At 73.2% G+C, this 57671-nt stretch carries 48 protein-coding genes, 1 rRNA gene, 1 pseudogene and 2 riboswitches (1 of these 52 running past the window's edge); of the genes and pseudogenes, 32 read left to right on the forward strand and 18 right to left on the reverse strand.

From position 1 onward, the window contains the following. The 12 genes from rrf to AB0J08_RS25695 all read left to right on the forward strand — a co-directional run. Nucleotides 1–92: ribosomal RNA gene (gene rrf / locus AB0J08_RS25640) — 5S ribosomal RNA — on the forward strand; the annotation flags it as partial. A 98-nt stretch (nt 93–190) separates the two neighbouring features. Next, nucleotides 191–811, forward strand: a complete 621-nt coding sequence (locus tag AB0J08_RS25645; protein ID WP_360638766.1) for a CDP-alcohol phosphatidyltransferase family protein — start codon at nt 191–193, stop codon at nt 809–811. A 124-nt stretch (nt 812–935) separates the two neighbouring features. Continuing rightward, complete coding sequence (locus AB0J08_RS25650) at nt 936–3431, forward strand: mannose-1-phosphate guanyltransferase (protein WP_360638769.1); 2496 nt, start codon at nt 936–938, stop codon at nt 3429–3431. Nucleotides 3432–3595: 164 nt separating this feature from the next. After that, entirely contained in the window at nt 3596–4705 is a 1110-nt protein-coding gene (locus tag AB0J08_RS25655) for a DUF881 domain-containing protein (RefSeq protein ID WP_360638772.1), read from the forward strand. Continuing rightward, a complete protein-coding gene (locus AB0J08_RS25660) occupies nt 4702–5034 on the forward strand; it encodes a small basic family protein (protein ID WP_030062488.1) in 333 nt (110 codons plus the stop codon). Before AB0J08_RS25655 ends, AB0J08_RS25660 begins: the two co-directional genes overlap by 4 nt. Nucleotides 5035–5347: 313 nt before the next feature. Beyond that, nucleotides 5348–6214, forward strand: a complete 867-nt coding sequence (locus AB0J08_RS25665; RefSeq protein ID WP_360638943.1) for a DUF881 domain-containing protein — start codon at nt 5348–5350, stop codon at nt 6212–6214. Between the two features lie 553 nt (nt 6215–6767). Further along, nucleotides 6768–7310, forward strand: a complete 543-nt coding sequence (locus AB0J08_RS25670) for an FHA domain-containing protein (RefSeq protein ID WP_360638775.1) — start codon at nt 6768–6770, stop codon at nt 7308–7310. Between the two features lie 179 nt (nt 7311–7489). Then, nucleotides 7490–8185, forward strand: a complete 696-nt coding sequence (locus AB0J08_RS25675) for a MerR family transcriptional regulator (RefSeq protein WP_360638946.1) — start codon at nt 7490–7492, stop codon at nt 8183–8185. Between the two features lie 74 nt (nt 8186–8259). After that, the gene (locus AB0J08_RS25680; RefSeq protein ID WP_360185161.1) at nt 8260–8736 is read left to right on the forward strand and encodes a bifunctional nuclease family protein; all 477 of its coding nucleotides are present in this window, start codon (nt 8260–8262) and stop codon (nt 8734–8736) included. Nucleotides 8737–8989: 253 nt separating this feature from the next. Further along, nucleotides 8990–9649 (forward strand): MerR family transcriptional regulator, encoded by a 660-nt coding sequence (locus AB0J08_RS25685; RefSeq protein ID WP_360638778.1) that lies wholly within the window; start codon nt 8990–8992, stop codon nt 9647–9649. A 136-nt stretch (nt 9650–9785) separates the two neighbouring features. Continuing rightward, the gene (locus AB0J08_RS25690; RefSeq protein WP_360638949.1) at nt 9786–10484 is read left to right on the forward strand and encodes an ElyC/SanA/YdcF family protein; all 699 of its coding nucleotides are present in this window, start codon (nt 9786–9788) and stop codon (nt 10482–10484) included. Nucleotides 10485–10536: 52 nt separating this feature from the next. After that, nucleotides 10537–11964: a DNA polymerase IV gene (locus tag AB0J08_RS25695; RefSeq protein ID WP_360638782.1), complete on the forward strand. Its 1428-nt coding sequence runs from the start codon at nt 10537–10539 to the stop codon at nt 11962–11964. Nucleotides 11965–12106: 142 nt separating this feature from the next. Here the strand turns inward: AB0J08_RS25695 and AB0J08_RS25700 are convergent, their stop codons facing one another. Continuing rightward, a complete protein-coding gene (locus AB0J08_RS25700) occupies nt 12107–13597 on the reverse strand; it encodes an MFS transporter (protein WP_360638785.1) in 1491 nt (496 codons plus the stop codon). Nucleotides 13598–13739: 142 nt separating this feature from the next. Beyond that, nucleotides 13740–15035: a PRC and DUF2382 domain-containing protein gene (locus AB0J08_RS25705; RefSeq protein WP_360638788.1), complete on the reverse strand. Its 1296-nt coding sequence runs from the start codon at nt 15033–15035 to the stop codon at nt 13740–13742. A gap of 223 nt (nt 15036–15258) precedes the next feature. Next, nucleotides 15259–15362, forward strand: a riboswitch (glycine riboswitch). Between the two features lie 239 nt (nt 15363–15601). On the opposite strand from AB0J08_RS25705, the gene gcvP reads away from it, so the two are divergent. Further along, nucleotides 15602–18502: an aminomethyl-transferring glycine dehydrogenase gene (gene gcvP, locus AB0J08_RS25710; RefSeq protein WP_360638791.1), complete on the forward strand. Its 2901-nt coding sequence runs from the start codon at nt 15602–15604 to the stop codon at nt 18500–18502. 122 nt (nt 18503–18624) lie between these two features. Here the strand turns inward: gcvP and AB0J08_RS25715 are convergent, their stop codons facing one another. Together AB0J08_RS25715 and AB0J08_RS25720 are read right to left on the reverse strand one after the other, a co-directional pair. Then, a complete protein-coding gene (locus AB0J08_RS25715) occupies nt 18625–18816 on the reverse strand; it encodes a DUF5999 family protein (protein ID WP_360638794.1) in 192 nt (63 codons plus the stop codon). A 351-nt stretch (nt 18817–19167) separates the two neighbouring features. Continuing rightward, entirely contained in the window at nt 19168–19740 is a 573-nt protein-coding gene (locus tag AB0J08_RS25720; protein ID WP_360638797.1) for a hypothetical protein, read from the reverse strand. A gap of 368 nt (nt 19741–20108) precedes the next feature. Between AB0J08_RS25720 and AB0J08_RS25725 the strand changes: the two genes are divergently transcribed. Further along, nucleotides 20109–21614, forward strand: a complete 1506-nt coding sequence (locus tag AB0J08_RS25725) for a glutamate--cysteine ligase (protein ID WP_360638800.1) — start codon at nt 20109–20111, stop codon at nt 21612–21614. 133 nt (nt 21615–21747) lie between these two features. Further along, complete coding sequence (locus AB0J08_RS25730) at nt 21748–22536, forward strand: CPBP family intramembrane glutamic endopeptidase (protein ID WP_360638803.1); 789 nt, start codon at nt 21748–21750, stop codon at nt 22534–22536. Here the strand turns inward: AB0J08_RS25730 and AB0J08_RS25735 are convergent. The 6 genes from AB0J08_RS25735 to AB0J08_RS25760 form a co-directional block, all read right to left on the reverse strand. Next, nucleotides 22514–23047, reverse strand: coding sequence for an HAD domain-containing protein (locus AB0J08_RS25735; protein WP_360638806.1), 534 nt, complete (start codon nt 23045–23047; stop codon nt 22514–22516). The two genes, AB0J08_RS25730 and AB0J08_RS25735, sit on opposite strands and share 23 nt — an antisense overlap. 111 nt (nt 23048–23158) lie before the next feature. Beyond that, nucleotides 23159–24433: an MFS transporter gene (locus AB0J08_RS25740; RefSeq protein ID WP_360638809.1), complete on the reverse strand. Its 1275-nt coding sequence runs from the start codon at nt 24431–24433 to the stop codon at nt 23159–23161. A gap of 160 nt (nt 24434–24593) precedes the next feature. Then, the gene (locus AB0J08_RS25745; RefSeq protein ID WP_360638812.1) at nt 24594–25295 is read right to left on the reverse strand and encodes an alpha/beta fold hydrolase; all 702 of its coding nucleotides are present in this window, start codon (nt 25293–25295) and stop codon (nt 24594–24596) included. A 143-nt stretch (nt 25296–25438) separates the two neighbouring features. Next, the gene (locus AB0J08_RS25750) at nt 25439–26851 is read right to left on the reverse strand and encodes a sugar porter family MFS transporter (protein WP_360638815.1); all 1413 of its coding nucleotides are present in this window, start codon (nt 26849–26851) and stop codon (nt 25439–25441) included. Between the two features lie 125 nt (nt 26852–26976). Beyond that, nucleotides 26977–27600: an FMN-binding negative transcriptional regulator gene (locus AB0J08_RS25755; protein WP_360638818.1), complete on the reverse strand. Its 624-nt coding sequence runs from the start codon at nt 27598–27600 to the stop codon at nt 26977–26979. 13 nt (nt 27601–27613) lie between these two features. Then, nucleotides 27614–28276 carry a pyridoxamine 5'-phosphate oxidase family protein gene (locus AB0J08_RS25760; RefSeq protein ID WP_360638821.1) on the reverse strand — a complete coding sequence of 221 codons (663 nt, stop codon included), beginning with the start codon at nt 28274–28276 and terminating at the stop codon, nt 27614–27616. 34 nt (nt 28277–28310) lie between these two features. Between AB0J08_RS25760 and AB0J08_RS25765 the strand changes: the two genes are divergently transcribed. Further along, complete coding sequence (locus AB0J08_RS25765) at nt 28311–29648, forward strand: aminotransferase class I/II-fold pyridoxal phosphate-dependent enzyme (RefSeq protein WP_360638824.1); 1338 nt, start codon at nt 28311–28313, stop codon at nt 29646–29648. A gap of 156 nt (nt 29649–29804) precedes the next feature. Further along, nucleotides 29805–31001 (forward strand): GDSL-type esterase/lipase family protein, encoded by a 1197-nt coding sequence (locus AB0J08_RS25770; RefSeq protein ID WP_360638827.1) that lies wholly within the window; start codon nt 29805–29807, stop codon nt 30999–31001. Between the two features lie 55 nt (nt 31002–31056). Here AB0J08_RS25770 and AB0J08_RS25775 read toward each other — a convergent pair whose 3' ends face one another. After that, complete coding sequence (locus AB0J08_RS25775; protein WP_360638830.1) at nt 31057–32415, reverse strand: NAD(P)/FAD-dependent oxidoreductase; 1359 nt, start codon at nt 32413–32415, stop codon at nt 31057–31059. Between the two features lie 170 nt (nt 32416–32585). Here AB0J08_RS25775 and AB0J08_RS25780 point away from each other — a divergent pair, with 170 nt between their 5' ends. From AB0J08_RS25780 to purB, 4 genes are all read left to right on the forward strand, one after another. Further along, the gene (locus AB0J08_RS25780; RefSeq protein ID WP_360638833.1) at nt 32586–33341 is read left to right on the forward strand and encodes a HipA family kinase; all 756 of its coding nucleotides are present in this window, start codon (nt 32586–32588) and stop codon (nt 33339–33341) included. Further along, complete coding sequence (locus AB0J08_RS25785) at nt 33338–33754, forward strand: DUF3037 domain-containing protein (RefSeq protein ID WP_360638836.1); 417 nt, start codon at nt 33338–33340, stop codon at nt 33752–33754. The genes AB0J08_RS25780 and AB0J08_RS25785 overlap by 4 nt, the downstream gene beginning before the upstream one ends. Before the next feature lie 91 nt (nt 33755–33845). Next, entirely contained in the window at nt 33846–34301 is a 456-nt protein-coding gene (locus AB0J08_RS25790; protein ID WP_360638839.1) for a MarR family transcriptional regulator, read from the forward strand. Between the two features lie 101 nt (nt 34302–34402). Then, nucleotides 34403–35833, forward strand: a complete 1431-nt coding sequence (gene purB, locus AB0J08_RS25795) for an adenylosuccinate lyase (RefSeq protein WP_360638842.1) — start codon at nt 34403–34405, stop codon at nt 35831–35833. A 7-nt stretch (nt 35834–35840) separates the two neighbouring features. Here the strand turns inward: purB and AB0J08_RS25800 are convergent, their stop codons facing one another. Next, nucleotides 35841–37382 (reverse strand): MFS transporter, encoded by a 1542-nt coding sequence (locus AB0J08_RS25800; protein ID WP_360638844.1) that lies wholly within the window; start codon nt 37380–37382, stop codon nt 35841–35843. Nucleotides 37383–37692: 310 nt separating this feature from the next. Next, nucleotides 37693–37853: riboswitch (cyclic di-AMP (ydaO/yuaA leader) on the forward strand. A 4-nt stretch (nt 37854–37857) separates the two neighbouring features. Between AB0J08_RS25800 and AB0J08_RS25805 the strand changes: the two genes are divergently transcribed. After that, nucleotides 37858–38880, forward strand: a complete 1023-nt coding sequence (locus AB0J08_RS25805) for a LysM peptidoglycan-binding domain-containing M23 family metallopeptidase (protein ID WP_360638847.1) — start codon at nt 37858–37860, stop codon at nt 38878–38880. 404 nt (nt 38881–39284) lie between these two features. Here AB0J08_RS25805 and AB0J08_RS25810 read toward each other — a convergent pair whose 3' ends face one another. Continuing rightward, nucleotides 39285–40004 (reverse strand): DUF2470 domain-containing protein, encoded by a 720-nt coding sequence (locus tag AB0J08_RS25810; RefSeq protein ID WP_360638850.1) that lies wholly within the window; start codon nt 40002–40004, stop codon nt 39285–39287. Between the two features lie 224 nt (nt 40005–40228). Between AB0J08_RS25810 and AB0J08_RS25815 the strand changes: the two genes are divergently transcribed. Further along, entirely contained in the window at nt 40229–41443 is a 1215-nt protein-coding gene (locus tag AB0J08_RS25815) for an MFS transporter (protein WP_360638853.1), read from the forward strand. Between the two features lie 61 nt (nt 41444–41504). Here the strand turns inward: AB0J08_RS25815 and AB0J08_RS25820 are convergent, their stop codons facing one another. The 3 genes from AB0J08_RS25820 to AB0J08_RS25830 all read right to left on the reverse strand — a co-directional run bounded on the left by AB0J08_RS25820 (nt 41505) and on the right by AB0J08_RS25830 (nt 44105). Continuing rightward, entirely contained in the window at nt 41505–41912 is a 408-nt protein-coding gene (locus AB0J08_RS25820; protein WP_360638856.1) for a RidA family protein, read from the reverse strand. A gap of 142 nt (nt 41913–42054) precedes the next feature. Further along, nucleotides 42055–42798, reverse strand: a complete 744-nt coding sequence (locus tag AB0J08_RS25825; protein ID WP_360638859.1) for an IclR family transcriptional regulator — start codon at nt 42796–42798, stop codon at nt 42055–42057. Continuing rightward, nucleotides 42795–44105: a sugar kinase gene (locus tag AB0J08_RS25830; RefSeq protein WP_360638861.1), complete on the reverse strand. Its 1311-nt coding sequence runs from the start codon at nt 44103–44105 to the stop codon at nt 42795–42797. Before AB0J08_RS25830 ends, AB0J08_RS25825 begins: the two co-directional genes overlap by 4 nt. A 123-nt stretch (nt 44106–44228) precedes the next feature. Between AB0J08_RS25830 and AB0J08_RS25835 the strand changes: the two genes are divergently transcribed. From AB0J08_RS25835 to AB0J08_RS25855, 5 genes are all read left to right on the forward strand, one after another. After that, nucleotides 44229–45533, forward strand: coding sequence for an alanine racemase (locus AB0J08_RS25835; RefSeq protein WP_360638864.1), 1305 nt, complete (start codon nt 44229–44231; stop codon nt 45531–45533). Then, nucleotides 45533–47155, forward strand: a complete 1623-nt coding sequence (locus tag AB0J08_RS25840; protein WP_360638868.1) for a D-aminoacylase — start codon at nt 45533–45535, stop codon at nt 47153–47155. Before AB0J08_RS25835 ends, AB0J08_RS25840 begins: the two co-directional genes overlap by 1 nt. Further along, entirely contained in the window at nt 47152–47802 is a 651-nt protein-coding gene (locus AB0J08_RS25845) for a bifunctional 4-hydroxy-2-oxoglutarate aldolase/2-dehydro-3-deoxy-phosphogluconate aldolase (protein ID WP_360638871.1), read from the forward strand. The genes AB0J08_RS25840 and AB0J08_RS25845 overlap by 4 nt, the downstream gene beginning before the upstream one ends. A 152-nt stretch (nt 47803–47954) precedes the next feature. Continuing rightward, nucleotides 47955–49568, forward strand: a complete 1614-nt coding sequence (locus AB0J08_RS25850) for an alpha-amylase family glycosyl hydrolase (protein ID WP_360638874.1) — start codon at nt 47955–47957, stop codon at nt 49566–49568. 217 nt (nt 49569–49785) lie between these two features. After that, entirely contained in the window at nt 49786–50874 is a 1089-nt protein-coding gene (locus AB0J08_RS25855) for a hypothetical protein (protein ID WP_360638876.1), read from the forward strand. A gap of 143 nt (nt 50875–51017) precedes the next feature. On the opposite strand, the gene AB0J08_RS25860 is transcribed toward AB0J08_RS25855, so the two are convergent. After that, complete coding sequence (locus AB0J08_RS25860) at nt 51018–51740, reverse strand: (2Fe-2S)-binding protein (RefSeq protein ID WP_360638879.1); 723 nt, start codon at nt 51738–51740, stop codon at nt 51018–51020. Between the two features lie 560 nt (nt 51741–52300). Then, nucleotides 52301–54028, reverse strand: a complete 1728-nt coding sequence (gene polX / locus AB0J08_RS25865) for a DNA polymerase/3'-5' exonuclease PolX (RefSeq protein ID WP_360638882.1) — start codon at nt 54026–54028, stop codon at nt 52301–52303. Between the two features lie 345 nt (nt 54029–54373). On the opposite strand from polX, the gene AB0J08_RS25870 reads away from it, so the two are divergent. From AB0J08_RS25870 to AB0J08_RS25885, 4 genes and pseudogenes are all read left to right on the forward strand, one after another. Further along, nucleotides 54374–55126 carry a hypothetical protein gene (locus AB0J08_RS25870; RefSeq protein WP_360638885.1) on the forward strand — a complete coding sequence of 251 codons (753 nt, stop codon included), beginning with the start codon at nt 54374–54376 and terminating at the stop codon, nt 55124–55126. Nucleotides 55127–55273: 147 nt separating this feature from the next. Then, on the forward strand, nt 55274–56014 hold the full coding sequence (locus AB0J08_RS25875) for a winged helix-turn-helix domain-containing protein (protein WP_360638888.1): 741 nt from the start codon (nt 55274–55276) through the stop codon (nt 56012–56014). After that, a pseudogene (locus AB0J08_RS25880) lies at nt 56014–57309 on the forward strand (MFS transporter); the annotation flags it as partial. The gene AB0J08_RS25875 and the pseudogene AB0J08_RS25880, both read left to right, overlap by 1 nt. A 161-nt stretch (nt 57310–57470) precedes the next feature. After that, nucleotides 57471–57671: the 5' portion of an Imm21 family immunity protein gene (locus tag AB0J08_RS25885; RefSeq protein WP_360638891.1), read on the forward strand. 345 nt of this gene lie beyond the right edge of the window; only the first 201 of its 546 coding nucleotides appear in the window; it begins with the start codon at nt 57471–57473; its stop codon lies beyond the right edge, outside the window.

Consider the following 57671-nt stretch of genomic DNA (forward strand, 5'->3'; position numbering starts at 1 on the left):
CGCCCGGTTACATTCCGAACCCGGAAGCTAAGCCTCACAGCGCCGATGGTACTGCAGGGGGGACCCTGTGGGAGAGTAGGACGCCGCCGAACAATTCTTCTAGAGAAGCCCCCGCCGGGGAACCGGACGGGGGCTTTTCTGTTGTAGGGTCAACATGCAAAAGTCGTCACACGGTACAGGAGGCCCCCGGGTGGAGGTCCAGGAGACGCGGGTCCAGACCGATCGCGTCCTCACCATCCCCAACCTGCTGAGCATGGGCCGGCTGGTCGGCGTTCCGCTCTTCCTCTGGCTGATCCTCTGGCCGGTGTTCGACGGGCCGAACAACGACGGCTGGGCGCTGCTGATCCTGATGCTGAGTGGCATCAGCGACTACCTCGACGGAAAGCTCGCTCGCAGGTGGGGGCAGATCAGCCGGGTCGGCCAGCTGCTCGACCCGCTGGCGGACCGCCTCTATGTGCTGTCCACGCTGCTGGGTCTGACCTGGCGTGAGATCCTGCCGTGGTGGCTCACGGCGATCCTGATCGCGCGTGAGCTCTTTATCGCGGGGCTCCTTCCCATTCTGAACCGGCACGGCTACGGCCCGTTGCAGGTGAGTTTCCTGGGGAAGGCCGCGACATTCAATCTGATGTACGCGTTCCCGCTTCTGCTGCTCGGCACCGGGGACACCTGGATCGCGCGGCCGGCCGAGGTCGTCAGCTGGGCCTTCATCTGGTGGGGGACCACGCTGTACTGGTGGGCCGGCATTCTCTACGCGGTCCAGGCGCGGCAGATCATCCGGGCGGGCTCGGCCTCCTCCGCGTCCGCAGTCTGAGACGTGATCTGAGAGAAGTCCCACGCCATCACGGTGCGTCGGACGATATCTTCCGGGTAGAGAACCTCTGGAACGGTTTGATGGACTTGCAGGGTCCACCACCGCGAAGGAGGACGCACCCGTAATGAAAGCCGTTGTAATGGCAGGGGGCGAAGGCACCCGACTCCGCCCGATGACCTCCAGCATGCCGAAGCCGCTGCTTCCGGTCGCCAATAGGCCGATCATGGAGCACGTGCTTCGGCTGCTGAAGCGGCACGGCCTCTCCGACACCGTCGTGACCGTCCAGTTCCTCGCCTCACTGGTCAAGAACTACTTCGGTGACGGCGAAGAGCTGGGTATGCACCTGACCTATGCGAACGAGGAGACGCCGCTCGGTACTGCGGGGAGTGTCAAGAACGCCGAGGACGCGCTGAAGGACGACTCCTTTCTGGTGATCTCCGGTGACGCGCTGACCGACTTCAACCTCTCTGAATTGATCGAGTTCCACCGCAGTAAGAACGCTCTGGTCACCGTCTGTCTCACCCGTGTGCCGAATCCGCTGGAGTTCGGCATCACGATCACCGACGACGAGGGCCGGGTCGAGCGCTTCCTGGAGAAGCCGACCTGGGGGCAGGTCTTCTCCGACACGGTCAACACCGGCATCTACGTCATGGAGCCCGAGGTCTTCGACTACGTGGCGGCGGGCGAGTCCGTCGACTGGTCGAGCGATGTGTTCCCGCAACTGCTCAAGGAGGGCAAGCGGGTCTACGGCTACGTGGCCGAGGGCTACTGGGAGGACGTGGGCACCCACGAGAGCTACGGCAAGGCCCAGGCGGACGTCCTGGAGGGCAAGGTCGACGTCGAACTCGACGGGTTCGAGATCTCGCCCGGCGTCTGGGTGGCCGAAGGGGCCGAGGTGGACCCGGAGGCGATCCTCCGCGGCCCGCTGTACATCGGGGACTACGCCAAGGTCGAGGCCGGTGTGGAGATTCGTGAGCACACCGTGCTCGGCAGCAACGTGGTCGTCAAGCGCGGGGCCTTCCTGCACAAGGCGGTCGTGCACGACAACGTCTACATCGGGCCGCAGAGCAACCTGCGCGGTTGCGTGGTCGGGAAGAACACCGATGTGATGCGGGCCGCGCGGATCGAGGACGGGGCGGTGATCGGCGACGAGTGCCTGGTCGGCGAGGAGTCGATCATCGGCGCCAACGTCCGGGTCTACCCGTTCAAGACCATCGAAGCCGGCGCGGTCGTCAACACCTCGGTGATCTGGGAGTCCCGCGGTCAGGAGCACCTCTTCGGGCTGCGCGGCGTCTCGGGCATCCTCAACGTCGAGATCACCCCGGAGCTGGCCGTCCGGCTGGCGGGCGCGTACGCGACGACGCTGAAGAAGGGAGCCACCGTCACCATCGCGCGTGACCACTCGCGTGGTGCGCGAGCGCTCAAACGGGCGATGATCTCGGGGCTGCAGACCAGCGCGATCGATGTCCGCGACCTGGAGAACGTGCCGATGCCGGTGGCGCGGCAGCACACGGCCCGGGGGAGCGCGGGCGGGATCTTCCTGCGGACCACCCCCGGGGTGCCGGACTCGCTCGACATCCTCTTCTTCGACGAGCGCGGAGCCGACCTCTCCCAGGCCGGGCAGCGCAAGCTCGACCGGGTCTACGCCCGCCAGGAGTACCGGCGTGCGTTCCCGGGTGAGATCGGCGACCTGACCTTCCCGTCCAGCGTCTTCGACTCCTACGCCGGCAACTTGCTGCGGGCGGTGGACACCACGGGTGTCCGCGAGGCGGGGCTGAAGGTGGTGGTGGACACGGCGCACGGCAGTGCCGGGCTCGTTCTGCCGAGCATCCTGGGCCGGCTCGGGGTGGAGGCGCTCACCGTCTCCAGCGGGCTGGACGAGGCGCGGCCGACCGAGGACGCCGAGGAGCGGCGAGCTGGGCTGGCCAGGCTCGGCGAGCTGGTCGCCTCCTCCCGGGCGGCCTTCGGCGTCCGGTTCGATCCGGTCGGCGAGCGGGTGGCCTTCGTGGACGAGCTGGGCCGGGTGATCGACGACGACCGCGCACTGCTGGTGCTGCTCGACCTGGTCGCGGCCGAGCGCCGGAGCGGCCAGGTGGCGCTGCCCGTGACGACCACCCGGATCGCCGAGCAGGTCGCCGCGTACCACGGCACGCAGGTCGTCTGGACCACGACCACGCCGGACGACCTGGCCAAGGCGGCCGCGGCCGAGGGCACCGTGTTCGGCGGCGACGGGCGCGGCGGCTTCGTCGTGCCCGAGTTCAGCGGGGTGCTGGACGGTGCGGCGGCGTTCGTCCGCCTGGTCGGGCTGGTGGCCCGGACCCAGCTCACGCTGAGCCAGATCGACGCGCGGATCCCGCAGGCGCACATCCGCCGGCGCGACATCGCGACACCGTGGGCGGCGAAGGGCATGGTCATGCGCTCGGTGGTGGAGGCGGCCGGCAACCGGCAGCTCGACACCACGGACGGCGTCCGGGTCGTCGAGGCGGACGGTCGCTGGACGCTGGTCCTGCCCGACCCCGCGGAGGCGGTCACCCACCTCTGGGCGGAGGGCCCGGACGACGAGGCGACCGAGGCGCTGCTGGACGAGTGGGCGGCGGTGGTCGACGGCGCCGGGCGGTGACCACCGGGCCCCGGTGACGCGGCCCCGGGCAGCGGGGCGTGCGGTACTCGCCGCACGCCCCGCTGCCCGGTTTGGCATGCTTGGTCATGATCCGTCGCTTCTGGTGAGTCCGCAGGTCAGGGGGTGTGCACCGACCCCTCCGTCGACATGGGACGATGGTCCGCATGCCAGCGACGCCGACGCCGAGTGCCAGCGACGGACGGTACAACCGTCCGGACGCCTCGATGTCCCTGCTGACCGGCGTGATGGACCACAGCCTGGACGAGGGCTACGCCGAGGCGGCCGCGGCGCGGGGCGGTGACCGCGACAGCCGGATACCCGGCACGGCCCGGGGCCTGCTCACGCTGGGTCTCGGGCTGGCCCTGGTCGGGGCGGTGGTGACGGTGGGCGCAGTGAACGCGCACAAGGCCGAGCCCACCCTCGCCAAGGAGCGCGACGCGCTGATCCACCGGATCAACGACAGCAACGGCTCGGCGGACCGGCTGCAGCAGCAGGTCCAGGAGCTGCGACGGAAGGTCGACACCACTCAGCAGCAGGCGCTGTCGCCGGGCGACGGCGACCCGGCCGCGCTGGCCGGTGCGGTGGGCCTGGCCGAGGTCACCGGGCCGGGCGTCAAGCTCGTCCTGGAGGACGCCTCCGGCACCGGCGCCGGTGGGAACGTCGACCCGCGCGCCGGTCAGGGCTTCTCCAACAGCGGCCGGCTGCGCGACCGCGATCTTCAGCTGGTGGTGAACGGGCTCTGGGCGTCCGGGGCCGAGGCGGTCTCGATCAACGGGCAGCGGCTTACCGCGCTCTCCGCGATCCGTGCCGCGGGCGAGGCCGTGCTGGTCGACAACCGGCCGCTGGTGCCCCCGTACAGCGTGCAGGCGTTGGGGGACGGGTCGAAGCTGGTCGCCACCTTCGAGAACAACATGGCGGGTCAGTACCTCCGGCTGCTGCAGGAGAAGTACGGCATCAAGTCGACGATCTCCGCGCAGAAGAAGCTGACGCTGCCCGCCGCCGTCGGCATCACGCTGCGGACCGCCCGGCCCGCCGCGCCGGAGCCCTCGCCGACGGCGAGCCCGTCGGCCCCCGCCCCGGATTCCCCGAGCCCCACGGCGTCCACCACAGGCTCGCAGAGTCCGTCCGCCGCGACCTCGCGGTCGGCCTCGCCGAGCACCTCGCCCACGGGGAAGCGCACGCCGAGCGGCTCCGCCAAGACCACGACAGCCCAATCGCCCACGGCGCCCTCGACCGGGTCGCCCCCCGCAGGGACAGGAGCAGCTAGACCGTGATTGCCGTACTGGGTCTCGTGATCGGGGTGGTCGTCGGACTCTTCGTCCAGCCCGAGGTGCCCGACGCCGTCGTGCCGTATCTGCCCATCGCGGTGGTGGCGGCCCTGGACGCGGTGTTCGGCGGTGTCCGGGCGATGCTCGACGGCATCTTCAACGACAAGGTGTTCATCGTCTCGTTCCTGTCCAACGTGGTGGTGGCGGCGCTGATCGTCTTCCTCGGGGACCAGCTCGGTGTCGGCTCCCAGCTGTCCACCGGTGTGGTCGTCGTCCTCGGCATCCGCATCTTCTCCAACGCCGCTGCGATCAGGCGCCATGTCTTCCGCGCCTGAGCCCGGCCGGGAGCCGGCGGACGAGAAGGCGGACGAGAAGGCGGACGGACGGGCAGGAGAAGGCGTGCGCGAGGGCGGGAACGGGGAGCGGGAGGCGGACGCGGCGGCGGAGAACGCGCTGCGAAAGCCCGCCGAACAGGTGAAGTCGGCCGTGCCGGTGAAGCCGGTCGCGCCGGCGCCCGTTCGGCCGGCCGAGCGGGCCGAATCGGTGGAGTCGGTGGAGCGCGGCGAGGACGCGGTCGAGCCGGAGGAGACGGCCGGGCGACCGGCCGAGCCCACCGTGGACGCCGGGGGCGACGCCGAGGCGCAGGTCGTGGCTGCGGAGCCGACCGTGCCGCCGCGCACCCCCGAGCCCGAGCCCGCCCCCGTGGCTGAAGCCGCACCCGAGCCCGCACCCGAGCCCGAGCCCGAGCCCGTGGCGGAAGCCACGCCCGAGCCGGCGGTCGACGACCGCGGTGCGGGCCGGCAGCGGCTCAAGGCGGCCCTGTGGCCACCGCGGCTCTCGCGTGGGCAACTGGTGGTCGCCGTGCTGCTGTTCTCGCTCGGCCTGGCCCTGGCGATCCAGGTCCGGTCCACCAACGACCACCACAGCCAGCTGCGCGGGGCGCGCCAGGAGGATCTCGTCCGGATCCTCGACGAACTGGACGGCCGCCAGCAGCGTCTCCAACAGGAGAAGGCGGAGCTGGAGCAGTCCCTGGCCAAGTTGGAGAACAGCTCCAACCAGGCCAAGGAAGCCCAGGAGCAGACCAGGAAGAAGGTGACGGAGCTCGGCGTGCTCGCCGGGACCGTCAAAGCCACTGGTCCGGGCATCGTACTGACGGTCGATGATCCCCAAGGGCAGGTGAAGGCGGATATGCTGCTGGACACCCTGCAGGAACTCCGAGCGGCGGGGGCGGAGGCGATTCAGATCAACGATGTGCGCGTGGTGGTCGACACCTACTTCACGGACGTGTCCGGCGGCGGTGTGCAGATCGACGGGAAGAAGGTCTCGCAGCCCTATCGCTTCACCGTGGTGGGGAACCCGCAGGACCTCACACCCGCGCTGAACATTCCGGGAGGCGTGGTCCGTACTCTTGAGAGTCATCAGGCCCGCGCGACCATCTCCCCGCAGCAGAAGGTGCTCGTCGACGCCCTCGTCGACCCGAAGACGCCGCAGTACGCCAAGCCGGCTCCGAAGTGACGAGGTACCTGCCGAACGGTCCGTCATCTGCCGGTGCCCCCCGGTGCGGGGTGCCGCCGTCAGGTGGGCGAGACTGGTCCGCACCAGCACAAGCCGGAACACCACACGTCGGAGTACCACTCCAGTAGGCCCGATCCGCGACCGGGCCCGCAGCCTGTCCGAGGTTCCCACCCTGCCCCGCGGGCGGGTCTGTCACACGCAAGGGGATTCGCCCGTGAGTTTCTTCTCGAAGTTGTTCGGTCGTAACAAGGACCGTGACGCGGCTGCCGTGGAGGCACCCACCGCGCGTCACCGCCGGGCCGACGAAGAGCCCGCCGTGCCGGGCATGCGTCCCGCCTCCGAGGGCGTCGAGTACGCCGAGCGCCCGATGTTCCGGGACGGTGCCGGCGCACAGTACGCGGGCAATCCGGCGGGCTACGGCGCGTCGGTTGACCCCTCCGGCGCCCCGCGCATAGGTTTCCCGTCAGGACCCTCAACCTCTGGTGGAGGGTTTGCCCCGGACCCGTACGCCGGGCACAACCCGTCGGGTGTGCCGCGCCAGGAGGCTGTGAACATGGCTGGCCCCACTCCGTGCCCCAGGTGCGGCAACCAGAACCCGGCAGCGGCCCGCTTCTGTTCCAACTGCGGTACGGCACTGCGCGGTGGCGCGCTGCCCGAGGGGGCGGCGGAGACCACGTCGACCATCTCGATCTCCGGCCTGGAGTCCTACGACCCCAACACCACCACCGGCACCGGTACGCCGGCCCTGTCGGCGGAGGTGCTGTCGGCGATCGACGCGCTGCCGCCGGGCTCGGCCCTGCTGATCGTCCAGCGCGGCCCGAACTCGGGCAGCCGGTTCCTGCTGGACTCGGACAAGACCACGGCCGGGCGTCACCCGCAGGGCGACATCTTCCTGGACGACGTCACCGTCTCGCGCAAGCACGTGGAGTTCCGCCGGACGCCCGGTGGCGGCTTCACCGTCGCCGACGTCGGCAGCCTGAACGGGACGTACGTCAACCGTGAGCGGATCGACGAGGTGCCGCTGAACAACGGCGACGAGGTGCAGATCGGGAAGTACCGGCTGGTGTTCTTCACCAGCCACCACCGGGGGTACTGAAACCAACGTCGGCAGGAGCCCGAGTGAGCGCGAACCCTCCTTCATCTCTCGGGGCGGCCACCCCCGCGTCGCCCGGTCCGCAGTCGGACCAGGCCGCGCGGGGACTGGTCGCGGCCCCCAGGCAGCCGGTCCGCCCGGACCGGCCCGCCGGGGGCGGCCGACGGCGTGGCGGCGACGAGCTGCTGAGCATCGGCGCGGTGCTGACCTTCCTGCGGGACGACTTCCCCGAGGTCACCATCTCGAAGATCAGGTTCCTGGAGGCGGAGGGCCTGGTCGAGCCCCGGCGCACGCCGTCGGGGTATCGCAAGTTCAGCCCGGCCGACGTCGAGCGGCTGGCCTATGTGCTGCGGATGCAGCGTGACCACTATCTTCCGCTGCGGGTGATCCGCGAGCACCTGGACGCGATCGAGCGCGGCGAGACCCCTCCCGCGCTGCCCGCCGCCGACGCCCGGCCCGGGCCGCTGGAGGAGGCGGACCGCGAGCTGGTGGCGGCCGCCGAGGCCTCGACGGGCGTCCGGCTGGGCCGGGCCGAGCTGCTGGCCGCCGCCGAGGCCGGCGAGCGCGAGCTGGTCGAGTGGGAGTCGTACGGGCTGGTCGCGGCCGGGTCGGACGGCGGCTACGACGGCGAGGCGCTTCAGGTGGCCCGTCTGGTCGCGGAGCTCGGCCGGTACGGGCTGGAGCCGCGCCATCTGCGGGCCATGAAGGCCGCCGCCGACCGCGAGATCGCACTGGTGGAGCAGGTGGTGGCGCCCCTGCGCCGGCACCGCAACCCGCAGACCCGGGCGCACGCCGAGGCCACGGCGCGGGAGCTGGCCACCCTCTCCGTCCGGCTGCACGCCGCCATGGTGCAGGCCGGTCTGCGGCCCCGCTCGTGACGCGCCGACCCCGCTGACCAGCGCCGTCGGCTCTGCGCTTTCATATCCGGGGCGAGGGCCATAGGGTTGCGTGTGTGAATGAGCTCGACGTCGTGGGTGTCCGGGTGGAGATGCCTTCCAACCAGCCGATCGTGCTGCTTCGGGAGGTCGGGGGCGATCGGTACCTGCCGATCTGGATCGGTCCCGGCGAGGCGACCGCGATCGCCTTCGCCCAGCAGGGCATGACGCCGGTGCGTCCGCTGACGCACGACCTCTTCAAGGACGTCCTGGAGGCGCTCGGCCAGCAGCTCACCGAGGTGCGGATCACCGACCTGCGCGAGGGCGTCTTCTACGCCGAGCTGGTCTTCGCGGGCGGGGTCGAGGTGAGCGCCCGGCCGTCCGACGCGATAGCACTGGCGCTGCGGACCGGTACGCCGATCTACGGGAGCGAGGAGGTGCTCGCCGAGGCGGGCATCGCGATCCCGGACGAGCAGGAGGACGAGGTGGAGAAGTTCCGCGAGTTCCTCGACCAGGTCTCGCCGGAGGATTTCGGCGGCGGTACGCCGCAGTAGCGCGGCCCGGTACGGACGGCGCGGGGGGCGGTGGCCGCCATCGTGCCGAATTCGTTCGTCCGTTTTGCCAAATAGCGTCCACTTACCCACACTAGGGGCACGAAAAACCACTCTCCTGAGTGACTCGGTTTGTCCTGCCCGGCGTGGCGATCGTTGACGGGTCATAGGGGACTGCCTACCGTCAGGAGTGGCTGCCCGGGTGCCTGTCGCCCGCAGTCTGGGTTGCCCGCAGGACGAGTGGACGGAGGTAGGCATGACCGGCACCGGCGATGAAGCGGCCGTGGGAGGCCTGTGCACCGTGCACATGCCCCGCGCCGCCCGCAGCGTGGCTGAACTGCCTCGCCCGGAGCTCCCCCGGGTGGGCCGGTTCCCGGCCGTCCAGCCGGGCCAGCCGGCCATCGAGCGGCTCGCGCCCACCTCCGAGCTGATCGGCTACCGGGGCCCGACGGCCTGTGCGGCGGCCGGGATCACCTACCGCCAGCTGGACTACTGGGCACGGACGGGGCTGCTGGAGCCCAGCGTCCGCTCGGTCTACCCGGCGAGCAGCCAGCGGCTGTACAGCTTCCGCGACATCCTCCTGCTGAAGATCGTCAAGCGACTGCTGGACGCGGGAGTGTCCCTGCAGAACATCCGGGTGGCGGTCGCCCACCTGCAGTCCGCCGAGGGCGGCGACCTGACCGGGCTGACGCTGATGAGCGACGGCGCGACCGTGTACGAGTGCACCACGCCGCAGCAGGTGGTCGATCTGCTGAAGGGCGGTCAGGGGGTCTTCGGCATCGCCGTCGGCGCGGTCTGGCAGGAGCTGGAGCTGGCCCTCGGGCGGCTGCACGCGGAGCGGACCGACACCGGTGAGACCGTGATCGGGCACGACCCGGGGGACGAACTGGCGCAGCGCCGCAACCGGGCGGTCTGAACCGCAGATCCACGAGGCCGCAGATCCACGAGGCCGCGGGCCCGGACGGGGAACCGTCCGGGCCCGCGGCCTCGTCGTGCCTGGTGGATCGATCAAGGGAGGGCACGTGCGGTTCGGCTCCGGAATACCCGGCCTGGTGCGGCGGCGGGCGCTACGGCTCGGCGTCCGGTTGCGGCGCCGGCGCACCCAGCGCAGGATCTTCCAACTCGTCATCGTGGGCTGCTCACTGGCACTGGCGCCGAGCGCCTGGCTGTGGATCTCGGCGGGGGACCGGGTCGGCACCGTGGAGAGCGCGCCGAAGGCACCGGTGGCCGTGGTGTTCGGTGCCGGGCTCTTCGAGGGCAGGCCGTCGCCCTACCTGGCGCACCGGCTGGACGCGGCGGTCGACCTGTACCGGACGCAGAAGGTCCAGGCGATCCTGGTCACCGGCGACAACGGGCGGGACAGCTACGACGAGACCGACGCGATGCGGCAGTACCTGGTCGAGCACGGGGTGCCACCGGTGCGCGTGGTGGGCGACTACGCGGGTTTCGACACCTGGGACTCCTGCACCCGGGCGCACCGGGTGTTCGGGGTGGACCGGGCGGTGCTGGTCAGCCAGGACTTCCACGTCCGGCGGGCGCTGGCGCTCTGCGAGGCGGCCGGCATCGACGCCTACGCGGTCGGCGTGCCGGAACTGCGCGACGCGACCTGGCTGTACGGCGGGCTGCGGGAGATCCCGGGCGCGGGCAAGGCGCTGCTGAACGCCTGGCTGCGGCCGGACCCGTTCTTCCTCGGGCCCCGGGAGGACGGCATCCCCAAGGCGCTGGCCGACGCGGGCACGGCCGCGGGCTGAGGCGGCGGCGGGGTTCGGCCGCACTGTCGGACCCGTGCGGCATGATCGGCGGGTGCGGTCACTGCCGAGCATCATCCACCTCGACATGGACGCCTTCTTCGCGGCGGTGGAGCAGGCGGCCAAGCCCAGCCTGCGCGGGAAGCCGGTGATCGTCGGCGGTCTGGGCGGGCGCGGGGTGGTCTCCACCGCCTCGTACGAGGCGCGGAAGTTCGGGGTGCACTCGGCGATGCCGATGGCGCAGGCGCGTCGGCTCTGCCCGAACGCGGCCTTCCTGTCCGGGCGCTTCGAGGCCTACCGGGCGGTGAGCGAGCTGGTGATGGGCCTGCTGCGCGAGCTGTCGCCGCTGGTGCAGCCGCTCAGCCTGGACGAGGCCTTCGTCGACCTGGAGGCGGGCCCGTACGGCCCGGCGCTGGCGCAGGCGGACCACGAGACGGGGGAACGGCTGGTGCTGGCCCTCGCGGAGGACCTCCGGGCGGACATCCACCGGCGCACCGGGCTGACCGCCTCGGTCGGGGCGGCCGGGTCCAAGCTGATGGCCAAGATCGCTTCGGAGCAGGCCAAGCCGGACGGGCTGGTGCTGGTCGAACCGGGTCGGGAGCGGGAAGTGCTGGGGCCGATGCCGGTTCGGGCGCTGCCGGGCGTCGGGCCGGCCACCGAACAGGTGCTGCGCCGGGCCGGGCTGAACACGGTGGCCGATCTCGCCGAGGCGGGGGAGGCCGAACTGGTGCAGCTGCTGGGCAGGGCGCACGGTGCCGGGGTCCACCAGATGTCGATGGGACTGGACGACCGGCCGGTGGTGGCCGACCAGGACGCGAAGTCGGTGTCGGTGGAGGACACCTTCGAGGTGGACCTCGCGGACCGGGACCGGGTGCTTCGCGAGGTGGACGTCCTGGCCGCGCGGTGCGTGCGGCGGCTGCGGGCCGCCGGGCGGTCGGGGCGCACGGTGGTGCTGAAGGTACGGCGGTTCGACTTCTCCACGCTGACCCGCTCGGAGACCTTGCGCGGTCCGACGGACGAGGAGGCGGTGATCGTCGAGACGGCCCGCAGGCTGGCCTCCCAGGTGGACATCACCGGCGGCGTGCGGCTGCTCGGTGTCGGGGTCTCGCAACTGGCCGACTACACCCAGGAGGACCTCTTCGCGCAGGCCGTCCGGGAGGAGACGGGGGAGCCGGGGGCGACGGAGGCCGAGACCGAGGACGACGAGGGTCCGGAGCCGGGGGCGCCGGCGGTGCGGCACTGGATGCCCGGGCAGGACGTGCGGCACGCCGAGTTCGGACCGGGCTGGGTGCAGGGCAGCGGTGTCGGCCGGGTGACGGTGCGGTTCGAGACGCCGTGGAGCGGGCCGGGCCGGGTGCGGACCTTCGCGGTGGAGGACCCGGCGCTGGAGCCGGCCCGTCCGCTGCCGCTGCGTGGGGACGGGGCCGCGGACGGAGGCGGAGACGGGTACGGGGCCGCGGACGGCGGTTCGGCAGCGGGCTGAACGCACGAAGCGGCCCCACCCGGCAGGGGAGCCGGGTGGGGCCGCGTGCAGTGCCGGGCCTCTGGCGGTCGCGATGCCCTCGTCGACCGTTCGGGGACCGGTCCCCCGCGCCCTGTCCCTGGGCGCGGGGGCGGACGCCTCGTCAGGCGTCGGTCTTGGCCAGCTGGGGGCTGGAGCCGAGGTCCGCGGCTTCGTTGCCGTCGGTGACGGTGACGGCGGGCTTGATGCTGCGGATCAGGAAGGGGACGGCGCCGGCGACGGCGCAGACCGCGGCGGCGACCCAGAACGCGTGCTTGTAGGCGTCCAGGGTGGGGAGCGCGATCGGGATCGGCAGCTTCAGGGTGTCGCCGGTGAGGATCGCGGCCATCACGGCGGTGCCGATCGCGCCACCGACGGTGCGCAGCACGGCGTTCATGCCGTTGGCGATGCCGCTCTGCTCGACCGGGACGGCGCCGTTGATGTAGGCCGGCATCGCCGAGAAGGCGAGGCCGATGCCGAGACCGAAGATCGCCGAGGCGGTGTAGATGTCGGCCTCGTGGCTGTGGCGCACGGCCAGGTAGGCCATCGCGACGGCGCCGAGGACGCCACCGAGGACCAGCGGCAGGCGCGGGCCGCGGCGGGCGATCAGCAGGGCGCCGACCGGGGCGGCGACCATCGAGCCGAGCGCGGACGGCAGCAGCATGACGCCGGCGTGCAGCACGGTGGCGGTGAACCCGTAGTGGGCGAACTTCTCCGGGGTCTGGGCGAAGTTGCTGATCACCATGAACGAGCCGTACATGCCGAAGCCGATCAGCAGGCCGGCGAGGTTGGTGAAGGCGACGGCCGGGCGGGACATCATCTTCATGTCGACCAGCGGGTGCTTGACCTTGACCTCGATGACGCCCCAGATCAGGGCGACCACGGCAGCGACGGCGAACAGGCCGAGCGTCTTGGTCGAGGTCCAGCCCCAGGTGTTGCCCTGGCTGACCGCGACCAGCAGGGCGGAGAGCCAGCCGGCCAGCGTGATCGCGCCGAGCGGGTCGGCGCCGCCCTCCTTGTCGGTCACCGGGTCGCTGGGCACCCGGATGGCGACCAGGGCGACCGCGAGCAGGCCGAAGGCCAGGCCCATCCAGAAGATCGACTTGTAGCTCCAGTGCTCCAGCAGGAGGCCGGTGGCGACCAGGCCGAGGCCGCTGCCGACACCCATCGAGGCGCTGATGGCGGCGACGCCGCCGGTGACCTTCTGCTTCGGCAGCTCGTCGCGGACGATGCTGATGGCCAGCGGCAGCACGCCACCGCCGGCGCCCTGGAGGACGCGGGCGACGACCAGCCAGGTGAAGGAGTGGGTGCTGACGGCGAGCGCGGAGCCCGCGACGAGACCGGTCAGCGAGATCAGCAGCATCGGCTTACGGCCGCGCAGGTCGCCGAAGCGGCCCAGCAGGGGGGTGAGCACTGCGGCCGACAGCAGGTTGGCCGTCATCAGCCAGGTGATGCTGGAGCCCGAGACGTTGAGCTCCTTGGCCAGCGAGGGCAGGATCGGAACGACCGCGGTCTGCACCACGCTGAACGACAGCATCGCCAGGATGAGGGCCGGCAGGACCCGGGCGCTGCTCTGCTTCTCGGCCGCGGTGGTGGGCTGTGGTGCCTCACTCACGGTTGCTTCCTCCCGTACATAGTGAATGAACTGAAGCAACCATGCCCGGAAATACTTCAGTGTGTCAAATATCGATCGGTGAAGCTTTGGCAAAGTCGAAGGACCCCGGACCGCGGAGGTCCGGGGTCCCTGGGTTCCGTCGTCAGGCGAGCGGCCTCAGCGGGGCCGGTCGGGACGGTTCGCCGGCGCCCGAGTGCCCACCGGCGCCGGCGTGTCCGCCGGGGCCGGAGTGCCCACCGGCGTCGGAGTGTCCACCGGTGCCCGAGTGCGCGTCGGTGCCCGAGGGGGAGGGCGACTTGGTGTGCGCGGACGAGGAGGCCGGGGTCGAGGCGGCCGCGGTGTTGTCGTGGACCTCGACGTGCTCGCGCCGCAGCTCGTCCCGGATCACCTCTTCGGCGGTGTAGCGCTCCACCACCAGGCGGACCCGCTCGATCGGGGCCAGGTACTTGCGGACGACCGGACGCTCCTCGCGCAGCGTGACCTCCTCCACCGCCTCGGCGATGTCCTTGTCGCTCAGCGAGGCCCGCTCCGCCTCGCCGACCGGCATCCGCTCCACCCGGACCCGCTCGCGGACCACCGGCACCCGGCGCTCCACCGCCTCGCTGGTCACGTACTTGCGCAGCTTCGCGGTGCCCAGCACGTGCCACTCGGTGGTGATGTCCAGCCGCTCCTCGCGGCAGGTGATCTCCACCGGCCCGTTGGGGGCCGACGAGGCCGGGCCCGTGCCGCCGGGTGTCGAGACCTCGGGCGACGACGCCACGGCGGCGCCGTCGTGACCGGGGACGAGCGGAGCGGCCGACGGGCGCTGCTCCGGTGCGGTGGGCGCCGACGGTGCGGCGGGTGCGGTGGTGCTGAGGGTCCGCACGTTGGCCTCCGTGGCGGGTTCGGACGGCTTGCCGAGATCGGCGGCCGGGGTGACGGCGGGGGACGGGGGTGTGCTGTCGGCCGGGTGGAAGGCCAGTGGTTTGACCGGGGCCGCGGCGGCCGGCTGGTCCGCGGGCTTCGACGCGGCGGCGGCCGCCGCGGTGCCCGCCGCTGCCGCCGGGGCGGCGGCCGGTACGGCGCCGAAGTCCAGGTCGGCCGGTTCGGAGCCGGAGCCGTCACCGGCCGACGGCTGACCGTCGAGCCGGGTGTCCAGTCCGTAGTAGCGGTAGAGCTGGAGTTCCTGGGCGGGTGACAGGTGCTGGCCCACGCCGAAGTCCGGTGACTCCTTCACCAGTGACTTGTCGTACGGCACCCGCAGTTCGTCGCCGGAGAACTCGCTCGTGGTCAGCGGGACGAAGGCGTCCCGGCCGAAGATGCCGGTCCGGACGGCGGCCCACTCGGGCTGTCCGGTGGCGTCGTCGAGGTACACCTCGTCGACCGTGCCGATCTTGTCTCCGTTGCGGTCGACCGCCTTGTGGCCGATGAGGTCTCGGGGGTCGATATCGGTCTGCACTCTTTCCTCCAGTGCGCTGCGCCTGCGGAACGCCCGCAGGCCGGCGGCCGGCCCGCCCGTCCCATCCGCCACTTCACACCAAAAGCCATGAAGCGGACACGCGCGACCGGGGCGGGGCCGGACGGGCCCGGGGCTGCGCCGGACGGGTCACGGACCGGTCGCTCCCGTGACCGGACGCACCCGTGATCGAAGGCCCTCCCGCTGGTACCCTGGGCGCGACCGCCGAGCCCGCTCGGGAGAGTCCCCGAGAGTGGAAACCGCTGGTCGGGGCGCCGAAGGAGCAACTCCTCCCCGGAATCTCTCAGGCATCCGTACCGTGTGGGATAGGTCACTCTGGAAAGCAGGGCAGGACTGCCGGCGAGGGAGCCGGCGGGCACCACCCTCACCGACGGTGCAAGCCGGCGGGGCGCCACAGCGCTCCGCGCGGGTGAAGCTCTCAGGTCCCGATGACAGAGGGGGAGGCCTGTCGGGTCCGTCCGCCCAGGTCTGTCCGCTGTCGTCCGCAGCGGCCGTGCCGTCCGGCGTGCGTACCCCCGCCGGTCCGTGACCAGGAGGCCTCGACCACCATGAACGCCCAGCCGAACGCGGGACGCCCCACCACCCCCGTGACCCTCACCGAGCTCGAGCAGGCCAGCCCCTTCGAGAACCGCCACATCGGCCCCGACGCCGCCGCGCAGGAGAAGATGCTGGCCCAGGTCGGCTACGCCTCGCTGGACGAGCTCGCCGCCACCGCCGTACCCGAGGCGATCCGCTCCATCACCGGCCTGGACCTGCCCGCCGGCCGCAGCGAGGCCCAGGTCCTCGCCGAGCTGCGCGAGCTCGCCGGTCGCAACACCGTCCTCCAGCCGATGATCGGCCTGGGCTACTACGGCACCTTCACCCCGCCGGTGATCCTGCGCAACGTCCTGGAGAACCCGGCCTGGTACACCGCGTACACGCCGTACCAGCCGGAGATCTCGCAGGGCCGCCTGGAGGCGCTGCTCAACTTCCAGACCCTGGTCTCCGACCTGACCGGCCTGCCCACCTCCGGCTCCTCACTGCTGGACGAGGGCACGGCGGCCGCCGAGGCGATGGCCCTGGCCCGCCGCGTCACCAAGGTCAAGGGCGGCGTCTTCCTGGTCGACGTCGAGACCCTGCCGCAGACCGTCGCGGTGATCGAGACCCGCGCCGAGCCGACCGGTGTCGAGGTCGTCGTCGCCGACCTCTCGGCCGGCATCCCTGCCGAGATCGCCGAGCGCGGCGTCTTCGGCGTGCTGCTCCAGTACCCGGGCGCCACCGGTGTGGTCCGCGACCTCACCGCGGTGATCGAGCAGGCTCACGGCCTCGGCGCGATCGTCGCCGTCGCCGCCGACCTGCTGGCGCTGACGCTGCTGAAGTCCCCGGGCTCGCTCGGCGCCGACATCGCCTGCGGCACCTCGCAGCGCTTCGGTGTGCCGATGGGCTTCGGCGGCCCGCACGCCGGCTACCTGTCGGTGCGCGCCGAGTACGCCCGCTCGCTGCCCGGCCGCCTGGTCGGCGTCTCCGTCGACGCCGACGGCAACCGCGCCTACCGGCTGGCGCTGCAGACCCGCGAGCAGCACATCCGCCGCGAGAAGGCGACCAGCAACATCTGCACCGCCCAGGTGCTGCTCGCCGTGATGGCCTCGATGTACGCCGTCTACCACGGCCCGGACGGCCTGGCCGACATCGCCCGCCGCACCCACCGCTACGCCGCCGCCCTCGCCGAGGGCCTGCGCGCCGGCGGCGTCGAGCTGCTGCACGGCGAGTTCTTCGACACCGTCACCGCGGTCGTCCCCGGTCGCGCCGCCGCGATCGCCGAGGCCGCCCGCGAGCACGGCATCAACGTGTACCAGGACGGCGAGGACCGGATCTCGGTCTCCACCGACGAGACCACCACCCGCGAGCACCTGGCGGGCGTCTGGGCCGCGTTCGGCGTCGAGGGCGTCGAGACCGCCGAGAGCGCCGAGGCGCTGCCGGCCGCGCTGCTGCGCGAGGACGAGTACCTGACCCACCCGGTCTTCCACAGCCACCGCTCCGAGACCGCCATGCTGCGCTACCTGCGCCGCCTGTCGGACCGCGACTACGCGCTGGACCGCGGCATGATCCCGCTGGGCTCCTGCACCATGAAGCTCAACGCGACCACCGAGATGGAGCCGGTGACCTGGCCGGAGTTCGGCCAGCTGCACCCGTTCGCGCCGATCGAGCAGGCCCAGGGCTACCTCACCCTGATCCGCCAGCTGGAGCAGCAGCTGGTCGAGGTGACCGGCTACGACGCCGTCTCGATCCAGCCGAACGCCGGCTCCCAGGGCGAGCTGGCCGGCCTGCTGGCCGTCCGCGCCTACCACCGCTCCAACGGTGACGCGCAGCGCGACGTCTGCCTGATCCCGTCCTCCGCCCACGGCACCAACGCGGCCTCCGCCGTGATGGCCGGCATGCGCGTGGTCGTGGTCAAGACGCTGGTCGACGGCGACGTCGACGTCGAGGACCTCAAGGCGAAGATCGAGCAGCACCGCGACAACCTCGCGGTGCTGATGGTCACCTACCCGTCCACCCACGGCGTGTACGAGACCCAGATCACCGACATCTGCGCCCTCGTGCACGAGGCCGGCGGCCAGGTCTACGTGGACGGTGCCAACCTGAACGCCCTGGTCGGCCTGGCCAAGCCGGGCAAGTTCGGCGCGGACGTCTCGCACCTGAACCTGCACAAGACCTTCTGCATCCCGCACGGCGGCGGCGGCCCGGGCGTCGGCCCGGTGGCGGTGCGCGCGCACCTCGCGCCGTACCTGCCGAACCACCCGCTGCAGGCGGAGGCCGGTCCGGCCACCGGCGTCGGCCCGATCTCGGCCGCGCCGTGGGGCTCGGCGGCCATCCTGCCGATCTCCTGGGCGTACGTGCGGCTGATGGGCGGCGAGGGCCTCAAGCGCGCCACCCAGGTGGCCGTGCTGAACGCCAACTACATCGCCAAGCGTCTGGCCCCGCACTTCCCGGTGCTCTACACCGGCCCCGGCGGCCTGGTCGCGCACGAGTGCATCATCGACCTGCGCCCGCTCACCAAGGAGACCGGCGTGACGGTGGACGACATCGCCAAGCGCCTGATCGACTACGGGTTCCACGCGCCGACGATGTCCTTCCCGGTGGCCGGCACCCTGATGATCGAGCCGACCGAGTCCGAGGACCTGTACGAGATCGACCGGTTCTGCGACGCGATGATCGAGATCCGCGCCGAGATCGAGAAGGTCGGCTCGGGCGAGTGGCCGACCGAGGACAACCCGCTGCGCAACGCCCCGCACACCGCCGGCGCGCTGGCCGGCGACTGGGCGCACGGCTACTCGCGGCAGGAGGCGGTCTTCCCGGCGGGCGTGAACCCGGCGGACAAGTACTGGCCGCCGGTCAGCCGGATCGACGGCGCGTACGGCGACCGCAACCTGGTCTGCTCCTGCCCGCCGCTGGACGAGTACGGCGTCTGAGCGAGGAGAGGTACGGCAGGGCCCCGGCGAATCACCCCCAGCCTCCGGCTGGGAGGTGCCCCCTCGCCGGGGCCCTGCCCGTTGTCCTGCGTCGCTCGGCGGCTGCCCCCGCCGGTGGCGGGTCAGACGGCGTGCGCGACGGGGCGGCGCGGGGCGATCACCCGGCCGTCGGGCAGCAGTTCGCCGGTGTCCTCGAACACCAGGACGCCGTTGCAGAGCAGGCTCCAGCCCTGCTCCGGATGGCAGGCCACCGGTGCGGCGGCCTCGCGGTCCTCGGACTCCGCCGACGGGCACTCAGGACGGTGCTGGCACATACGCGTACCCTCGCTTCGCTTGGCGATCCTCCCCGTGGTGCGGCGCCGCCGGATGACCGGCGGGAGCCGCCGCGGTAGTCGGATCCTGTCCGGCGCCGGGCCAGGTGTGGGCCGGCGCTCAAGTGGGTAGGACAGGTGGTCCTTCCACGCTGGTTCCCAGTGTCGGCATCCGGGGGCGCTCGCGCAGCAATTTCGTGACATGCGCCACAACCACCGGGCAGAGATCACCCGTTCAGGTGGCGGCGGGCGGAAATCGCCCCCGGACGGGCCATCGGCCGGCTGACTCGAATCGGCCATGCCCGATGGCCCGTCCGGGTGAGTACGGCCGGGCGGGGGTGACGGGGGGAGTGTTCAGGAGGATCCGAGCAGCAGCGGCCTCGCGAGCGGGGCCCGGGCGAGCACGGGCAGCAGGTCGGCGGCGGGGTAGGCGCGGTGCGCCGTGACGCCGAGCGGGGCCGGGGCCAGTGGGATCAGCTGGTCCGCCTCCGGGCCGGCGTCCGGGCTGTGCAGCCAGAGCGCGGTGGCATACTGGCCCGGAAAGGTGAGCAGCCGGGGCTGCTGGCGGGCCCGCGAGGTCTGGGCGAGCTGCCAGGCCTGGCGCAGCGCCCGGACGGTGGAGTCCAGGTACGGCCCGGCGGTGAAGTGGGAGAAGGTGTGGCCCTCGTCGCCCTGGACCACCTCGGCCGCGGCGGCCACCTCGGCGCCGTCCTTGATCAGGAAGCGCCAGCCCGTCCGCCGGGCGGCGGTGAGCTCGGGGCGCGGCCCGTCCAGGACGTGGACCGCGAGCGGATGCGCGGGCAGCAGCGGGCCGGTCGGATGACGCAGCGCGGCGGCGGCGGGCTGGCGCAGCGCGGTCTCCGAGTCGAGCGCGGCGAGGACCGCGCGCAGGGCGCTGGGCGGGGGCTGGGGGGTCTGCAGAGTCATGGCGGGGTCGCCTCTCCGTGCGAGATCGGCGTGCGAGTGCGGCATACCGGCATGGCGCGGTGTGTCGTCGGTGACGGGACCTGGCCGTGTCCGGTTGTGCATGATCGCGGTGCGGGCACCGCCGCTGCCGTCGACGACGGTGTGCGGATCGGCAGCGGGCCGGCCTTGGGCGCAGTGCGAATTCTATCGAACAGGTGCACAGGGTGACCTGTTTATCACAGGCGGTGGCGCCGAGCAAGTCGACGGATGTGCTGAAAGACCATCAGTTCCCTTGCATTGCAAGCCGTTCGAAGCAATCGGGTATCGATCTTCGGGGTGGGCATGATGCTTGCACGGTCGGTCGGCCGGCCGCTCAGGAGGAGGGGATCATGGGCGAAAAGGTCGTGGCGACGCGGGCGGACCTGTCGGACCGGCAGTTGTACCGCCGCAAGCTCCAGTCCTGCCAGGACGCGCTGGGGCGGATGCTGCGCGAGGACCGTTTCGACCGGCCGCGGGCCGTGATGGGACTGGAGATCGAGCTCAACCTGGCCGACGAGCAGGGCCTGCCGGTGATGCGCAACGCGCAGGTGCTCAGCGCTATCGGCTCCAGCGACTTCCAGACCGAGTTGGGCCAGTTCAACATCGAGGTCAACATCGCGCCGCACCGGCTCTGCGGCCACGTCTTCGAGGAGCTGCGCGAGGAGATCGACACCGGGCTGCGCTACGCCGACCGGCGGGCCGCCGAGGCCGGTGCGCGGATCGTGATGGTCGGCATCCTGCCGACCCTGGAGCACGACCACACCGGGCTCGACGCGATGTCCCACAACCAGCGGTACAGCCTGCTCAGCGACCAGATCGTGGCCGCCCGGGGCGAGGACATCACGCTGGACATCGAGGGCGTCGAACACCTCCAGCTGGAGTCGATCACCATGGTCGCCGAGGCCGCCGCGACCTCGCTGCAACTGCACCTCCAGGTGACCCCCGAGCGGTTCTCCTCGGTCTGGAACGCCGCCCAGGCGATCTGCGGAGCGCAGCTCGCGCTCGGCGCCAACTCGCCGTTCCTGTTCGGCCGGGAACTGTGGCGCGAGACCAGGCCGGTGCTCTTCCAGCAGGCCTGCGACACCCGTTCGGCGGAGCTCAAGGCGCAGGGTGTGCGCCCGATCACCTGGTTCGGCGAGCGCTGGGTGGACTCCGCCTACGACCTGTTCGAGGAGAACCTGCGGTACTTCCCCGCGCTGCTGCCGATCTGCGACGACGAGGACCCGGCCAAGGTGCTCGCCTCCGGCGGCACCCCGAGGCTCGCCGAGATGCGGCTGCACAACGGCACCATCTACCGCTGGAACCGCCCGGTCTACGACGTCAGCGGCGGGGTGCCGCACCTGCGGGTGGAGAACCGGGCACTGCCGGCCGGTCCGACCGTCGCCGACACGCTCGCCAACGCCGCCTTCTACTACGGGCTGGTCCGGGTGCTCGCCGAGCAGTCGAAGCCGATCTGGACCAGGCTGCCGTTCGAGCGGGCCGAGGAGAACTTCCAGCAGGCCGCCCGGTACGGGATCGACGCCGTCTTCCAGTGGCCGCGGGCCGGCCGGGCCGGGCGCGGCGGCGGCCCGGCCACGATCTCCGCCGTCGACCTGGTGCTGAACGAGCTGCTGCCGATGGCCTACCAGGGCCTGGACGAGTGGGGTGTCGAACCCGCCGACCGGGACCGCTACCTCGGCATCATCGAGCAGCGTTGCCTGCGCCGGGTCAACGGCGCCTCCTGGCAGAGCGCCACCTTCCACCGGCTGCGTGAGCAGTTCGGGATGGACCGGTCGGCCGCGCTGGCCGCGATGACCCGGCGCTACGCCGAGTACATGCGGGCCGGGGAGCCGGTGCACACCTGGCCGGTCGGCTGAGGCCCAGGCCGGCCCTCGCGGCGGCGGCACGGTGACGGCACCGCCCGGCCGGGCCGGGCGGTGCGCTGTGGAAGGATGACCGCTCCGGCGGTCGGCCGACGGCCGGAGCGACGCCGGACCGCTGGAGCAGCCCGTGACCACCGCCCCGACCGCGCCGGAGACCGCGCGGCCCACGCGCCGGCTGCTCGGCGTGGAACTGCTGATCGTCCTCGGCCTCTCGCTCGGGGCCAGCGGCATCGGCGCGCTGATCAGTTTCACCGGCTCGCTCACCGAGACGCTCAAGCTCGGCCAGCAGGTCGCCACCCTCAACTCCTCGCGGGCGCCGGGCCGGCCCTGGCTGGACCTCGCCTGGCAGGTCTACTACCTCGGACGCGGGCTGATGCCGGTGGTGCTGGTCGGCTACCTGCTGGTGCGCGAGGGCGTCACGCTGCGGGTGCTCGGCTTCGACCTCGGGCAGAAGCTGCGCGACCTCGGCCGGGGCGCCGCCGTCGCGGCGGCGATCGGCGGCACCGGGCTGGCGCTCTACCTGGCCTCGCAGGCGGCCGGCTACAACCTGACCGTGGCGCCGTCCGGGCTGCCGGACGTCTGGTGGCGGATCCCGGTACTGGTCGCCTCCGCCTGGCAGAACGCCGTCCTGGAGGAGGTCGTGGTCCTCGGCTACCTGCTGCGCCGGCTCGGGCAGCTCGGTTGGTCGTGGCCGGCGGCGGTGGTGGCCAGCTCGGTGCTGCGGGGTTCGTACCACCTGTACCAGGGAGTGGGCGGGCTGGTCGGCAACATGGTGATGGGTGCGGTGTTCTGCCTGCTGTACCGGCGCTGGGGGCGGGTGATGCCCCTGGTGGTGGCGCACGCGCTGATCGACACGGTGGCCTTCGTCGGGTACGCGCTGCTGGCCGGCCACGTCAGCTGGCTGCCCACCGGCTGACGGACGGCCGGACGGCCGGGGTGCGCGGCGGGCGGGCGAGCAGACGGTCCACGTGGCGGCGCTCCAGGCCCTGGCCCGGGTCGATGGGCAGCAGGACGCGGTCGCGGCGCCAGAGCGCGTTGCGGACCAGCCGGGCCGGGATGACGTCGTCGATCCAGGCGAACGGCCGGCCGGCGGCGTACCGCAGCAGCGGGGCCCACTTGTGGGCGGAGAACAGCTCCATCAGCGGCACCCGGGGGTCGCCGGGTTGGGGGACGTAGCCGGCGAAGCGGACCACCGGCAGCCGGGGCAGCCCGATCGCGGGGGCGATGTGGGTGTTGGCCTCCTCCTCCCAGGTGGTGGCCCAGACCAGTTCGTAGGTCCCGGCCAGCTCGCGCAGCCACTCGCCGTGCCGGGCGGAGAGCAGGACGCTGTAGCCGAGCAGAGTGTGCACGTCGAACCCGGCCTCGGGTCTCGGACAGACCGGGTTGAGCACTCCGTCGACATCCAGGAACAGCAGTGGCTTCGGCACCGGGCGCCCCCCAACTCAGACGTCGTTTCACCTGATCGGACGAGCAGCGCCCGCCGGTGGTTGCCCATCGGAGGGCGCACGCGGGGGCGCATACGGGGGCGCACGGGCCGCTCAGCGGACGGGAACGGGCTCGTCGAGCTGCGGCGCGGGGGCGGCGGGGCGTCGGGAGAGCCGGCGGACCTGCGGCTCCAGCAGGACGACGGCGCTGAGCAGCAGGCAGAGCGCCGCGCAGGCCCAGAGCGCGCCGGAGAGGCCCAGCGCAGCCGCGGCCGGGCCGGCCAGCGCGGTGCCGACCGGAGCCAGCGAGAGCGAGCCGAGGTGGTCGTACGCGGAGACCCGGGAGAACATTCCGACGGGGATCTCCTGCTGCAGGGCGACCATCCAGTTGACGCCGAAGACGGTGACCCCGGCGCCGGACAGGAACATCGCCGCGACCAGCACCGGCAGCGGTGCCGCCAGCGCGAGGGCCAGCGCCGGCACGCCGAAGAGGAAGACGCCCCAGTTGCCGACCAGCAGGATCCGGCGTGGCTGCCAGCGGACCATCACGAGCCCGGTCGCCACCAGGCCGATGCCGTGCGCGGCGAGCGCCAGGCCCCAGTCCCGCGCGCCGCCCAGCCGCTGCTCGGCGACGATCGGCCCGTACACGGCGTCCACGGCGGTGATGCAGGCCATCAGCACGGCGAACTGGAGCACGATCACCCAGAGCCAGCGGCGGGAGGTGAACTCCTGCCAGCCCTCGCGCAGGTCGCGCAGCATGCCGCCGCCGGCCTCGGCGGGGGCGGCGGCTTCGGCTTCCAGGAAGAAGCGCAGTGCGGCGGCGACCAGGAAGCACGCGGCGTCCACCGCGAGCACCCAGCCCGGGCCGACGGCGGCGGTGAGAGCGCCGCCGAGTGCCATGCCGCCGATCTGGGCGGAGTTGAGTGCCAGCCGGAAGACCGAGAAGGCCCGGCCGGCGTGTTCGGCCGCCACGCTCTGCATGATCATGCCCTCGGACGCGGGGGCGTAGAAGGCGTGACCGGCGCCGCCGGCCGCCGAGAGCAGCATCAACTGCCAGAGCTGCGCCTGTCCGGCCAGAACCAGTGCGGCCAGTACGGCCTGGGAGACGGCGCTGAACAGGTTGGCGGCGACCATGACGTGGTGGCGCGGCAGACGGTCGGCGAGCGCGCCGCCGATCATCAGCAGCAGGACGACCGGGACCAGCCGGGCCGCGGTGACGTAGCCGACCTCGGCGGTGGATCCGCCGCTCTCCATGACCGCGAAGGCGGTGGCGATCGGGGCGCCGGCGTTGCCGAGGCCGCTGACGACGGTGGCGGCGGTCTGGATGCGGAAGTTGCGGCCGGCCCAGGGGAGGCGGCGTCGGCGCGGGGGTGGGGGTTGGCTCTGCACCCGGAGACTATGCCGGGGGCGGTGTCAGCTGTCCAGCGGCTTTTCAGGGCTTACGGCGGCGGCCGGGGGCGAGGCGCCGCCGAGCCGGCCCCACTGGCCGGGCGGGCCCCGTCAGCCGGGTGGTCCGTCAGCCGGGGGCCCCGTCCGTCGGGCGGCCCTGTCAGCCGAGGTGGCCCCAGAGGAAGCTGAGGGTGCGCCGCCAAGCCGTCCTGGCCTGGAGCCGGTCGTAGGTGCCGAGCAGGTTCTCGTCGTTCATGAAGGCGTGCCCGGCCGGATAGAAGTGGATCTCGGGCCGGACGTCGGTGGCCTCGCCGATCCGGATCGCCGCCTCGTCGACGGCGGCCATCGGGATCGAGCGGTCGTGCTCGGCGTAGTGCCCCAGGACGTGCGCGGTGAGGCCCCGGTAGTCGAAGTCCGGGTCGGGCGGCAGCCCGTAGAACGGGACCACGGCGGCCACCCGGTCGCCCTCGGCGGCCGCCAGCTGCAGCGCGAAGCCGCCGCCCATGCAGAATCCGACCACGCCGACCGCGTCACCGACCACGCCGTCCAGGCCGAGCAGGTACCCGACCGCGCCGCGCAGGTCCACCACGGCCCGCTCGACCGGGAGTTCGCGCTTCAGCCGGGCCGCCTCGGCGCTGTCGTGGGTGGTCGCGCCGCCGAAGAGGTCCGGCGCGAGGACGGTGAAGCCCTCGGCTGCGAAGCGGTCCGCCATCGCGGCCACGTGGGAGGTGAGCCCCCACCACTCCTGGACCACCACCAGACCGGGGCCGACGCCCTGGGGAGGGCGGGCCAGGTAGCCGTGCGCCTCGCGGCCGTTGCTCGGGAAGGTGACGTTCTGCCGGGAGCCGCCCTGCTCAGGCATGGCTTCCTCTCGGTGGGGACGGGCCGCGCGCGGTGCGGCGGGGCTGGGGGAGGTGCGGTGCCGGCGGGTTCCCGGGGCCGGTCCGCCGTGGCGGCCCGCTGTGGGTGCGGGCGGCGTGGCGTGGTGCGGCGTGGTGGGCCGGATCAGCCCATCTCCTCCAGTGCACGGCCCTTGGTCTCCTTGATGCAGAAGGCCACGAAGGGGATCGAGAGCAGCGCGAAGAAGGCGTAGACGACGTACGTCGCCGACAGGTTCCAGTCGGAGAGGTCGGGGAAGGTGACGGTGATCGCCCAGTTGGCGAGCCACTGGGCCGAGGCGGCGACCGAGAGGGCGAGTGCCCGGATCCGGTTGGGGAACATCTCGCCGAGCAGGACCCAGACCACCACGCCCCAGGAGAAGGCGAAGCAGAACACGAAGACGTGCGCGGCGACCAGTGCGACGGTGGCGTAGGAGTCGTCCAGGGTGGCGGTGTCGCCGGTGCCCTGCCGGTAGGAGAACGCCCAGGCGGCGGTGGCCAGGGCCACCGCCATACCGGCCGAGCCGGCCAGTGCGAGCGGCTTGCGGCCGATCCGGTCGACCAGTGCCATCGCGACCACCGTGCCGACCACGTTGACGATCGAGGTGGAGAGGCTGATCAGCAGGGAGTTGGACTCGTTGATGCCGACGGACTGCCAGAGGAAGGAGGAGTAGTAGAAGATCACGTTGATGCCGACGAACTGCTGGAACACCGAGGCGCCGATGCCGATCCAGACGATCGGCAGCAGCCCGAAGCGGCCGCCCAGCAGGTCCTTCGTCCGGGGCTTGTGGGCGGACTCCAGCACCGCGCGGATCTCGGCGACCCGGGTGTCGAGGTCCGCCCCCGAGCCCTCCACCTCCAGCAGCACCTTTCGGGCCTGCGCCTCGCGGTGGTCGGCGATCAGGTAGCGGGGCGACTCCGGGATGGTCAGGGCCATCAGCCCGTAGACGAGGGCCGGGACGGTCTCGACGCCGAGCATCCACTGCCAGGCCTGGATGCCGCCGAGGTGGCCGACGGACTCGCCGCCGGCGGCCTGGTTGAGCGCCCAGTTGACGAGTTGGGAGACGGTGATGCCGAGCACGATCGCCATCTGCTGGAAGGACGCCAGCCGGCCGCGGTACGCGGTGGGCGCGACCTCGGCGATGTAGGTCGGGGCGATCACCGAGGCGATGCCGATCGCGACACCGCCCACCACGCGCCAGGTGGCCAGCACCTGGATGCTCGGCGGGAACATCGAGCCGATGCCGCTGACCGCGAAGAGCGTGGCGGCCAGCAGCATGGTGCGCACCCGGCCGAAGTGGTCGGCGAGGCGGCCGGCGGCCACCGCGCCGCCCGCCGAGCCGAGCAGCGCGATGGCCACCACGAAGGCGGTCTCGCCGTTGCCCACCGCGAAGTGCTGCTGGATGCCGGTCACCGCGCCGTTGATCACCGCGCTGTCGTAGCCGAACAGGAAGCCGCCCATCGCGGCGGCCGCCGAGATGAAGACGACGCGCCCGAGGTGCGCCTCGCCGGCGACCGGACGGGATGTGCCTGTGGACACGCACGCTCCCCGAGTGGACGGGCCCGCCGGCACGGCCGAGTGGGCAGGATTCGTCACACATTCGATCAGCAGCGTCCCGGCTTCGCCCGAATACGAGCCGATCGGGTGACTTGGCGTCAGCGCGGCTACCCCGTGCGCCGCGCGTTACGCCGCAGGAGCTGGGTGCGGACGGCGGCGTCCAGGCCCTGGCCGCGCTCGGCCAGCCGGTCGGCGACGGCCTGCTGCTCCGCGACGGCCTTCTTGTCGTCGTACTTGAACTTGGCACGCACCGTGCGGACCGTGAGCCGCAGCCCGCGCACCCCCGACAGGAGCCGGCCGAACGGCTCCTCGCCGGGGACGACCCGGGTGGCCGGGGTCTCCGGCTGGAAGTGCGCCAGCTGGCGGTTGAGGATCGCCGCCTTGCCGGCCGCGTCCTCGACGATCTCGGCCGTGCAGGCGAACTGGACGGAGGCGTAGTAGCTGGTGGGCGTACCCGGCTCGCCGCGCCAGTGGCCGGGGGCGAAGGCGTAGTCGTCGGTGACCGCGAGGGTGACCTCGGGGTCGGCCCGGACGGCGGCGAACAGCGGATTGGGCTTGGCGAGGTGCAGCAGCACCTCGCCCCGCTCGACGTCCAGCAGGAAGTGGGTGGGGACCAGGACGGGCCCCTGGCCGGGTGGGCCGTTGGCGGCGAGCAGGCCGAAGTCGCGGCCCTGCGCGAGCCAGGCGCGCCACTCGGGCTCGTCACCGCGGTCCCAGGACCTGATCAGCATCGGCGGGCCGCCGTCAGCCGGTGAGGCCGCGCAGGTGCGCGGGGAGCGGCACGGTGGTGGAGGCGTCCGGCACGGGGGCGCCGTACACCGTGGACACCGGTACCAGGCCGGCCCAGTACGGGAGGTCGAGGTCCGCTTCGTCGTCGTCGGCGTCGTCGGCACGGGTCTTGGCGGAGACCTCGTCCAGGTCGAGCCGGACGACGGCGGTGGCGGCCAGCTCCTTGGCGTTGGCCGGACGGACCTCGGCGGAGCGGCCGGGGACGGTCTGGTCGACCAGTGCGTCCAGCGCGACCGACAGCTCCGCGGGGTCGGTGACCTGGTGGGCCGTGCCGTGGGCGACCACCGAGCGGAAGTTGATCGAGTGGTTGAACGCGGACTTGGTCAGCACCAGGGCGTCGACCAGGGTGACGGTGACGCAGACCGGCAGGCCCTGGTCGCCCTTGGCGCCGCGCAGTGGCCGGCTGCCGGTGGAGCCGTGGATGTAGAGGCGGTCGCCGACGCGGGCGAAGATGGTCGGCAGCACGACGGGGGCGCCGTCGGCGACGAAGCCCAGGTGGCAGAGGTAGGTGCTGTCGAGGATCGCGTGGATCGTGTCCTGCTCCCACGTCGCGCGGTCCTTGTAGCGGGTCGGGGTGGTACGCGGGGTGCGGGCGTAGGACACGGCGCCGTCTGACATGACAACCTCTATGTACTAGTGCATAATCTCTTTTGTGCTAGGAGACTATCCGATCAAGGGGCGGCGCGCCAGCGAAATCGCGGCCGACGTCGAGCAGGGCGTCAGCAGCGGACGGCTCCCGCCGGGCACCGCGCTGCCCCCGCTGCGCGACCTGGCCGCCGAACTCGGCGTCAACCCCAACACCGTCGCCGCCGCCTACCGCCTGCTCCGCGACCGGGGGGTGATCGAGACCGCCGGCCGCAAGGGCAGCCGCATCCGCCCGCGGCCGGCGCTCACCCCGCGCGACGAGATCCGGGTGCCCGTCCCGCCGCAGGCCCGCGACCTCGCCAACGGCAACCCCGACCCGGCGCTGCTCCCCGACCTCACCCCGGCCCTGGCCGCCGCGGCCGAGGCCGCCCGCCGCGACCCGGTGCTCTACGGACGCCCGTCGGCCGACCCCGGCCTGCTGGCCCTCGCCGGCGCGGGCTTCCGCGCCGACGGCCTGCCCGACGCGCCGATCGCCATCGCCTCCGGCTCGCTCGACACCATCGAGCGGATCCTCGCCACCAGGCTGCGCCCCGGTGACGCCGTCGCCGTCGAGGATCCGGGATGGGGCAGCCTGATGGACCTGCTGCCGGCCCTCGGCCTGCGGGCCGCCCCCGTCCGGCTGGACGACGAGGGCCCGCTGCCGGACGCGCTCGCCGGGGCGCTGACGGCCGGCGCTCGCGCGGTGGTCGTCACCAGCCGCGCGCAGAACCCGACCGGAGCGGCGGTCACCGCCGACCGGGCGGCCGCCCTGCGCGCGGTGCTGGCCGGCCATCCCGGGGTGCTGCTGATCGAGGACGACCACGGTCACGGCATGGTCGACCAGCCGTTCCACTCGCTGGTCGGAGCCGGGCCCGAGCACTGGGTGGTGGTGCGCTCGGCGGCCAAGGCGTACGGGCCGGACCTGCGGCTCTCCTTCGCGGTCGGGGATCCGGACACCATCGGGCGGGTGCAGGGGCGGCAGCGGCTCGGGGCCGGCTGGGTCAGCCATCTGCTCCAGTGCGCCGTCGCCGAGCTGTGGCGCACCGACGCGGCGCCGGTCGCGCGGGTGGCGGCGGCCTACCGGGTGCGGCGGGACGCCCTGCTCGGGGAGTTGGCCGCCCGCGGCATCGAGGCGCACGGCGCGAGCGGGCTGAACGTCTGGGTGCCCGTCCCGGACGAGACGACCGTGCTCGCCGCGCTGGTGCAGCGCGGCTGGGTCGTCGCGCCGGGTGCGCGGTTCCGCCTGCAGTCGGCGCCTGGCCTGCGGATCACCGTCTCCCAGCTGGACCCGGCCGACGCACGGCGGCTGGCCGACGATCTGGCGGCCGTACTGGGAACGGGCGGTCCGGTGTCCCGACTGATCTGAACCGGTCGGTAACAGAGCGAGAAACCTGGTGCAGATACCTAGCGGTAACAACCGCGAGCATGTCATCTTCATCGCGCCACCGGCCGGCGGCCCACCCTCACCTCCGCGTCTCCCCGCCCCCACTCAGCGGGCGAGACCGACCGCAGGAGTTCCGCCGTGCCCGAAAACCGTTCGAGCATCACACGCAGAACCGCCGGCCTCACCCGGCGGCTGCTCGCCGCCGCCCTCGCCCTCCCGCTCGGTGCGGCCGGGCTGATCGCCGGCGGCGCCGCACCGGCCGCGGCCGCCACCGCCGCACCGAGCGGGCCGACCGCCAGTGTCACCCTGGGGGACAGCTACATCTCCGGCGAGGCCGGCCGCTGGAAGGGCAACTCCGTCGTCACCGGCGCCAGCCGGGCCGGCACCGACCGGGCCTGGACCGGCAGTGCCTACGACCCGAGTCGGATCTACGGCGCGACCTACGCGAGCGGGTGCGACCGCTCGGACGTCGCCGAGGTGCGCAGCGCCCCGACCGTGGCGCAGACCCAGATCAACCTGGCCTGCTCCGGGGCCGTCGCCGCCAACGTCTACCGGGCCGCCAACGGCGGTCAGCCGTTCAAGGGCGAGGCCCCGCAGGCCGACCAGCTCGCCACGGTGGCGAGTCAGTACGACGTCAAGCTGATCACGCTCTCGATCGGCGGCAACGACCTCGGCTTCGGCGACGTGATCAGCACCTGCGTCCAGGACTACCTGATCTGGTACTCCTACTGTCACGACGACCAGCAGGGCGAGATCGACGCCCGGATGCCCGCCGCGATGGCCGGTGTCGGCAAGGCGCTGGACGAGATCCGGGCCGTGATGTCGAGCGCCGGCCACGCGGCGGGCGACTACCGGATCGTGCTGCAGTCCTACCCCTCGCCGATCCCGCGCGGGGCCGAGATGCGCTACCCGGAGAGCGGCTGGAGCCGGTCCGACACCGGCGGCTGCCCGTTCTGGAACGGCGACGCCGACTGGGCGCGGGACTCGCTGGTGCCGCAGATCTCGCGGGCGCTGGCGGGTGTCGCCGCCTCGAAGGGCGTGCAGTTCCTGGATCTGGCGGACATGCTGCAGGGACGCGAGGTCTGCTCCAAGGCGACCCGGCAGGCGAGTTCGACCAGCGCGCCGTCCGCCACCACCAGTGAGTGGGCGCGGTTCGTCGACGGTGGGCTCAGCGCCTCGCAGGGCACGCTGCAGGAGTCGATGCACCCCAACTACTACGGCCAGCAGGCCCTCGGGCAGTGCCTGACCCTGCTGTACGCGCGGCCGAGCGGCAACTTCGGCTGCCGCAACACGGCCGGGCAGGACGCGAGCGGGATGTACCTGACCGCGCGGTGACGCACGGCGCGGCCGGCCCCCGATCCGTCCGGGAGCGGGGGCCGGCCGTGGCGCGTCAGCCCTTGGCGAGCAGGGCCTGGGCGTGTGCTCGGACCTGATCCTTCGTCAGATAGGCGTCGGTGTACTCGAAGTCACGCAGCCGGGCGGGCTGGCGGGCCAGGAATCCGGTCCGGACGAAGTCGTCGCCGGCGGTGGCGTTGAGCAGCCAGTTGGCGCCGACCCGGAACTTGGCGGCGTTCGTGCGCATCGCCATCAGGTGGTAGCCGCGGGCGACCACCTGGGCGGGGACACCGCGCAGCTCGACGCCGATCGGCTTGGAGACCGCGTCCTTGCCGCCGAGGTCCACCACCAGGCCCAGGTCCTTGTGGTAGTAGGGCTCCAGCGGCTGGTTGCGCAGCGCGGCGATCACGTTGTTCGCCACCGCCCGGCCCTGGCGGGCGGAGTGCTGGGCGGTGGGCGGGCAGACCGCGCCGTCGCCCTTGGCGAGGTCGGGGACGGCGGCGGCGTCGCCGAGCGCGAAGACGCCCTCGAACTGGGGCACCCGCATCTCGGCGGTGACCGCGACCCGGCCGCGGACCGTCTCGGCGTCCAGGGTGCCGATCAGCGGGCTGGCCGCGACGCCGGCCGTCCAGATCAGCGTCCGGGAGGGGAGCACCCGACCGTCGGTGAACTTGACCGACTCGGCGCCGACTTCGGCCACCGAGACGCCCAGCGAGACCTCGATGCCGCGCTCGCGCAGCACCTCCAGCGCGGCGGTGCCGAGCGCGTCGCCGAGTTCCGGCATCAGCTTCGGGGCGATGTCGATCAGGTGCCACTTGATCTGCCGGGCGTCCAGCCGCGGGTAGCGGCGGGCGGCGGCGGTGGTCAGGCGCTGGAGGCAGGCGGCCGTCTCGGTGCCCGCGTAGCCGCCGCCGACCACCACGAACTGGAGCCGGGACTCGCGCTCCCGCTGGTCCAGGGTGGCCGACGCGAGGTCGAGTTGGGCGATGACGTGGTCGCGGACGTAGGTCGCCTCGGCGAGCGTCTTCATGCCGCGCGCGTAGTCGGTCAGGCCCGGGATGTCGAAGGTGCGGGTCACACTGCCGGGGGCGAGCACCAGGTAGTCGTACTTCTGCGCGACCACCTCGTCGGTGATCTTGCGGACCACGCAGACCTTCGAGCGCGGGTCGACGCCGATCGCGCCACCGGGGACGATGTGGGTGCGGCGCAGGGTCCGGCGGAGCGAGACCGCGACCGACTGCGGGGTCAGCACCCCGGCCGCCACGTGCGGGAGCAGCGGAAGATAGAGCTGATAGCTGAACGGCGTGACCAGCGAGATCTCCGCCTCCGAGGGCGCGAGCTTGCGTTCGAGGCGGCGAGCGCACTCCAGTCCGGCGAAGCCACCGCCCACGATCAGGATCCGAGGTCGTTCCATCGTTCATCCCTTACAGTGCAGTTCGTACCGTCAAGGTCCCCACTACTGTCCGCCACACTCGCACGGAGCAGCGGGCGCTGCCACCGGGACGGCGCGGATGGCGCAGACGCGCGCGGCGGGGAACGACGCGCGGCGCCCGGTCCGTGCATATGCCCGATAGGCTGTCCGGCGTGCTCCCCGAGGTGACGGCGGTCCGTTATGTGACGCCACTGCGAGAAGGCGGCTCGATGCCGGGCCTGGTCGAGGCCGACGACCGGCGGCTGTACGCGCTGAAATGGGTCGGCGCGGCGCAGGGCCGCAAGGCGCTGGTGGCGGAGGTGCTGGCCGGTGAGCTGGGCCGCCGGCTCGAGCTGCCGGTGCCGGAGTTGGTCACCGTGGACCTGGACCCGGTGCTGGCCCGCAGCGAACCGGACCCGCAGATCCAGGACCAGATGCGGGCCAGTGGCGGCCTTAACCTCGGCATGGCCTTCGTCAGCGGCGCGCTCAACTTCGACCCGCTCTGCTTCGAGGTGGACGCGGGGCTGGCCGGGCAGGTGCTCTGGTTCGACGCCCTGATCGGCAACGTCGACCGCTCCTGGCGCAACCCCAACCTGCTGGTGGCCACCGGCGGACTGCGGCTGATCGACCACGGTGCCAGTCTGATCTTCCATCACCACTGGGCGGGTGCGGCCGGCTGGGTCCGCCGCCCGTACGACGCCTCGGACCACGCGCTGCTGCGGGCCGAACCGGATCTGGCGGCCGCGGACAAAGCGCTCGCCCCGCTCGCCGAGGCGGCGGTGGAGGAGGCGGTGGCGCAGATCCCCGACGTCTGGCTGGTGGACGAGCCGGGCTTCGACTCGCCCGAGGCGGTGCGCGCCGCGTACCGCGCCCAGCTGACCGGGCGACTGGCCGGTCCGCGTGACTGGCTGCCGGAGGTGTCCGCATGACCGGGTCCGTACCGCCGGTGGCGCCGGCCGCCGCCGAACTGCACGACTACGAGTACGCCGTGATCCGGGCGGTGCCCAGGGTGGAGCGCGGCGAGTGCGTCAACGTCGGGGTGCTGCTGTACTGCCGGCAGAGCGCGCACCTGGGTGCGCGGACCCACCTGGACCAGGCCCGGCTGCTGGCGCTGGACCCGGTGGCGGACGTCGCCGGGGTGCGGCGGGCGCTGCACGGGATCGAGGCGGTCTGCGCGGGCGGTCCGGCCGCCGGTCCGGCGGCGGCCGACAGCCCCGGGCAGCGATTCCGCTGGCTGACGGCGCCGCGCAGCGCGATCGTCCAGCCGGGGCCGGTGCACACCGGGCTGACCGGTGACCCGGAGGCCGAGCTGCGGCGGCTCTTCGACCAGCTGGTGCTCTGAGCCGCCCCCGCGGGCGCCGAGCGATTGACCTGCGGACTTTTGCCCCGGTCAAAGCTTGAGTTGGTGAAGCACTCGGTCGTACCCTGGCCGCATGGGTTCGACAGCGACGACGACCGTACCGACCAACGCCGAGTTGATGGAGGCGTTGGCCGCCGTCGGCGCCGCCTACTTCCAGGACTTCGCGGGGGCGGCGGCCCGGCACGGCCTCTCCTCCTCCCAGGCGAAGGCGCTCGGCGCGGTGCAGGAGCCGGTGCCGATGCGCGCGCTGGCCGGCCGGCTGGGCTGCGACGCCTCCAACGTGACCGGGATCGTCGACCGGCTGGAGTCGCTCGGCCTGGCCAACCGCGAGGCGGCGGCCGGTGACCGGCGGGTCAAGATCGTGGTGATCACCGAGCAGGGCCGCGAGATCCTCGGGCTGATCCGCGGCGAGATGAGCCGCACCCACCAGGCCTTCGAGGCGATGACCGACGAGCAGCGGGTGTCGCTGCACTCGATCTGCGCGCAGGTGCTGCCGGTGCTCGCCGGCCGGTCCCCCGGCGCGGTGTAGGCGCCGGCCGGGCGGTGGGCGGGAGTGCCGCCGGGCCGGGCGACGCGTGGGGCCCGGTCCGCCGCCGTTCCCGCTGACCTCGGCTGTTAGGCTTGCGAAGCGTGAGCGCGAAGCCCCAGATCCCCAATGTCCTGGCCTCCCGGTACGCTTCGGCGACCCTGGCCCAGCTGTGGTCCCCCGAGCACAAGGTGGTCCTTGAGCGCCATCTGTGGCTCGCCGTCCTGAAGGCTCAGCAGGACCTCGGCGTCGAGGTGCCGGCCGGCGCAGTCGCCGACTACGAGCGGGTGATCGACCAGGTCGACCTCGGCTCGATCGCCGCCCGCGAGCGGGTCACCCGACACGACGTGAAGGCGCGGATCGAGGAGTTCAGCGACCTCGCCGGCCATGAGCAGATCCACAAGGGCATGACCTCCCGGGATCTGACCGAGAACGTCGAGCAGCTGCAGATCCGCCAGTCGCTGGAGCACGTCCGTGACCGCACCGTCGCCGTGCTGGTCCGCCTGGGCCGGCTCGCCGCCCAGCACTCCGAGCTGGTCATGGCCGGCCGGTCGCACAACGTCGCCGCGCAGGCCACCACCCTGGGCAAGCGCTTCGCGACCGTCGCCGACGAGCTGCTGGTCGCCTTCCGCCGACTGGAGGAGCTGATCGCCCGCTACCCGCTGCGCGGGATCAAGGGCCCGGTCGGCACCGCCCAGGACATGCTGGACCTGCTCGGTGGGGACACCGAGAAGATCGCCGAGCTGGAGCGCCGGGTGGCCGGTCACCTCGGCTTCGACAACGTGCTCACCAGCGTCGGCCAGGTCTACCCGCGCTCGCTGGACTTCGAGGTGCTCACCGCACTCGTCCAGCTCTCGGCCGCGCCGTCCAGCCTGGCCAAGACGATCCGCCTGATGGCCGGCCACGAGCTGGTCACCGAGGGGTTCAAGGAGGGCCAGGTCGGCTCCTCCGCGATGCCGCACAAGATGAACACCCGCTCCTGCGAGCGCGTCAACGGCCTGGCCGTCATCCTGCGCGGCTACGCCTCGATGACCGCCGAGCTGGGCGGCGACCAGTGGAACGAGGGCGACGTCTCCTGCTCGGTGGTGCGCCGGGTCGCGCTGCCGGACGCCTTCTTCGCCTTCGACGGTCTGCTGGAGACCTTCCTGACCGTCCTCGACGAGTTCGGCGCCTTCCCTGCCGTGATCGAGGCCGAGCTGGACCGCTACCTGCCGTTCCTGGCCACCACCAAGGTGCTGATGGGCGCGGTGCGCGCGGGCGTCGGCCGGGAGACCGGGCACGAGGTCATCAAGGAGCACGCCGTCGCCTCGGCGCTGGCGATGCGGGCCGGCGGGCGGGAGAACGAGCTGCTGGACCGGCTGGCCGCCGACCAGCGGATCCCGCTGGACCGGGCCGCGCTGGACGCGCTGTTGGCCGACCGGCTCTCCTTCACCGGTGCGGCCGGCGCCCAGGTCGCCGAGCTGGTCCGCCTGATCGAGGCTGTCGCGGCCGCCTACCCGGAGGCCGCCAAGTACGCCCCGGGCGACATCCTCTGACGTTTCATCAGGCCTCCGTGGGCCCCGCCGCCGATTCGGTGGCGGGGCCTTCGCCGTGCCGGGCGCCGACATGGCCCGGGTCCAGTGGAGGGGCGTTGGTGCCGCAGGCGTAGCGGCAGTCCGGCTCCGCGACCGGGTGGTCCTCGGGCGCCAGGACGTTGCCCCGGACGGTGGTGAACGCGGTCACGCCGCCGGCGGCCAGCAGCCCGGCGCAGATCAGCATCGCGACGTGGAAGGCGGAGTCCACCGAGGCGGGCACCTGGTAGGCCTCGCCGCTGAGTCCGGCCAGCGCGGGCAGGGCGGCCACCGCGAGCAGCCCGGCCGCGCGGGCGGCGGCGTTGTTGACGCCGCTGGCGATCCCGGCGTGGCGGACCTCCACGGCCGCGAGCACCGTCGCGGTCAGCGGCGCGACCAGCAGGACCATCCCGCAGCCCATCACGGTGACGGCCGGCAGGACGTCCGTCCAGTAGGAGGCGTCCGGGCCGATCCGCAGCATCAGCAGCACACCCGTCGCGCAGACCAGCGGCCCCACGGTGAGCGGGATCCGCGGGCCGATCCGCTTGCCGAGCCGGCCGGCCCGGGCGGACAGCGCGAGCATCAGCACGGTGATCGGCACCAGGGCCAGCCCGGAGACCAGCGGCGAGAAGCCCGAGACGATCTGCAACTGCACGACCAGCAGGAAGAACACGCCACTGAACGCCGCGTAGACGCAGAGGGTGACCAGGTTCACCGCGGTGAACAGGCGGGAGGAGAAGAGGCCCAGCGGCAGCATCGGCTCCTCGACGCGGCGCTCGACCACGACGAAGGCCGCGCCTAGCAGCAGACCGGCCGCGCCGGCCACCCAGACCTCGGGGGAGAGCCCGGATCCCGCGGCCGTCAGCGCATAGGTGACCGAGCCCAGGGCCAGTGCGGCCAGCGCCGCGCCGAGGATGTCGAACCGGCCTGTCGCGCTCTCGTCCCGGCTCTCCGGGACGTGCCGGGAAGCCACCGCGATCACCAGGACAGCGAGCGGGACGTTCAGCAGGAAGATCCACCGCCAGCCGGGACCGTCCACCAGCCAGCCGCCGAGGAACGGGCCGATCGCGGCCGACACCCCGCCGAGGCCGGACCAGAGGCCGACCGCCGCCGAGCGGTCGTCCGGGTGGAACACGGCCTGGAGCATCGCGAGCGAGCCCGGGGTGAGCAGCGCCCCGCCGATGCCCTGCACCGCGCGGGCGGCGACCAGCACCTCGATGGTGGGTGCCGCGGCGCACGCCGCCGAGGCGGCGGCGAACCAGAGCACGCCGATCAGGAAGACGCGGCGCCGGCCGTAGCGGTCGCCGAGTGCGCCGCCGAGCAGGATGAGGCCGGCCAGGGTGAGCAGATAGGCGTTGAGCGTCCACTGCAGGGCGGCGAGCGGGGCGCCGAGATCGGTGCCGATCCGGGGCAGGGCGACGTTGACCACGGTGCCGTCGAGCATCGCCATGCTGGAGCCGAGCACCGTCGCCAGCAGTACCCAGCGGCCCTGCGCGGTGCCCAGGCGCAGGGTGCCGGCCTCGGAGGTGGTCACCGCCCGATCGTGCGCTCCGGGGGCCGACGTGACAAGGCTCACCGGCGGTGTGTCGGTGGATGGCTTTCCGTGAGTGACCGGCTGCGGAGGGGCACCGAAATCGGCGGAGCGTCGTGGATCAGTGGCGCGCGGTGAATCGATTGTGCACATACCGTGCAGCCGATCATTCGGAGTGTCACGGCCCTCCCGGCATTGGTTGTCGATTCAAGAGATCGACATTGCTTCACCCGGACGGATGGGTTTTAGTTCAGCGACCGCCCGGCATTGGCCCGGGTGGCCACCGGGTGGAACGCCTAGTCCTGCCGCTGCCCGGTGGTACGAACCGAACTCTGTACGGCAGGAGCGGGGGACCCAAAGGTAAGTCGCCGGACCGGAATTCACGGTCCGGCTTGGGGTGAAGCCGCGCTATGCGGCCGGGCAACTCCAGCCCGAACCCGACAGCTCACCTCGCAGGCGTCGGAGAGGACAGTTCCCCATGCCCGCACAGGCTCGTCGTATCGCCCTGCCCCGCGCCGTCCGCATCGGCATCGCCACCGCCGTGACCGGCGCCGCGTTCGCCCTTCCGCTGGTGACCACCATCAGCGCCCAGGCCCACACCGCCCCGGCCGCGAAGCCCGCGCAGACCGGTACCTGGACCGGTGCCACCAGCGTCGACGCGGCTCCGGCCGCCGCCGCGCAGCCGGCCGCCGAGGCCGCCAAGCCCGCCGCCGCTCCGGCCGAGGAGAGCTACAAGGTCGTCGGCGGGGACACCCTGTCGAAGATCGCCGACGCCAAGCAGGTCGAGGGTGGCTGGCAGGCGCTGTACGACCACAACCGCTCGGTCGTCGGTGCCAACCCGAACCTCATCTTCCCGGGTCAGAAGCTCGCGCTCGCCGGCAAGGCCGCCGCCGCTCCGGCCGCCGCCGAGGCCGCCAAGCCGGCCGCCCCCGCCGCCAAGCCGCAGGTCTCGCAGGACTCGGTGAAGCCGGCCGCCAAGCCCGCCGCCCCGAAGCCGGTCCAGGCCGCCAAGCCCGCGCAGGCCCCGGCCGCCCCCGCCGCCAAGCCGGCCGCGCCGGCCGCCACCCAGGCCCCGGCCGCCGTGGCCGCCACCTCCGGCTACGTCGCCCCCGTCGCCAACCCGAAGCTCGGCACCGCCTACGGCGTGGCCGGCTCGATGTGGGCCTCCGGCCACCACACCGGTGCCGACTTCGTCGCCTCCACCGGCACCCCGCTGCGCGCCATCGCGGCCGGCACCGTGGTCAAGGCCGGCAACGGCGGCGCCTACGGCAACGAGGTCGAGATCAAGCTCGCCGACGGCAAGTACGCCCAGTACGCGCACCTGTCCTCGATCGGCGTGACGGTCGGTCAGACCGTCACCGCCGGCCAGCAGATCGGCCTCTCCGGTGCGACCGGCAACGTGACCGGCCCGCACCTGCACTTCGAGATCCGCACCGGCTCGGAGTACGGCTCGGACATCGACCCGATCGCCTACCTGCGGGCGCACGGCGTCTCCATCTGACCTCTGGTCGGACCACCGCTGGGTGCGGGGCGAACGACCTCCCGGGATGGTCATGTCGGGTGACCGCTCGACCGGGTGATCGCCGCACCACCAGTGGATCATGGGCGCGGGACACGCCCAGGCCGGCCCGGCTCGCGAATATCCTTCGTGAGCCGGGCCGGCCGCTTTCGTTTTCCGTACCCGGTTCTCCTCGGCTTTTGCCCCCCCCGGTACGGAATGGTGTGACGGCTGACCCGCTGTCACGTCCGGGGGTTCTTTCCGGGTTTCCGGTGTCGGCGGGACGGGCGGGCTTCCCGGTGATTTCCTCCCCGAATGCGACCGGCCCGTCCGGGACCGGACGAGCCGCCAATTCTGTCGGCCGATTCCTGTGGCGGGGTTCGGCGACGGAGTCGTCCGATGCCCGGTCAGGACCGGTGGGCGGGCTGGCCGCTGTCGGCGGCGGTCAGCAGTTGGTGCACGCGGTGGCCGAACTCGTCCGCGTCGCGGGCCGGCTCGGGGAAGACCAGGCGGACGTCGCGGTGGCCGTGGGGGTGGTCCAGGCGGAGCACCAGGCCGTACCGGTCGAGGGCGAGCGGGCGGATGTCGGGGTGTCCGGCCAGCAGCTCCCGGTCCAGCAGTCTGGCCAGCAGCGCGAGGGCGTCCGGGTGGTCGTCGGCGAGGTGGGTGAGCATCGCGGCCTCGAAGCGGGCGAGCGGGTCGGGCGCGGCGAGGGAGAGGTCGGCGCCGGTGAGGGCGGTGGTGCCGTACGGGGTGGAGAGGACGGCGTGCGCGACGTCGAGCCGCAGGTGGACGCTGAGACCGTCGTCGGCGAGGTGGGCCAGGTGGAGCCGGCCGGCCAGCGTGAGGCGACCGCGGACGCGGTCGCGGACGGCGACCGGGGCGATGTCGGTGAGGTCCAGGACGACGGCGAGGCCGTCCTGTTCGCGGCTGACGGCGAGCGTGAGCGGCGCGTCGAGCGGGGCGCCCAAGCGCAGCCGGGAGCCGTGCACCGACACCGGGGTGTCCAGGTCGTGGTGCTCGCCGTAGGCGCGGATCACCACCGAGGAGGTGGCGCTGAGCAGGCTGCAGACCCGTTCGGCGGCGGTGGGTTCGGGCGCCTCGGCGTCGACGGGGCTGGGGCTCATGGCGGACCTCCGATAGTTAGGTGAGCCTAACCTAATCATTTCGCGAGGGGAGGACAAGGCGCAGTGGCTCGGGTGGTGGCGGCTCGGGGTGGTGGCGGGAGCGATGGCCCGCGGGGTTGCGGATGGAGATAGTGAGCGCTTGCAAGTATCCGGCGCGCGGTCGTATTGTCGACGCTGGTAGTTGCACATGCAATCGTCTGTACGTTCTGGAAAGCGGTCCCCTCATGCCCCTCGCGCTCCTGGCGCTGGCGATCAGCGCCTTCGGCATCGGCACCACCGAGTTCGTGATCATGGGCCTGCTGCCCGAGGTCGCCGGCGAATTCTCGGTGTCCATCCCCACCGCCGGCCTGCTCATCTCCGGCTACGCACTCGGCGTCGTGATCGGCGGCCCGCTGCTCACCGTCCTCGGCACCCGGATCCCCCGCAAGGGGATGCTGCTGATGCTGATGGGCCTGTTCATCGCCGGCAACCTGGTCTCCGCCGTCGCGCCCGCCTTCGGGCTGCTGCTGGTCGGCCGGGTGCTCGCGGCCTTCGCGCACGGCGCCTTCTTCGGCATCGGCTCGGTGGTCGCCGCGGGCCTCGTCGCCCCGCACAAGCGGGCCGGCGCCATCGCCCTGATGTTCACCGGACTCACCGCGGCCAACGTGCTCGGCGTCCCGATGGGCACCCTGCTCGGCCAGCACTTCGGCTGGCGCTCCACCTTCTACGTGGTCGCGGCGCTCGGCGCGATCGGCTTCGCCGGCATCGCGGCACTGGTGCCGGTCCAGCCGCGCGCCGAGGACACCCGGCTCGGCCCGGAACTGGCCGTCTTCCGCAAGCCGCAGATCTGGCTCGCGCTGAGCATGACGGTGCTCGGCTGGGGCGGCATCTTCGCGATGTTCACCTACATCACGCCGATGATGACCGAGATGGCGGGCTTCGCCCCCTCCAGTGTGACCTGGCTGCTCTTCCTCTTCGGCGTCGGCCTGTTCGTCGGCAACCTGCTCGGCGGCTGGTTCGCCGACCGGGCGCTGATGCGCAGCCTGTACGTGATCCTGGCGGTGCTGGCGGTGCTGCTCTTCGCCTTCACCCTCGCCTCGCACAGCAGGGTCGGCTCGATCGTCGCCATCCCGCTGATCGGGGTGTTCGGCTTCGCGACCGTCGCGCCGCTGCAGAAGCGGGTGATGGACCAGGCCGCCGGCGCGCCCACGCTGGCCTCGGCCGCCAACATCGCGGCCTTCAACCTGGGCAACGCGCTCGCCGCCTGGCTCGGCGGGCTGGTGATCTCGTCCGGGCTCGGCTACGACGCGCCGAACTGGGTGGGCGGGCTGATGGCCGCCCTCGCCCTCGGTGTCGCGCTGCTCTCCGGCGCGCTCGACCGGCGGGCCGGCGGCGCCGGAGGCACGGTCGTGGCGCGCGGCGGTGCCGCCGTCGAGCAGGTGGTCACCGCCGGGCGGTGACCACGCGGTGCGAAGGGGCCCGGACTCCGGTCCGGGCCCCTTCGCACCGTCGGGCGGCCGGTCAGCCGATCACGGCCTGCGCGTCGATCTCGACCAGCATCGGCTCCTGCGGCAGCTCGACGAAGATCGTGGTGCGGCAGGGCTTCACCCCGCCCGGCTCGACGTTCTCCTCGATGAAGGCGGCGTAGACCTCGTTCATCAGCGGGAAGTCGGCCCGCTTGGTCAGGTAGACGCGGAACATCACCACGTCCTCGATGGTGGCGCCGCCGGCCTCCACGATCGCCTTGACGTTCTCCAGCGTCCGCCGGGTCTGCGCCTTCACGTCGCCGTGGTACAGGTACTCGCCGGTGGCCGGGTCCTGCGGGCCCTGGCCGGAGACCTGCAGGATGGGGCCCTTGCGGACGCCCTGGGAGAACATCCAGGCCGGGGCGGGGGCGCCGTCGGTGCGGATCTCGGTCTTGTCGCTCATGGGCTTCCTCGGTTGGTGGGGCGGGTCGGCTGGTCAGGAGGGTCGGGGCGGGTCGGCCGGTTCGGTGGGTCGGCCGGTCAGGTGGGGCAGCGTGGGTCGGCCGGTTCGGTGGGGCAGCGGCCGGTTCGGTCGGGCAGCCGGGTCAGGGGGCCTGTCCGCAGTCGGCGGAGACGGCGCGGGTGGTCGCGAGCAACTGGGGCAGCAGCTCCAGCACCTGCTCGTAGGGGAGGACGACGTCGGGGACGGAGATCGAGGCGGCGGCGACGACGCGTCCGCTGGCGTCCCGGATCGGCGCGGCCACGCAGTTGATGAAGGCCTCGTGCTCGGCGTGGTCCTGGGCCCAGCCCTGGACCGCCACCTTCTCCAGCTCGGTGAGCAGTGCCTCGGGGGTGGTCAGGGTGCGGGCGGTGTGCGGGGTGAAGTCGATGCCGGCCACCACCCGGCGCCGCTCGGGCAGCGGCAGGTCGGCGAGCAGCACCTTGGAGACGGCGGCGCTGTGCAGGGCCGCCCGCAGGCCGATCCGCGAGTACATCCTGACCGGGTGGCGCGAGTCGTACTTGTCGATGTAGACCACCTCGCCGCCCTCGTAGGCGGCCAGATGGACGGTCTGGCCGGTGGCGGCGTTCAGCTCGGCCAGGTGCGGGGCGGCGATCCGGCGGACGCCGCGCTGCTCCAGGGCGAGGCCGGAGAGCGCGAAGAGGCCGGCGCCGAGGTGGTAGCGGTAGGCCGGGTCGCGGTAGACGAATCGTTCCTCTTCGAGGCTCTGGAGCAGCCGCAGCACCGTGGTCTTGTGCACGCCGAGCAGCTCGGCGAGCTGGTCCAGGGAGCGCTCGCCCTCGCCGAGCTCGGCGAGGATGCGCAGGGCGCGGGTGACGGTCTGGCTCATCGTGCTCCAAGGGCCGGGGAGGCGGCCGGTCGAGGGTCGGAGGCCTCGCTCCCGGTCGCCGGTCCCGGCGTCGCGGACGGGACCGGCCCGGGCGGCACCGACACGGGCAGTACGGGGGACACGATGCCACCCGCGGAGATCCGGGTGGCGGCCCAGTCCCGGGGGGAGGCGTTCAGGAGCGCGGCGACCACCGGTTCGGGCGGCAGCTCGGCCTGGTCCCCGTGGGCGGTGAGCGCGCAGGCGGCGCTGAGGTGGCCGAGCCGCAGCCGGCGGCGCTGGTCCAGGCCGCGCACGGTGGCCGCGAGGTAGCCGGCCGCGAAGGCGTCGCCCGCGCCGGTGGCTTCGACCACCTCGACGGCGAGGGCCGGCTCGGTGACGGCCGTGCCGTCCCGCTCCAGCGCGGTGACCGTCCGGGCGGCGTCCTTGACGACCACGGTGGCGGGCGAGGGGAAGCGGCGGCGCAGCGCCTGCGGGTCGCCGGTGCCGAAGGCCGCCTCGCCCTCGTCGGCGCCGAGCAGCAGCAGGTCGGCCGCGTCCAGCAGCGGGGGCAGCACGGCCGGGTCGCGGTCGTGCCAGAGCGTGGGACGCAAGTTCAGGTCGAAGCTGGTCAGCCGGCCGGGGCGGGGCTCGGCGAGCAGGACGCGCAGCAGGGCCAGGCAGTCGTCGGACAGGGCCGCGGTGATGCCGGACAGGTGCAGCAGACGGGCGCCGGCCAGTAGGCGGACGGCGGCCGGGTCGTCCAGCAGGGCGGGGGAGAGCGCGGAGGCGGCCGAGCCGCGTCGGTGGTAGTGCAGCCGGCTGCGTCCGGGACCGAGGTCGTGCCGGGCGTCGGTGGAGCCACCGACCTCTTTGAGGTAGAGGCCGGTCGGGCGGTGCGGGTCGACCGCGACCGCCGAGACGTCCACCCCGCGGGCGGCGACCTCGCCGACCAGGCGGCGGCCGAAGCCGTCGTCGCCCACCCGGCTGATCCAGGCGCTCGACACGCCGAGCGCCACCAGTGCGCCCGCCACGTTGGACTCGGCGCCGCCGACCGAGAGCCGGAAGTTCTCCACCTCCTCCAGCGGGCCGGGCCGGTCCGGCAGCAGGACCGCCATCGACTCGCCCAGGCAGACCGCCGTCGGGGCCGCGCTCGACGGACCCTCGGGCGCGGCCCGCTCCGCCGCAGCCTGGGTCGACGCGGCCTGGGCCGCCGATGCCCGGGCCGACCCGCCCCGCGCCGAGGACCTGCCCCGCGCCGCCGGGGTGCCCGCCGTCGGGCTGTCGAGCGGCGGGGTGCCCGAGCTCACGGCGGCGTCCTGTCGGGGCATATGGCGGGCTCCTCGTGTGCGGCGGATGACCGTTTCCGTTGACCTTCGTCCGGCGCCGATGCTAGAACCGTGATGCCAACATGTGCAACCCTCGTTGCACATGTTGCAACACGTAAGGAGAAGATGGTGGACCAGACCTTCGTAAGCAGTGGCACCGGGCCGGGCATCGACACCGGAGCGGTGGCGGCCCTCGCCGACGAGCTGCTCGACTGGCGCTTCAAGGCGCTGCCGCCCGCCGCCTGGGGATCGACCGTGCGCGACTACCTCGCCACCGGGCCCACCCTCGCCGGGTTCGGCACCCCGCTGCTCACCCTGGACGCCGCCGCGCTCGACCACAACGTGCGGACGATGGCCGACTGGTGCGCCAAGGCGGGTGTCGCACTCGCCCCGCACGGCAAGACGACGATGGCGCCCGCGCTCTGGCAGGCGCAGCTGGACGCCGGCAGCCACGGCATCACCCTGGCCAACCTGCCGCAGGTCCAGGTGGCGCGGGCGTTCGGCGTCCGGCGGATCCTGCTGGCCAACACCCTGCTCGACCCGGCCGGGCTCGGCTGGCTCGCCGCCGAGCTGGCCGCCGACCCGTCGTTCGCCTTCGTCTCCTGGGTGGACTCCACGGAGAGCGTCCGGTTGATGGACGAGGCCCTGCGCGCGGCCGGCGCCGGACGGCCGGTCGAGGTACTGGTCGAACTCGGCGGCCCCGGCGGGCGCACCGGTGCGCGCGGCGTCGACGCCGCCGTGGAGGTCGCCGCCGCGGTCCTGCGCGCCCCGACGCTGCGGCTGGCGGGGATCGGCGGCTACGAGGGGGCGCTGGCCCACGACGCGACCGCCGACGGCCTGGCCACCGTCCGCGGCTACCTGCGGGCACTCGCCGAGCTGCACGGCCGACTCGCCGGTGCCTATGCCGACGGAGCCCCGCCGGTGGTCACGGCCGGCGGAAGCGCCTACTTCGACCTGGTGGTCGAGGAACTGGCCGGTCTGCCGGAGGCCGCCGTGGTGCTGCGCTCGGGCGCCTACATCGCCCACGACGACGGCTTCTACCGGGGGATCTCGCCGCTGGTCCGGGGTGCCGGTCCGGCGCCCTTCCGCAGCGCCCTGCACGGCTGGGCGCGGGTGGTCTCCCGGCCGGAGCCGCAGCTGGCCCTGCTGGACGCCGGCAAGCGCGACCTGCCCTTCGACGAGGGCCTGCCGGAGCCGCAACTCGTCCGGGGCGGAGCTGAGCTGACCGGCACGGCGGCCCGGATCACCGCGCTCAACGACCAGCATGCCTTCCTGCGCGACGCGGGCGACCTCGCGCCGGTCGGCGCGGTGCTCCGCCTCGGGGTCTCCCACCCGTGCACCGCCTTCGACAAGTGGACGCTGCTCCCGGTGCTGGACGACGCCACCGCCGCGGACCCGAAGGTCACCGGACTGGTCAGGACGTTCTTCTGATGGATGATCAGCCCCCGCGCGGCGACCTCGTCTTCAAGGGGGCCACCGTCGTCGACGGCACCGGCGCCGACCGGTACCGGGCCGACGTGCGGATCGGGCGGGGGTGGATCACCGAGCTCGGTCACGGCCTCGGTGCCGCCCGCGAGGTGGATGCCGACGGGCTGGTCCTGGCCCCCGGCTTCATCGACATGCACGCCCACTCCGACCTCGCCCTGCTGCTCGAACCCGACCACCCCGCCAAGGTCACCCAGGGCGTCACCTGCGAAGTCCTCGGCCAGGACGGGCTCTCGTACGCGCCGGTGGACGACACCACGCTGCCGGCGCTGCGCCGCCAGATCGCCGGCTGGAACGGCGACCCGGAGGACTTCGACTGGGACTGGCGCACCGTCGGCGGGTACCTGGACCGGCTGGATCGGACCGGCCCCGCCGTCAACGCCTGCTACCTGGTCCCGCACGGTTCGCTGCGGATGCTCGCGATGGGCTGGGAGAACCGCGCGCCGAGCGCCACCGAACTGCACCGGATGCGCGAACTGCTGGCCCAGGGCCTCGGCGAGGGCGCGGTCGGCCTCTCCAGCGGCCTGACCTACACGCCCGGGATGTACGCCGACACCGCCGAACTGGTCGCGCTCTGCCGGGTGGTCGCCGAGTACGGCGGCTTCCACGCACCGCACCAACGCTCCTACGGTGCGGGCGCGTTGGAGGGCTACGCGGAGATGGTGGAGATCGCCCGCCTGGCCGGCTGCCCGGTGCACCTCACCCACGCCACCATGAACTTCGGCGTCAACCAGGGGCGGGCCGGCGAACTGCTCGACCTCGTCGACCGGGCGCTGGCCGACGGCATCGACCTCACCCTGGACAGCTACCCCTACCTGCCCGGCTCCACCACACTGGCCGCCCTGCTGCCCGGCTGGGCCACCGAGGGCGGTCCGCAGGCCACCCTGGCCCGGCTCGGTGACGCGGCCGCGTGCGAGCGGATCCGGTACGAGGTGGAGGAGAAGGGCAGCGACGGCTGCCACGGGGTGGTGACCGACTGGGCGACCATCCAGCTCTCCGGCGTCCGGAACCCGGAACTGGCGGGGGCGGTCGGCCGGACCGTCGCCGAACTCGCCGTCGAGCGGGGCCGCGGCGGGACGGAGGTCTTCCTCGACCTGCTGCGCCGGGACGAGTTGGCCACCACCATCCTCCAGCACGTCGGCCACGAGGAGAACGTCCGGGCGATCATGCGGCACCGGGCGCACACCGTCGGCAGTGACGGTCTGCTCGTCGGAGCCCGGCCGCATCCGCGCGCCTGGGGTACGTTCCCCCGCTATCTCGCTCACTACGGACGGGAGTTGGGTGTACTCACGTTGGAACAGGTGATCGCCCGGATGACCGGCCGCCCGGCCGCCCGGCTGCGACTGGACCGGCGCGGCCGGATCGCTCCCGGATTCCACGCCGACCTGGTGCTCTTCGACCCCGAACGCGTCCAGGACGCCGCCACCTTCGAGCAGCCCCGGCGGCCCGCCGCCGGAATCGAGCACGTCTACGTCAACGGCACCGCCGTCGTCCAGCACGGCCGTACCACGGGCGCCCGGCCCGGGCGAGCCCTGCGCCGAACCGATCGAGGAACCCGAGCCCTGTGAACCCCACGCCTTCCGTGTTCGCCCGCCTTCAGGCCGTGCTGGCCGCCTCGCCCGTGATCGCCGTCGTCCGCGCTCCCCGGATACCGGACGCCGCCGCCCTCTGCGCCGCGCTCGCCGAGGGCGGCATCAACCTGACCGAATTCACGTACACCACCCCGGAGGTGGCGACCCATCTGCGTCGCGCGGCACGGAAGGGCTGGCGGGTCGGGATCGGTACCGTGCTGACCGCGGAGCAGGCCGAGGAGGCGATCGCCGCCGACGCCTCGTTCCTGGTCACCCCCGGGCTCCGGCCGGAGGTGGCACGGGCCGCACACGCCGCCCGGGTGCCGGTCGTGCTCGGCGCGCTCACGCCCACCGAGGTCGCCCGGGCCGTCGACCTCGGTGCCGCCGCCGTCAAGATCTTCCCGGCCCGGGCGTTCGGGCCCGGCTACTTCAAGGACCTGCGCGGCCCCTATCCGGACGTCCCGCTGCTCGCCTCCGGCGGCGTCAACGCGGGCAACGCCGCGGAGTTCCTCGCGCAGGGCGCGCTCGCGGTCTGCGCGGGAACGGACGTGGTGGCGCCGGACGTCGTCGCGGACGGTGACTGGGCCGAGATCACCCGTCGGGCCAAGGTGTTCACCCAGGCCTGCACGGCGGGCGGCCGGTAGCCGGCGGGCCCGTACGGACGGGGGCGGTGGCCGGCGCGGCCCGGGCCGGGGAGCGGGGAGGGGGAAGTGCCGGACGGGGACTGTCGGGACGGCCGGGATCGGACGAGAATCGGTGGACCAGGACCCCGGCACCCCGCAGGAGGATCCACCCCATGACCTCGACCCGCCCCGGCCCCGACTGGCTGGCCGACGCCGTTCTCTACCAGATCTACCCGCAGACCTTCGCAGACTCCGACGGCGACGGCGTCGGTGACTTCGCGGGCATCGCCGAGCACCTCGACCACCTGGCCTGGCTCGGGGTCGACACGGTCTGGCTGAACCCCTGCTTCGCCTCGCCGTTCCGCGACGCCGGGTACGACGTCAGCGACTACCTCGCGCCCGCGCCCCGGTACGGCACCACCGAGGACCTGGCCGCGCTGGTCGAGGCGGCGCGGGGCCGGGGCATCCGGATCCTGCTCGACCTGGTCGCCGGCCACACCTCCGACCGGCACCCCTGGTTCCTCGCCGCCGTCGAAGACCCGGGCGACCACCGGTACATCTGGGCGGACCGGCCGGTCGAGGGCTTCGTCGCCTCGCCCGGCAGTCGCCCCGGCTGGTACCGGCCGAACTTCTTCGACTGCCAGCCCGCGCTCAACTTCGGCTACGCGCAGAGCCGTTCCGACCAGCCCTGGCGCCAGCCGGTGGACGCCGAGGGCCCGCGCGCCAACCGTGCCGCGCTGCGCGAGATCATGGCGCACTGGCTCGGCCTCGGCCTGGCGGGCTTCCGCGTCGACATGGCCTCCTCGCTGGTCAAGGACGACCCCGGGTTCGTCGAGACCGCCAAGCTCTGGACCGAGCTGCGCGACTGGCTCGACCGCGCCCACCCGCAGGCCGCGCTGCTCGCCGAGTGGGGCGACCCGGCCACCGCGGTCGCGGCCGGCTTCCACGCCGACTTCTTCCTGCAGTTCGGCGGCGCCGACCACGGCCTGCCGCTGCGCTCGCTCTGGAACAACGGCGCCGGAACGGTCGAGGAGTACTGGAGGCAGGGCCCCTGCTACTTCGAGGCCGAGGGCCGCGGCACCCCGCGGACCTTCCTCGACGCCTGGCGCAGCGCCGCCGAACTCACCGAAGGCGCCGGGTACATCGCGCTGCCCACCGCGAACCACGACTTCTCCCGGCTCGCCACCGGTCCGCGCACCGCCGAACAGCTCGCGCCCGCCTTCGCCTTCCAGCTCACCTGGCCCACCCTGCCGGCGGTCTACTACGGCGACGAGATCGGCATGCGGTACCTGCCCGGGCTGCCCGACGTGGAGGGCAGCGTGCTCGGTCCGCACTACAACCGGGCCGGCTCGCGCACGCCGATGCAGTGGGGGCCCGGGGTGAACGCCGGTTTCTCCGCCGCGCCCGCCGAGCGTCTCTACCTGCCCGTCGACCCCGATCCGCACCGCCCGGACGTCGCCACGCAGCGGGTCGACCCGACGTCGCTGCTGCACACCGTCCGGCGCCTGATCGCGCTTCGGCGGGCTCATCCGGGTCTGGGCGCGGGCGGCACGGTCGAGGTCCGCAACGCCGGGTACCCGCTGGTGTACACCCGGGCCGGGCGGTACCTGGTCGTGGTCAATCCGCGCCGGGAGCCGGGCGCGGTGCCGCTCGGACCGGCGGCGGGCGCCGCTTCCGGGGCGGTCGGCCCGGTCGGGGTGCGGCCGCTGGACGTGCAGGGGGTACGGGTGGTCGACGGCGAGCTGCGGGCGGACGGGTTCTCCTACGGGGTGTTCGAGCTGGGGTGAGGCGGCCGGGGCTTCGTGGGGCCGGGGCTATCGGGCTTCGCGGGGCCGGGGCTTCGCGGGGCCGGGGCTTCCGGGCTTCGCAGGGCCGGGGCTTCCGCGGGCCCAGGCTTTCGCGCACCCAGGCTTTCGCGCACCCTGGCAATGGTTGTACACTGCATCCAGATAGTTGCATTTACCATCTGTTTTGGATGTGGCACCGGAGGATGAAACGAACGCCATGAGCTCACCCCAGACCACCGCGGCCGCGCCCGCCCTGAGGCACTCGCTCCAGCACCTCGCCGTCCACCTGCTCACCCCGCTGCTGATGTGCCTGGGCATGGCGCTCGCCTACCAGGGCGCCTTCCACCAGCCCGCGCCGCACCACCTGAAGGTCGCCGTCGTCGGCACCTCCGCGCAGGCGCAGGGCCTCGCGGACGCCGTCCGGGCCAAGGCCGGCCCGGCGCTCGACGTCAGCACCCTGTCCACCCGGGAGGCCGCCGAGCAGCAACTGCGCGACCGCGAGCTGGTCGGCGCGTTCCTGCCGGACGCCCGGAGCCCCGAACTGATCGTCGCCAAGGGCGGATCCGACACCTCCGCGATGGCGGCGGAAGCGGTGTTCCGGAACGTCACCGACAAGCAGGGCGTGCCGCTGGCCGTCACCGACCTGACCACGCCCAGCAAGGGCGACCCGACCGGTCAGGGCCTGTTCTTCCTGCTGGTCGCGCTCAGCATCGGCTCCTACGCGAGCGTCGCGGTGATCGGCGCGGCCGGTGCCGCGCTCGGCATGCGGATCCGGGCCCTGGTCGGCCTCGCCGTCTCGCTGGCGGTGAGCGTGATCGGCATCGTCACCGCCGGACCGGTCTTCCACGTCGTGGACCACGACCTGGCGGCCGTCTGGGCACTCGGCTGGCTGTACTCGGCAGGTGTCATCGCGATCGGAATCGGCCTCCACAGCTTCCTGAAGCGATGGACCACGCTGACGATGATGGTGCTGTTCGTGATGCTGAACTTCACCACCTCCGGCGGCATCTACCGGCCCGAGCTGCAGAACGGCTTGTTCGGTGGCCTGCACGCGTTCTGGACCGGTGCCGGATTCATGGAGGGCGCCCGCAGCATCCTCTACTTCGGCGGTGGCGCCGGGCTCGGCCGACACGTGCTGACACTGGTGCTCTGGCTGCTGCTGGGCGGCGCGGTGATGGTCGGCGCGGTCCGGTACGAGAAGCGCGCCCGGGCCCGCGCGCCCCGGGCGAGCGACCCGGCGGCCGACGCGGCGGCGGGGTCGGGGGTCGCGGCAGAGGAGGAGATGGAGGAGGCGGTCGCGGTCTGACCGCGCCGGCCGGAAGGCTCCACCCGCCGCCACGGGCATCGGCGCCGGGTGGGGACCGGCGGCCCGCGCCCGGCCCCGGACAGGCCGGGCGCGGCCGCTGCGCTACGGCGGGTCAGCCGGCGGGTCGCTCCTGCGGAGCGGGATCAGGGGCGGCGGGGCGGGCTGGTGAAGCAGCAGTCGCCGCAGACCCCCGCGCTCGGGCCGACCCGGTAGTAGAGGCAGCAACTGGTCCGCCGGAAGCCGGTGGTGCGCAGCGTCCCGGAGCCGGCCAGCGGCGGCCGGCGGAGCAGCTCCGCGACGAGGGCGCGGGCCCGGCCGGGGGCCGCATGGGCGTCCACCATGCGCAGCGCCCCGGCCAGCGCGGAGGCGGCGTTGCCGTCGAGCAGTCTGCCGGAGAGCGGTACGGCCGCTCGGACGGCGGCTGCGAGCAGCGCCAACTGGCCCTGGAGGAGCACGCGGTGGAGCCGGTCGACCAGCGGCTCGTCATCCGTCCGGTCCGGCTGCGCCGGCTCGTACGGCGTCCACAGGTCGATCGGGCCCTGCTCGGGAACGTGCACATGGGCGCGGTCCGGGTCCAGCGTGGGCACCGTGCCCAGCAGGACGGCGGAACCGAGGGTCACCGAGCAGAACCGGGCGGCCAGCCCGAGGTGCAGGATCGAGGCAGCGACCCGGGGTTCGGCGGTGCCGAGCCGGCGGGCCACCACCCGGACCCGCTCGGCCAGCGGCGCGTCGGACCCCTGCGCGTACAACTCGCGCAGCGGCCGGAACCCGGTCGGCGGGGCCTCGGCGGGCGAGGCGGCGGCGTCCAGCGCGAAGTACGGTCCGACGGCGGCGAGTCGACGGTAGTCGGGTGCGGCGCCGGTCACCGGCGGGCCGCCGCCCGGGTGGCCGGCGGACCCGGGTTTGGCCCGTCATGTCCCGTGCTGCCCGTGGACGAGCGGTGGTCGGTCATCGGATGGTCCTTCGGGGCGGGCCGGCGGGGCGTCGGCCCCGAGCGGTGGAGTTGCCGGTGTCGAGGCACCGTACCGTGCGGCGGCGGCCCCGGGGCGGCAGGAGTGGCCTCTGGGAAGGGATGGCCGCGCCCCGGCGGGGGTGACCGGAGGCGAGCGGTCGGAGGTGGCCGGTGGGCTCGGGCGTAGTCGGGCGGTCGGCCGGTGCCGGGCAGACGGAACCTGCGAGAAGGGGGTGGCCTCCGGACATCGTGTCCTCCGGCCTTGCGGTTCGATCGTCGACCGAGGTACCAGCGGCAGACCCTGATCCGTCTCGATCTGTCGCCACTGCCTCCTGCGGTCGAACTTCCCCAGCTCCTCGCAGGTCCACTTCCATGATGCGCTTCCCGCGCCGCCTGCGCCAGGGATTTTCTCCATGAATCAGGGCAATTCAGCCGGGCTGGGAGTGGGGGCGGCCGGGGCGCGGCGACCGGGCGCTACCGCAGTGCGTCCTTGCGCAGGAACCGCTTCAGACGCTGCCACGGCCAGGCGTTGATCACGTCCTCGGTGGTCAGCCAGGCCCGCTGTGCGGTGCCGACGCCATACCTCGGATAGGCCAGTTGCAGGGTGGAGTGGGCGTCGCTGTCGATCGAGAAGCGGACTCCGTGCCGTTTGGCCCGCAGCACGTCCTCGTCGCGCAGGTCGAGCCGCTGGGGCGAGCTGTTGATCTCGATCGCGGTCCCGGTCCGGGCGGCGGCCCGGAAGACGGCGTCGAGGTCGACGTCGATCGGCCCGCGCCGGCCGATCCGCCGGGTGGTGAGATGGCCGATGACGTGCACGTGCGGGTTCTCGCAGGCGCGGATCAGCCGGCGGGTCTGGGTGGCGCGGTCGGCCCCGAAGTGCGAATGGACGGAGGCGACGCAGACGTCGAAACCGGCCAGGAACCCGGCGGGCCAGTCCACGCCGCCGTCCGGTCCGATGTTCAGCTCGGTGCCGTGCAGCAGGCGCAGTCGCCGGTGGCGGCCGGCCAGTTCGCGCAGCCGCTCGCGCTGGGCGAGCATCTTCTCGTCCGTCATGCGCTGCATCACCAGGTCGGGCGCGTGGTCGGTGACGGCGTAGTACGCGTAGCCGCGGGCGGCCGCCGTGTCGATCATCTCCTCCAGGGGGGCCAGCCCGTCGGTGAGGTCGGTGTGGGTGTGCAGGTCGCCGCGCAGGTCCGCCTCGGTGACGAGCTCCGGGAGCTCGCCGCGCAGGGCCGCCTCGATCTCGCCCCGGTCCTCGCGCTGTGGCGGCGCGATCCAGGGCAGGCCGAGCGCCGCGTAGACCTCCTCCTCGGTGGCCGAGACGATCTTCTCGCCGCTCTCGGCGTCGAACAGGCCGTACTCGGAGAGCTTGAGCCCGGCCCGGACGGCGATCGTGCGGAGCCGGATGTTGTGCGCCTTCGAGCCGGTGAAGTAGACCAGCGCCGCTCCCCAGTCCTCCTCCGGCACCACCCGCAGGTCCACCTGGAGGCCTTTGGCGGTGCGCACCGAGCTCTTGGTCGGCCCGCGCACGATCACCTCGGCCACCGTGGGGAGTCCGGCGAGCGCGGCCATCAGGGGGGCGGAGTCCTCGGCGGTGGCGAGCACGTCGATGTCACCGACGGTCTCGCGCATCCGGCGCAGCGAACCCGCGTACGCGCAGCGGGTGCAGCCCGGGACGGCCGCGATCGCGGCGACGACCTGCTCGGCCTGCTCGGTGGCGGCGTCGAGCAGGGTCCGTCCGCCGGACTGCCGCACCAGGTCGATGCCGCGCAGGATCTGCTCGCCGCTGCGCTCGCCGAAGCCGGCCACGGTGCTCAGCCGGTCCGCGCGGATCGCCTCCGCGAGCTGGTCGACGGAGGCGATGCCGAGGTCGCGGTAGAGGGCGAGGGCGCGCTTGGGGCCGAGGCCGGGGATGGCCGTCATCTCGCGGACCCCGGCCGGGATGGCCGCGCGCAGTGTCTCCAGGGCCTCCATCCGGCCGGTGGCGAGGTACTGGGCGATCTTGTCGGCGGTGGACTTCCCGACGCCGGGGATCTGTTGGAGGCCCTTGGCGTCCAGTCCGGCGATGTCCTCCGGATGACCGCCCACCGCACGGGCGGCCTTCTCGTAGGCGCGGGCCCGGAAGGCGTCCCCGCCGGTGATCGAGATCAGGTCGGCGTACTCCTGGAGCAGCTCCTGGACCTGGTCGTTGAGCCGGGTCATGGGGCCAGTCTAGGTTCGGCGGGCCGGGCGGGCTGATCGGGCGGGGCGGGCCGGGAGCGGGCGTTCGGTGTCTGGTGTCCGGTGTCAGGTGTCCGGAGGAGTCTGCGGGTCCGGTCCCGATCGGGTGGCCCGGGGGTGCCCGGTGCCGGTGGCGGGGGACCCCCGTCGGTCGGCGGGTTCGTTTCCGGTCGGTCGGCGGGGTACCGTGCCCGGTTCGTGCCCCGGAGCCGGATTGTCACCCGTGCGGCCGGGGCGCAGGCTTGGCAGCAGGGGCCCGGACCGCGGCCCACTCCGGTCCGCCGCGCGGCTGGCGGCGGGGATCGGTGGAGTACGAGGGGCAGGGCGATGGCACGCGGGAAGCTCTGGGGCTATGTCGCGTCGGGTGCCCGGGCGCTCGGCGGGTTGGGCGCGCTCGGCGGCACGGGTGGGAACGGCCGCGGCGGCGGCCCCGGCGAGAGTGCGGACGGTACGGAGGTGGCGGCGGGGTTCGGCCCCGCCGGCGGCCTCGGGCGCCCGAGACCCGGGGCGATGGCCGGACCGCGCGAACTCACCCGCCCGGAACTGGAGCGGGTGCAGTGGACGGACCGGGCGGAGGGCTGCGGTCCGCGGGCGCCGCACGTCCAGGTGGCCGACGTGGTCCGGCGGGTGCTGCGCGGCGGCGGCCGGGCGGGGCAGGTGGCGGTCCGAATACCGGCCGGCCTGCCGGTCGTGGTCGCGGACGCCCGGAGGCTGGAGTCGGCACTGGCCGGGCTGATCGATCATGCGATCCGGCGCAGTCCGTGGGGGGCCAGGGTGCTGGTGCGCGCGGACGTGGCGGGCGCCCCGCAGGGGCCGGCGGGGCCGGCGGGTTCGGGTGCGGCGGGTTCGGGCGCGGGGCCGGGCGGGAGTCGGGCTCGGGTGGAGCTCCGGGTGGTGGACCGCGGGCAGAGCGAGTTGCCGGAGGCCCGCCAGTGGCTGGTGTCCGGACTGCGGTCCGCCGGTGCGGCGGGCCCGGCGGTGGACGGTCTGGTCCGCGCGGCCGGCGGGCGCCTGGCGGTGGAGCAGACCCCGGGGGGCGGGCTCACCGTGGTCCTGGTCCTGGCGGTCGCCCGCGAGTGAGACCGGGGGGTCGCGGAGTGAGGCCGAGGGTTTGCGGACGAGACCGGGGGCTTGCGGACGGGGCCGGTGGAGCCGACCGGGAGAACCGCAAAGACTTCTTCGCAAAAACCCTTTGCGAAGAAGTCTTTGCGGTTCTAGTCTGCTGCCATGACCGAGAACGAGCGGTGGCCGCACAGTCCCGACCCGCAGCGTGACGTCGTGCTCGACGCCAAGGGCCTGCGGGCCCTGGCCCACCCCGTCCGCGTGCAGCTGATCGGGCTGCTGCGCCGGGGCGGACCATCCACCGCGACGCGGCTCGCCGAGCAGATGGGGCTGACGTCGGGCGCGACCAGTTACCACCTGCGCCAGTTGGCGGCCGCCGGGTTCGTCGCCGAGGACGCCGAGCGCGGCAATGCCCGCGAGCGGTGGTGGCGGGCGGTCCACCAGCTCACCGTCTGGACGGACATGGAGCTGGCGGACGAGGATCCGGAGGCGGCCCTCGGGTACCTGCGGTCCGTCGTCGCCGCGCACACGCTGACCGCCCAGCGCGCGCTGAACGGGTACGAGACCATGCCGCGTGCCTGGCGCCATGCGCTCGACCTCAGCGATCTGGAGCTCCGGCTCACTCCCGAGGAGACCCGCAGTCTGACGGAGGAGCTGGCCGCCGTCGTCGGGCGCTACCGGCAGGCCGACGCGGAGGGTGCCCCGGCGGGCGCCGAGCGGGTGGCGGTGGTCCTCCAGGTACTGCCCGAGCCTGCCGGGGCCGCCGACCAGGGTGACGTCGACCGGGGCGACGCCGCGCAGGGCGACGCTGCTCCGGACGGCGCTGCTCCGGACGGCGCTGCTCCGGACGGCGCGGAGCGGGACGGGGCGGCGGACGGGCCCGGCGGTCCGGGGGTTCGGTCGTGATGGCGCCGACCGCCGTTGAGGCCGCCAGCGCCCCGCGCAGCCTCCGGCCGTTGGTCGGTGTGCTGTCGGCGATGGCCGTCGCGCTCACCGGCACCCGGGTCTCGGCCATCGCCCTGCCCTGGTTCGTCCTCGCCACCACCGGCAGCGCCACCATGACGGGCGTGGTCGCTTTCGTCGAGATGGCGCCGTACGTGCTGGTCAAGGCGCTCACGGGGCCGGTCGTCGACCGGCTGGGCCCGCGCGTCGTCTCCTGGACGACGGACACCGTGAGCGCCGTCGCGGCGGGCCTGATACCGCTGCTGCACGGTGTGGGCCTGCTGCCGTTCTGGCTGCTGCTGGTACTGGTCGCGGCGGTTGGCGCGGTGCGCGGCCCGGGGGACTTGGCCAAGGAGGTGATGGTCCCCGAGGCGGCCGACCACGCCCGGGTGCCACTGGAACGCGCCACCGGCCTTTCGGGTGTCACCGAGCGACTGGCCTCGACGGTCGGCCCGGCGGTGGGCGGCGGTCTGATCGCGTTGCTCGGTCCGATGGCAGGCCTGACGGTGAACGCGGTCGCCTTCGGGCTGGGCGCGCTGGTCGTGCTGTTCGTGCTGCCCCGGGGCATGGGCCGAGGGGCGCTCGCGCCGCAGTCCGAGCAGTCCGTACGGTCCGTGAAGGGTGCCGAGCGGGAGGAGCCGGCCGGTTACTGGCAGATGTTCCGGGAGGGCTTCACCTTCCTGCGCGGGGAGCCGCTGCTGCTCACCGTCATCGTCATGATCGCGGTGACCAACCTGCTGGATGCGGGCTTCCTGACGGTCCTGGTGCCGCTCTGGGCACAGGAGTCCGGCGGTGGGCCGGCCGCCATCGGGCTGACCGGCAGTGCCTGGGGGATCGCGGCGGTGGCGGGGAGCCTGATCGCGGCGGCCGTTGCCCACCGGCTCCCGCGCCGGGTGGTCTTCTTCGCTGCCTTCCTGCTCTGTGGGGCGCCGAGGTTCCTGGTCCTGGCCCTGGACGCGCCGATCGGCGTGGTGCTCGCGGTCTTCGCGGTGGGCGGCTTCGGATCCGGCTTCCTCAACCCGATCCTCGGGGCGGTGACCTTCGAGCGGGTGCCGCGCCATCTGCTGGGCCGGGTCGGTGCCCTCGGTGACTCCATGGCCTGGGCGGGCATCCCCCTCGGGGGTCTCCTCGCCGGTGCGGCCGTGGCCCTCTTCGGTCTGATACCCGTGCTGTTGGTGGGTGGCGGCCTGTACTTCGCCACCACCTCGCTGGCCGGCCTGCGTCCGGAGTGGCGCGAGATGGACCGCCTGCGCGGTCGCGGTCGGGCGGCCGACCCTCGTGAGCCCGTACGGTCGTCGGACTCGGACTCGGAGTCGCAGTCGGCGTCGGTGGCGGCGGCGCTGGCCCAGGCGCCATCGAGTGTCGGAGAGGCGAACGCCGGGGTGGACCGCCACCCCCCTGTCGATAGGGTCCGCGCACGGTGGTGGATGAGGCTTCCGAAGCGGTCAGGTGGGTGGAGTCCCAGGGTGGCCCGCTGGTCGTCGTCCCCGGGACGGTACTCGCGGCCTGGTCGGGATCGGCGGGCGGCGACGAGCTCGCGACTGACTTCGACAGGGCCTGTGCCGTCGATGGTCTGATCGGAGTCCTTCCGGTCGGGCCGAGCCAGGCGCTGGTCCTGGCG

Source organism: Kitasatospora sp. NPDC050463 (genome assembly GCF_040655255.1).
Classification (GTDB): domain Bacteria; phylum Actinomycetota; class Actinomycetes; order Streptomycetales; family Streptomycetaceae; genus Kitasatospora.

Coding starts and splice junctions, on each gene's coding strand:
- AB0J08_RS25650 (WP_360638769.1), top strand. CDS start 936: ATGAAAGCCGTTGTAATGGCAGGGGGCGAAGGCACCCGACTCCGCCCG.
- AB0J08_RS25655 (WP_360638772.1), top strand. CDS start 3,596: ATGCCAGCGACGCCGACGCCGAGTGCCAGCGACGGACGGTACAACCGT.
- AB0J08_RS25670 (WP_360638775.1), top strand. CDS start 6,768: ATGGCTGGCCCCACTCCGTGCCCCAGGTGCGGCAACCAGAACCCGGCA.
- AB0J08_RS25685 (WP_360638778.1), top strand. CDS start 8,990: ATGACCGGCACCGGCGATGAAGCGGCCGTGGGAGGCCTGTGCACCGTG.
- gcvP (WP_360638791.1), top strand. CDS start 15,602: ATGAACGCCCAGCCGAACGCGGGACGCCCCACCACCCCCGTGACCCTC.
- AB0J08_RS25715 (WP_360638794.1), bottom strand. CDS start 18,816: ATGTGCCAGCACCGTCCTGAGTGCCCGTCGGCGGAGTCCGAGGACCGC.
- AB0J08_RS25720 (WP_360638797.1), bottom strand. CDS start 19,740: ATGACTCTGCAGACCCCCCAGCCCCCGCCCAGCGCCCTGCGCGCGGTC.
- AB0J08_RS25725 (WP_360638800.1), top strand. CDS start 20,109: ATGGGCGAAAAGGTCGTGGCGACGCGGGCGGACCTGTCGGACCGGCAG.
- AB0J08_RS25745 (WP_360638812.1), bottom strand. CDS start 25,295: ATGCCTGAGCAGGGCGGCTCCCGGCAGAACGTCACCTTCCCGAGCAAC.
- AB0J08_RS25755 (WP_360638818.1), bottom strand. CDS start 27,600: ATGCTGATCAGGTCCTGGGACCGCGGTGACGAGCCCGAGTGGCGCGCC.
- AB0J08_RS25760 (WP_360638821.1), bottom strand. CDS start 28,276: ATGTCAGACGGCGCCGTGTCCTACGCCCGCACCCCGCGTACCACCCCG.
- AB0J08_RS25775 (WP_360638830.1), bottom strand. CDS start 32,415: ATGGAACGACCTCGGATCCTGATCGTGGGCGGTGGCTTCGCCGGACTG.
- AB0J08_RS25785 (WP_360638836.1), top strand. CDS start 33,338: ATGACCGGGTCCGTACCGCCGGTGGCGCCGGCCGCCGCCGAACTGCAC.
- AB0J08_RS25790 (WP_360638839.1), top strand. CDS start 33,846: ATGGGTTCGACAGCGACGACGACCGTACCGACCAACGCCGAGTTGATG.
- AB0J08_RS25805 (WP_360638847.1), top strand. CDS start 37,858: ATGCCCGCACAGGCTCGTCGTATCGCCCTGCCCCGCGCCGTCCGCATC.
- AB0J08_RS25810 (WP_360638850.1), bottom strand. CDS start 40,004: ATGAGCCCCAGCCCCGTCGACGCCGAGGCGCCCGAACCCACCGCCGCC.
- AB0J08_RS25815 (WP_360638853.1), top strand. CDS start 40,229: ATGCCCCTCGCGCTCCTGGCGCTGGCGATCAGCGCCTTCGGCATCGGC.
- AB0J08_RS25820 (WP_360638856.1), bottom strand. CDS start 41,912: ATGAGCGACAAGACCGAGATCCGCACCGACGGCGCCCCCGCCCCGGCC.
- AB0J08_RS25825 (WP_360638859.1), bottom strand. CDS start 42,798: ATGAGCCAGACCGTCACCCGCGCCCTGCGCATCCTCGCCGAGCTCGGC.
- AB0J08_RS25830 (WP_360638861.1), bottom strand. CDS start 44,105: ATGCCCCGACAGGACGCCGCCGTGAGCTCGGGCACCCCGCCGCTCGAC.
- AB0J08_RS25835 (WP_360638864.1), top strand. CDS start 44,229: ATGGTGGACCAGACCTTCGTAAGCAGTGGCACCGGGCCGGGCATCGAC.
- AB0J08_RS25840 (WP_360638868.1), top strand. CDS start 45,533: ATGGATGATCAGCCCCCGCGCGGCGACCTCGTCTTCAAGGGGGCCACC.
- AB0J08_RS25850 (WP_360638874.1), top strand. CDS start 47,955: ATGACCTCGACCCGCCCCGGCCCCGACTGGCTGGCCGACGCCGTTCTC.
- AB0J08_RS25855 (WP_360638876.1), top strand. CDS start 49,786: ATGAGCTCACCCCAGACCACCGCGGCCGCGCCCGCCCTGAGGCACTCG.
- polX (WP_360638882.1), bottom strand. CDS start 54,028: ATGACCCGGCTCAACGACCAGGTCCAGGAGCTGCTCCAGGAGTACGCC.
- AB0J08_RS25870 (WP_360638885.1), top strand. CDS start 54,374: ATGGCACGCGGGAAGCTCTGGGGCTATGTCGCGTCGGGTGCCCGGGCG.
- AB0J08_RS25875 (WP_360638888.1), top strand. CDS start 55,274: ATGACCGAGAACGAGCGGTGGCCGCACAGTCCCGACCCGCAGCGTGAC.